Source organism: Cellulophaga baltica, assembly GCF_018861125.1.
GTDB lineage: Bacteria > Bacteroidota > Bacteroidia > Flavobacteriales > Flavobacteriaceae > Cellulophaga > Cellulophaga baltica_A.
The window spans coordinates 1-57,671 of the sequence record NZ_JAHKQN010000005.1 but is presented as its reverse complement, the minus strand read 5'-3'; the positions used below and the strand labels follow the sequence as shown (position 1 = coordinate 57,671).

Here is a 57,671-nt window from a genome sequence, read left to right as displayed (position 1 = left end):
CCACCAATATTATAAATAGGTATGGTTGCAATAACAGTATTTTCTGGAGAATTATTTTTTTCAGTTGCTAAATCTCTAAATAATAGCATAGTAGCATCAATACCATCACTTTCACCTGGGTGAATACCATTATTAATTAGAATAGTAGTTTTAGAATCTTGAATTTTTTTAAAATTAAAGTCGCCATCTAAATTGTAAGTCACAAGGTGTAACGGGAAGCCACTATCTGTATCTCCAATGGTTTGAATATTTATTTCAGGATATTCTTTGGCTAATTTTATGTAAAAATCTATTGTTTCTTGGTATGTAGCAGTCTCTGTACCGTTAGAATTTTCAAAATGAGTTTTCAGAATTGAAGTTTCACTTTCAGTTTGAGATTCACAACCAAATAATAAGAAAGTGAAGAGAATTGCATATAGAAATTTCATTTTTTCGGAAGTTTATTAAGCAGATTGCATTAAGAATAAACCATCAGCTAATCTGTCTTATTATATTTTGGTAATTGTTTGGACTTCAAAAATAATCAAATAAGGGTTTTAATTATAAAGGGGTTGTCATTATTTTCATTTCCTCAACATTTAGTGGTTTTGTATTGTATGAAAGGCAATGGTGAGTGCGACATTTGTATAATTCGGACTTATCTCTATCTTCTTTGTTAATTGAAGAGGTTACTATATTTATTTTTATAATCTTTTCAATCGGTAATGCTATAAATTCTTCTAAAAACTCCCAACCGTCCATAATAGGCATGTTCAAATCTAGGAATATAATGTCAGGTAATGTTTCATTATTAGCAATGATGTCTCTTAATTTATTTAATGCTAATTTTCCATTGTTGTAGGTTTTTATGTCGTTGCACTCAGCAACGGTAGTAATTAGTTTCCTAATTCCGAACACAGTGATTGTATCATCATCTATGATATTTATGGCGTTAATTATTCTCATTAAAATATATTTTAAAAGTAGTTCCTACGTTTTCTTCACTGGTTACTTCAAATTTGCCATTCATAGCTTCAATTTGATTTTTTGAAATGTATAGGCCTGCTCCATTAGAATTAGGTACTTGGTGAAAGGTTTTGTACATACCAAAAAACTTGTCTTTGTTTTTTATCAAGTCGATTCCTAAACCATAATCTTTAATTGTTATTACTGTGTAATGGTTTGTTTTTTCAGCATATAACTCTATAATATTTTCTTTGTCGGTTTTTGAAAATTTTATAGCATTTGAGAGTACGTTTAGCAAAATGTTTTCTACATATTCAGGTGTTCCATTTATTGTGGTGCAATTAGGAATATGATTTTTAATTAATGCTTTTTTTGTTTTAATTAATGAACTAAGTTTTGTTTGAATAGTGTTTAACTCACTATTAATATTTATCTTTTTATTAGTTAAACTTATGTTGGTATTAATTTCAACAACGTTATTTAAGTCATCTAAAGTTTCTAATAAATTGTCAGAAGCAGTCATTAACATATCAATTAAGTTTGCTTTTTCGGTTTCATTTTTTTCTCTAATCAAAAATCCTAATAGCATAGAGAAATTTGCAGTGTGAGATCTTAAGTTATGAGAAATAATATGAGCGAAATTTACAAGCTTCTTATTTTGTAATGATGATATTTCGAAGAGCTTTTTTAACTCACTTTCTTTTTCTTTGAGATTGGTTATGTCTAAGCTAAACCCTATAATTGATGTTACTTCTTTATGTTCGTTTATTAATGGAATTTTGGAACTTAAAAAATGTGTTACTGTTCCATCTTTTTTTACATTTCTATTTTCAATTCCTAAAACTGGTTCTTTAGTGTTAATTACTTTAAGGTCTTGATTCCTATGTATTTGTGCGATTTCGGGGGGGAATAAATCAAAATCATTTTTACCAATTATTTGTTGCATTGGAAGACCTATAAAATCAGCTTCAGATTTATTAATTAAAGTTTTTCTAGATTCTAAATCCTTAATATATACGTTTAAGGGTAAGCTATCTATTAATGTTCTTAACAGTTGTTCGCTTTCTTTAGTTTTTTGCGGGATCAAAACTTCTTCAGTAATATCTTGAAAAGAACCCATTATGCCAACAAATTTGTTGTTTTCAAAAAAAGGAGTGCCTGCTACTCTTACCCACAAACTATTACCTTTTGCGGTTATTAGTTGTAATTTTTCTTCATAAGCAATCCCATTTTTGATAACATTATCAAAACATTTTAGAATTTTATCTCTGCAAGGCCCTTTTTTATAGAAACTTATAGCAGTATCAACATTTGGTATATAATCTTCAGAAACTTCATGAATTAACTTAGTTATATTAGACCATGTTAGTTCGTCTGTGGTTGCATTATATTCCCAGCTTCCAATTTTTGCTGTTTGTGATTTAACTTCAACTAAAGTTTCAAGTTTTTTAAATTTTTGATAATACTCAGTTTTTTTTGTGACATCCTCTAATTGTATTATAGATCCTACTACGTCATTGTATTCATTTAACCATGAGGTTATTTCCCATTCTACCCAGTTAAGTTCATTATTGCTGTTAAAATATTTGCTTGTTTTTGGAAAGTTTTCAAAGCCTTTCTGTGTGTTATCAAAGTCTTTCTTCCATTTTTTGCTCAAGTGTGGGAATAATTTTAAAATACTAGAAGAATTTTGAATTTTCTCCTCGCATTCAAATTTTAATAATAAGCTATCTGAGACATAAACAATATCTAAGTTTAAGTCAACAAAAGCAGTAGCTTTCGGAAGCTGCTTTATTAAGTTTTTGGTTTTATTTTCGGTTTTTCGTCGCAACAATTGTAGTTGATTTCTTACTAAAGTAGTGTGTAGCTATGAAGAAATTCAGGCTTTGTTGTGAATAAGGTTAAAATAGTTGTGTTAGCAACGGTTTTTGTTATTTGTAGGAATAAATTTGTAAGAATTAATGTTTTGAGTGCTATTAATAATGACTTTCGAATAAATGTTTTAAAGTATACGAACAGATTCAGGAACCAAGCCACTCACGTCACCACCATTTTTTATAACATCTCTAACAATTGATGAGCTTATATATGATTTTCCAGAAGAAGTTAATAAGAATACAGTTTCTATTTCTGATAATTTTCTATTAGTGTGTGCGATTGCTTTTTCAAACTCAAAATCTGCAGGATTTCTCAAGCCTCTTAAAATAAAATTAGCGTTTACTTTTTTACAGAAATCTACAGTTAAACCTTCATAAGTTAAAACCTTTATTTTAGGTTCATCAATAAATGCCTCCTTTATAAACTGCTTTCGGTCTTCTAGTGAGAACATGTATTTTTTGTCTGAATTTACACCTATAGCAATAATTAATTCGTCAAAAAGTGTTATACCTCTATTGATAATGTCATAATGACCTAAAGTAACTGGGTCAAATGAACCTGGAAAAATAGCGCGTCTCATAGTTAAAATTTAGAGTAAATATACTTAATTGTTCTTTATTGCTTCAGTTATTGCATTTTCGAAAAGCTCAGAGAGTGATATGCCAGCAATTTTTGCTTGTTGTGGTAAAATACTTTCTTCTGTCAAACCAGGAGTTGTATTCATTTCTAACATAAAAGGCTCATCACCAATAAAAATGAATTCACTTCGAGAAAAGCCTTTCATTTTTAAAACATTATAAGCTCTTTTGGCTAGCTCAGTTACATTTTGTTCTTGAATTTTTGAAATTCTAGCAGGTGTTATTTCTTCAGATTTTCCATTGTATTTGGCTTCGTAGTCAAAAAAATCATTTTCAGAAACAATTTCAGTAATTGGTAGAACGATAACGTCTCCTTTGTAGGTTATTACGCCTACAGATACTTCAGTACCATCTAAAAAACCTTCAATAATTATTTCATCATCTTCTTTGTAAGCCACGTCAATAGCAGTGGCTAAATCTTCTTTTTTATGCACTTTTGAAATTCCGAAACTACTACCTGCTTTATTTGCTTTTACAAAACAAGGCAAGCCTACGGTTTCAATAATTTCATCTTCATTAACGGTATCTCCTAAATTTAAGTAATATGAAGGAGCCGATTTAATTCCGTAAGGTTTTAAAATACTTAATAAGTCTCTCTTATTAAAAGTAATTGCAGCTTGGTAAGCTCCACATGACGTTTGTGGGATATTTAATAATTCAAAATACGACTGTATTAAGCCATCTTCACCTGGTGTACCATGTATCGCATTAAAAACACAGTCAAATGTTAATTTCTCATTTGCTATAACAATTGAGAAATCATTTTTATTTACAATTATTTCTTTGTCATCTTCAGTTATACAAAGCCATTTATCCTTAAAAATATGAATGCGATATGTATTGTATTTTTCTTTGTCAATAAACTTATAAACAACACTCCCACTTATTAGTGATATTTTGTATTCACTGGAGTAACCTCCCATTATAATTGCAATATTCTTTTTCATATGCAGTAAAACTATATGACGTAAATAATTTATTAATATGATATCAAAGTAAAGAAATCAAGTTGAGAATTAATGCAAAAGAATAATTATTTTCATTGCAATCATTTCTAATTTGGCATTTCTTATATTTGCCAGATAAGATAATACACGATGAAAAATTTTTTAAACTTTCTAAAAAGTAAAGTTTTCTTTATTCAAATAGGCATTGCATTAGCCGTTATACTGGTATTTGTATTTGTTGTTTTAAGGTGGTTGAATAGTTCAACAAACCATGGTGAATTTGTTGTAGTGCCAGATTTAGCAAAATTAACAGTAACAGAAATGCGTGATGTTGTTGATGAGGCTAGTTTAAGGTATGAAGTATTAGATTCTGCAAATTATAACCCTGATTATCCTAGGTTTTCAGTTATTGAACAAAACCCTCCAGCAGGCAATAAGGTAAAAGAAAATAGAAAAGTTTATGTAACCGTTAATCCATCAGGTTATAAGAAGGTGTCTGTACCTAAAATAATTCAAGTAACACGAAGAAATGCAACGGCTAAATTAAGGGCAATTGGTTTAGATGTGCAACGTGTGACATATATTGATGAGTTTGGTAAAGATATGGTGTACCGTATTAAATACAAAGGTAAATATATTGAAGAAGGGTATAAGTTGCCTAAAACTTCAAAAATAGAATTGATTTGCGGTAATGGAAATGAAAGTGAATCAAATCAAGTAAAATCGGAGTCAGAAGACGAATAGTATATGGTAGAAGAAATGGGTCCGGATTTAGAAAAAGATGATCTTTTTGAGCATCATAAAGTTGTTGCCTCAAAAGGGCAAGAACCATTGCGTGTAGATAAGTTTTTAATGAATTTTATTGAAAATGCAGTTCGAAATAAAATACAGAAAGCAGCCAAAGAAGGTCATATTTGGGTGAATAATGTTGCGGTAAAGCAAAATTATAAAGTAAAAGCAGGTGATGAGGTAAGTGTGTTGTTTGAGTACCCGCCACATGAAGATTTACTAGTTCCGGAAGATATTCCGATTGACATTGTTTATGAAGATGATGCTTTGTTGGTGGTTAATAAAGTGGCAGGAATGGTAGTGCATCCTGGACATGGAAATTATACAGGTACATTGATAAATGCCGTTTTATTTCACATAAAAGATTTACCGGTTAATAGAAATGAACGTCCTGGTTTAGTTCATAGAATTGATAAAGATACCTCAGGTTTATTAGTGATAGCGAAGACTGATGAAGCGATGACTCATTTATCAAAACAATTTTTTGATAAAACTAGTGAACGTGAATACCTAGCACTTGTTTGGGGTAATGTAAAAGAAGATAGTGGTACCGTTGAAGGTCATGTGGGTAGGCATCCTTCAAACAGGTTGCAAATGACGGTTTTTCCTGATGGTGAAAGTGGAAAAGAAGCTGTAACGCACTATAAGGTTATTGAGCGGTTAGGTTATGTAACTTTAATTTCTTGTAAGCTAGAAACTGGTCGTACACACCAAATTCGTGTTCACATGAAACATATTGGTCATACCTTATTTAATGATGCACGTTATGGTGGTGAGCGTATTTTAAAGGGGACAACGTTTACAAAGTACAAACAGTTTGTAGAAAATGCATTTAAATTATTGCCAAGGCAAGCGTTACATGCAAAAACATTAGGTTTTGTTCATCCTGTAACGAAGGAGTTTATGAGTTTTGATTCTGAAGTTCCTGATGATATGGCTTCGTGTATAGAAAAATGGAGACAGTACTCTAAAAATAGTACTAATGAATAGATTTTAATAATACAACTATCAAAAAAACGTTTTCAATTTGATTTATAACCCTTATATTCTTTAGTATTTTTACAAAAAAGTAGAATTATGAAAATTGTTATTTCACCAGCAAAATCGCTTGATTTTGAAAGCGAATTACCAACAAATAAATATACGGAACCAAGTTTTATTCCTCAAGCAGAAAAATTAAACAAGGTTTTAAAAAAGTTGAAGCCTAAAGACTTGTCTGATTTAATGAAAATCTCCGATAATTTGGCACAATTAAACTGGCAACGCAATCAAGATTTTTCTGTTCCGTTTACTACGGAAAATGCACGACAGGCAGTATATGCATTTAACGGAGATGTGTATCAAGGTTTAGATGCATATTCAATTCCTGAAAATAAATTAGATAAGTTGCAAGATTCGTTGCGAATCTTGTCTGGATTATACGGTGCTTTAAAACCATTAGATTTAATGCAACCCTATCGTTTAGAAATGGGGACGCAATTAAAAGTAGGTAAGAATAAAAACTTACATGAATTCTGGAAAAAAGATTTAACCGCGTATTTAAATGAAGAGTTGAAAGATGATGAGTTATTTGTAAACTTAGCAAGCAATGAATATTTTGGTTCTGTTGATGCTAAAAGTTTAAACGTGCCAGTAATTACGCCTGTTTTTAAAGACTGGAAAAATGATAACTTAAAAGTTATTAGTTTTTACGCTAAAAAAGCTAGAGGAAGTATGGTTCGCTATATTATTGATAACGACATAAATACTCTTAATGATTTAAAACAATTTGATTTAGATGGTTATATGTTTAGTCAAGAGCATACTTTAAAAGAAAATCAACCTACATTTATTAGGTAGTTTAAATTTTACGCTGTTAAAAAAAAGGAGAAGTGATTTTTAATTAAAAATCACTTCTTCTTTTTTATGCTTATTTTCTCTTCAACAGTAGGTCTTCTTTTTATTTTTCTAGGTCGTTTAGCTCCAAAAGAACCACTGAATATTTTTCCTTTTTTAGATTTTTTATCTCCTTTTCCCATTTTAGTAGTGTTTTTTATAAAACTAGAATAAATAGGCGCCAATTACAATTATAAGCTCTTAGACTTATGTTAAAACTAATTAGGCTTCTTTAAATTAAAAGTAAAAAGGTTAATTCTTTAAATTATTTGAGAAAGATGTTTTATAATGCTAACAAATTGTAACAAAATTGCTTGATTATATAGTTTTATATAATTGTTATGCATGGGCAAAAATTGTAATTTTGTTATCAGTGCCTAACTGGGTGCAAGGGTGATGCTTTATATTAATTTTACAGAAACACTTCAGATGAAAATAAAAAAGGTTTTAGTAGCAAATAGAGGGGAAATAGCCATTCGTATTTTTAGAGCTTGTGTTGAAATTGGAATTAAAACTGTGGGGATTTATACCTATGAAGATAGGTATTCCTTACATCGTTATAAAGCAGACGAATGTTATCAAATAGGGGAGGAGAATGAACCTTTAAAACCTTATTTAGATATTGATGCTATTATTAAAGTAGCAAAGGATAATGATATTGATGCCATACACCCCGGTTATGGTTTCTTATCTGAAAATGCCAGCTTTGCTCAAGCATGTGAGGATAATGATATAATTTTTATCGGCCCCAAAGTATCGGTGCTAAAAGCCTTGGGTGATAAGATTACGGCAAAGGAAGTTGCCGTAGCAAATAATATTCCGGTAATACAAAGTAGTGATAAAGATTTAGATGAGGTTGAAATAGCTTTAGCTGAAGCAAAACGTATTGGTTACCCTGTAATGCTAAAAGCTGCATCGGGTGGGGGTGGTCGAGGAATGCGTGTTATTAGAACGGAAGATGAACTTAGAAAAGGATTTCCTGAAGCACGTAGAGAATCGTTAAACGCGTTTGGTGATGATACTGTCTTTTTAGAAAAATTTGTTGAAAATCCTAAACATATTGAAATACAAATTGTTGCCGATTTACATGGTAATATAGTTCACCTTTTTGAACGTGATTGCTCAGTGCAACGTCGTTACCAAAAAGTAATTGAATTTGCACCTTCTTATGGTTTACCACAAGAAACTTTAGATAGCTTATATACGCATGCAATTAATATTTGTAAGGCCGTTAATTATAACAATATTGGTACTGTTGAGTTTTTAGTTGATGACGATGGTAGTATTTATTTTATTGAAGTAAACCCAAGAGTTCAAGTAGAGCATACGGTTACGGAAATGATTACAAATATCGATTTGATAAAAACGCAAATCTTTATTGCTGGTGGTTACAAATTATCAGATCAACAAATAAAAATAGAAAGTCAAGAAGCTGTAAAAATTACAGGTTATGCTTTACAGTGTAGAATTACTACAGAAGATCCTGCAAATGACTTTAAACCAGATTATGGTGTTGTTACCACCTACCGTAGTGCATCTGGTTTAGGTATCCGATTAGATGCGGGTAGTGTTTATCAAGGTGTGGTAATTTCGCCTTTCTTCGATTCTATGTTAGTAAAAGTTTCTGCAATTAGTAGAACTTTAGATGGCTCTTGTAGAAAAATGCGTAGAGCATTAGCAGAGTTCCGTATTCGTGGTGTGAAAACGAATATGGCTTTCTTAGATAATATTTTAAAACATCAGACTTTTAGAGATGGTGAAGTTACGGTGAACTTTATTAAAAACGAACCTGAACTTTTTGAGTTTGTTGAGCCTCGCGACCGTGCCAATAAATTAGTTCACTTCCTAGGTGATGTTATTGTTAATGGTAATCCTGATGTTAAAAAGAAAGATGATAACCATATATTTTCAAAACCTATAGTTCCATCATATCCAAAGTTTGATCCTTATCCAAAAGGAACAAAAGACCTGTTAACGGAATTAGGTCCTGAGAAATTTTCAGAGTGGTTAAAAAATGAAAAGAAAGTTCATTTTACCGATACTACTATGCGTGATGCACACCAAAGTTTGCTAGCAACACGTATGCGTACTATTGATATGTTGAAAGTAGCAGAAGGTTATGCTAAAAATCATCCTGAAATATTCAGCATGGAGGTTTGGGGTGGCGCTACTTTTGATGTTTGTTTGCGTTTTTTACAAGAAAATCCTTGGGAACGTTTGTCAAGCTTACGTAAAGCAATGCCAAATGTACTATTGCAAATGTTAATTAGAGGTTCAAACGGAGTAGGTTATACTGCTTACCCAGATAATTTAATTGAAAAGTTTGTAGAACAGTCTTGGGAAACTGGAGTTGATGTTTTTAGGATTTTCGATTCACTAAACTGGATGGAATCTATCGCACCATGTATTGAGCATGTTCGAACAAAAACAGGTGGTTTGGCAGAAGGTTCAATTTGTTACACTGGCGATATTTTAGATAAATCTAAAACTAAGTATGATATTAAATATTATGTTCAGTTAGCGAAAGATATTGAGAATGCTGGTGCTCATATTTTAGGTGTAAAAGATATGGCTGGTTTATTAAAGCCTTATGCAGCATATGAATTAATATCGGCATTAAAATCTGAAATTAATATTCCTATTCATTTACATACACATGATACATCATCTACACAAGCAGCAATGTATTTAAAAGCCGTTGAAGCGGGTGTTGATGTAGTTGATGTTGCTTTAGGTGGTTTATCAGGTTTAACATCGCAACCAAACTTTAATTCAGTTGTTGAAATGTTACGCTATACTGATAGAGCAAATAATTTAAATACTCAAAAATTAGCGGAATATTCAAATTACTGGGAAACAGTTCGTAATTATTATTACACTTTTGAATCAGGTTTAAAATCGGGTACAGGTGAGGTGTATAATCACGAAATTCCTGGTGGGCAATATTCAAATCTAAAAGGGCAAGCAATTGCTTTAGGTCTTGAAGATAAGTTCCCAGAAATTACTAAAATGTACGGTGAGGTAAATCAACTATTTGGTGATGTTATAAAAGTAACACCAAGTTCAAAAGTGGTTGGCGATATGGCGCAATATATGATTAGTAATAGTCTTACAATTGATGATGTGTTGACAAAAGGGAAAGATATTTCTTTTCCTGAATCAGTAAAAAGTTTCTTTAGAGGAGATTTAGGGCAACCAGTTGGTGGTTTTCCAACATTGATTCAGCAAATAATCTTAAAAGATGAAAAGCCTTATACAGAAAGGCCTAATGCTCATTTAGAATCAATAGATTTTGATAAAGAGTTCAAAGCTTTCAAAAGAAAGTTTAAAAAGGGAATGGGTAGAAAATTATTAATAACTGATTTTCTATCTTATAAATTATACCCAAAAGTGTTTACAGATGCTTACAACAAACATGTGAAGTATGGTAATGTAATGAACATTCCTACTAAAAATTTCTTTTATGGAATGGACATTGGAGAAGAGATTATGGTGGAGTTAGATCGCGGTAAAAATGTATTGATCTCTTTAATGTTAAAAGGAGAGCCAGACGAATCAGGTAATGTGAGTATTTATTTCAAAGTAAATGGTCAATTGCGAAATGTGATTGTTAAAGATACATCGGTTAAAGTAACTAAAGTTGAAAACGCAAAAGCAGATACAAGCAATGCAAAACAAGTAGGAGCGCCATTACAAGGCTTGCTTTCAAATGTATTGGTTAAAAAAGGACAAGAAGTAAAACGTAATCAGGCATTATTTGTAATTGAAGCCATGAAAATGGAAACAACTGTTACAGCAACAGAAGAAGGTGTTGTAGCATCAATCCAATTGCAAGGTGGTACATTGGTTAATGCTGATGATTTAGTATTAACATTAAAATAAAATTAATTGATTTAAAATATTCCCTTTGAATATTTTTGCTCTAAGTAATTTTTTAAGCTTAATTTTTAGACATAGAAATTAAAAAAATAAACGAAACCATTAAACGGATATTTAAAAGTAAATAAGAGAGAATGAAGCAAACAGAGAGGTTGAAGGAATTTAAAAAATCGGTAAACAATAAATTTAATGTTTACAACAGCTTATTTTTAAATTTACCATATAGAAATATTGAGAATGTAGGTATGCTTATTCCTTTGATGTTAGATCAATGTCAAAAAGGATTAAAGTCTGGTAAAAATCCAAAAGAAATATTAGAATCATTTTTTGAGAATTATGTAGATATAGCTTCAGAAAAAGATCAGATAGATTTTATGTTTCGCATTATTCAATATGTAGAACGTCAAGTTGTATTGTATGATAGTGTTGAAGATGCTGCATTTCCTAAATTATATAAGCATAGTAGTAATCTAGCGATAAAAGATTATTTTGAGCTAGTTGATAAAAATAAAAGTTGGGATAAAATTGCGGAGCAATTATCTACGTTTAGTGCTCGTTTAGTATTAACAGCGCACCCTACACAATTTTATACTCCTGCGGTTTTAGATATTATTACGGAATTAAGAAGTTTAATTCTTGAAGATAAGATTGACGATATTGATGTTGCTTTACAACAGTTAGGACTAACATCATTAATAAATTCTAAAAAACCAACACCTTTAGATGAAGCTAAAAATATAATATACATTTTAAGAAATGTATATTATGATGCTGTTGGTGAGTTGTATTCTTATTTAAAAAGAAACGTAAATAACGATAATTTCGAAAATTATAACATCATGAAACTTGGTTTTTGGCCAGGTGGTGACCGTGATGGCAACCCGTATGTAACAGCTGATATTACTAGTGATGTGGCTGATGAGTTACGTGTAACTTTAATGAAATGTTATTATAATGACTTAAAAAAATTACAGCAAAAGCTTACTTTTAATGATCTTCAAGATGATATTGTTGAGTTAAGAGAAAATCTTTATACAGCAATGTTCAACCCCAACAAGCATGTAGGTTATGAAGACATTATTGGCCCGTTAGAAAAAATTAAGGTAACCTTAGTTGAAAAATACCACAGTTTGTATTTAGCAGATTTAGAGTATTTTATTGATAAGGTGAAAATATTTAAAACTCACTTTGCTACACTTGATGTTAGACAAGATCATAGTATGCACTATAAAACAGTTGAAGCTGTTTTAATTAAAAATGGAGTCATAAAAGAAGATCTTTCGGAAATTAGTGAGGCAGATTTAATAAGTGTTTTGTTGGAGAAAGACTTTAAGTTATCTCCTTATGATTTTGAAGAATCAATTGTAAAAGATACGATTAAGAATATCAGCCAGTTAAAAGCTGTTCAATTAAAGAACGGTGAAGAAGGTTGTAATAGGTATATTATAAGTAATTCTGAAGATATATTCTCTGTACTTTTTGTATTCGGATTATTTAAATGGTGTGGTTGGAAAGAAGATGAAATTACATATGATATTGTTCCTCTTTTTGAAACAATGATTGGTATGGATGGTGCTGAAGCTATTATGCAACAATTGTTTGATATGCCAGCATACATGAAGCATCTTGAAAAAAGAGATATGAAACAAACAATGATGCTTGGTTTCTCTGATGGTACTAAAGACGGTGGTTACTTAAAAGCAAACTGGTCTATCTTAAAAACAAAAGAAAGCTTATCTGGTGTTTGTGCTAAAAATAATATTAAAGCAATATTCTTTGATGGTCGTGGAGGACCACCTGCACGTGGAGGAGGAAAAACACACCGTTTTTATGCAGCACAAACTAAAGATGTTGCTAACAACGAAATTCAATTAACTATTCAAGGGCAAACAATTACGAGTACTTATGGTACTAAAGAACAGTTTATTTATAACTGTGAGCAATTGTTAACTGCTGGTTTGTCAAATAATTTCTTTGATGAGGAAAATATTATTACAGATGATGCTAGAAGCTTAATTGAAGAATTGTCGGAATTAAGTTTTGAGAAATATGATGCTTTAAAGCATCATAAAAACTTTATGCCGTATTTAGAAAATATGAGCACGCTTAAGTATTATACGAAAGCAAATATTGGTAGCCGACCAGGTAAAAGAGGAAATAAGGCTAAATTAGAATTATCTGATTTACGTGCCATTTCTTTCGTTGGTTCTTGGAGTCAATTAAAACAAAATGTACCAGGTTACTTTGGTTTGGGTACAGCAATTAAAGCGATGAAAGACCAAGGTAGAATTGATGAGGTTAAGGCTATCTATAAAGAAGTACCTTTCTTCAGAGCCTTAATGTCTAATAGTATGATGTCACTTTCAAAATGTTATTTTGAATTGACTAGTTATATGAAAGAAGATAAAGAATACGGTGAATTCTGGATGATTTTACGTGCAGAGTATGAATTATCAAAAGAAATGCTTTTAGAGATTTCTGGTATGGAAATATTGATGGAGAAAGAAGCGCTTTCTCGTGAGTCTATTAAAATTAGAGAAAACATCGTTTTGCCATTATTAGTAATTCAACAATACGCACTTCAGAAAATAGGAGAAGATTCTTCATTTAAAGAGCTCTATGAAAAAATAGTAACCCGTTCATTATACGGAAATATTAATGCGAGTCGTAACTCAGCTTAATAGTTGTAATTTTTAAGAATGAAAACCTGTAAGTTCGCTTACAGGTTTTTTGTTTTTAATACCTTTAAATTATGTTTAAACATACGCACCCATACAAACCATTTTTGTTTAACGAAGCAACTAAACTTATCGTTGGTACGTTACCGCCACCACGATTTACGAAAGGAGAGTTAAAGCCAGATGACGTGGATTTTTGCTATGGTAGTCGAGATGGGCAATTATGGAAAATTCTAGATCAGATTTTCAATTTGAATCTTGTGTATGAAACTACAGATAAAGCCATACAGCAACGCAAAGATTTTTTAAAAGAAAGAAAAATTGGTATTTGTGATATTGTAGCGAGTTCTGAAAGAGCTAAAATTGATGCTTCAGATTTAGGTATGCAAAATATTAAATTACGTAACCTAATTGGTTATTTAAAAAAATACCCAAATATTGATACTTTATTATTTACTGGCGGGAATAGTAAAAACGGACCTGAATATTTTTTTAGAAAACATTTAAAAGAACATAAGTTTAAACTAGAGCTTGTTTGTGATGTGGTGCCAAGAATACATCAATTTGCTTTAGATGGAAGAGTAATTAAAACGGTGTCATTAACAGCGCCTTCTGGTGCGGCTAATAGGGCAGTAGGTAGTCTTGATGCTTATAAGATGATGAAAAGAAAAAATCCGAAATTCAATACAATTGATTTTCGGATATTACAGTATAGAAATTATTTTTAATAATAATTAAAATTCAACTGATAGGCCAAGAGAAAAAGTAGCACCATCATAAATATTTTTTCTGCTTACTAAAATATCTGTATAATCTGAGTATGCAGCCACAAGGCTATATTTATCACTTAATTTATATACGCCGTTAAAACCAAATGAGGTGTAGGTTGTTCCTTCTCCGTATAAAAAAGAACCGCCCTGGTTGGCATCATCATTTGATGATAATTTTTCTAATATTTTAAGTTTCCCAATTAAGTAAAATTTATCTAAAAATAAATGTCCTAACTCGGCTCCTGCTTGAAATTGATTACTGAATGATTCTGTTCTGAAATTTACTCCAGTATATATGCTACCATAAGTGCTTCCATTTGGGAAAGAATGTGAAGCAATTAAATTTGTCCAAACATTAAACTCACCATCGGATGTTGGTAGGTTTATAGTATTTATTTGTCCAAAATCATCAGGTTCATTTGATGTTGCAAAGTTTACACCATCATTAGTTGGTATATCAAGGTCTACTTTTATAGCTATTGGTGTTTCTTTAAAAATTTTATATTTAAAACCTAGCCTAATACTTCCAACACCAGAAACAGTTTCTGTAGTGCTAAAATTATTTAATACTACAGCAGGTACATCTAAAATTGTAGTAAGTCTATCTGTAATACCATATTCACCATATAAAGAAAGGCTATGGGTGTTAAATGTGCTTCCTTGATCAGAAAGGTTTCCTTCAGTAGTATAATAATCACTTGAAGAGAATGTAGAAGCACTAACTTGTCCATAAAACCCTTTTGCTTCTCTAGTCCATCCACTTTGTGCATTTACTTGTGATGCTAATAAGATAAAGGTGATGGCTATTAAAAAATTATAATTTTTCATATGGCTATTTTTTGTTGATTTAGATTTTATCTTTGTCCTGATAAAGGATTATAAACACCTTTCAAATAGTTGGCATTAGAGAACTACTTAAAAGGTGTTGTTTATAAAACAATGAATTAGTTTAACTCAGCGTTTCCAAAAGGAATGTTAGCTGTTGCACACCATAAAATTACATGTGTGTATTTGTCGTCTGGAGTAGCAGATAATTTGATGAATTTTTCACCATTTGCATCTACGTTACCGATTAACATTAGGTCTGGATTTCCGTTTGCAGGATCTGCAGTATACTCAGAAGATGTAGATAAAAATACACCAACAGTACCTGTACCTAATTCAGTTGTAAAATCACTAGTAAAGTGTACAAAACTTGAGTCATCATCATCAGTACCTAATTCCGCAGTTCCCATAGTAGGTGTTCCGCTTTCAGCAATAAATTCCCCAGATTTTGCTACAACTAAAGTTCCGCTTGGTAAAGAAGAATCAACTTCTACTGTTTCTACAATTGTTTCTGTAGAATCATCGTCACTAGAACAGCTAGTTGTTAAAACGAATACAGACATTAAGGCTACTTTTGAGATTGATAAGATTGCATTTTTCATAATAAATTTGCTTTATAATTAATTAAATAGTTATTAAATTGTTGTGGTTTATATCTCTAACAATTTTTATACTGGCAAACTTATTGGTGAATCATCATGAAAGTATCACAGAAGTATATACAAAGCTTTACATTTAATATTTTAATATAACATTAACATAAGTAAAGTTTTTTAAATTCATGCGTTTTTTAATTTAAGACACTGTTAGTTAGTGATTTATAAAATAAAAGTCCCTTAAAATCAATTAATTGATTTTAAGGGACTTTTATTTAGGTTTGTTACTGTTGTCTAAATTATAACTTATTATTTTGTTGCTTTTTAATAGTTTTTTCCTCTATGTCAAACGTGTTATTGTCAATATTGATATTTCCCGTTGGATTTGTAGGATTATTTTGTTTTACTTTTCTTTTTAATCTCTTATCATCTATAATTCCCATAGTTTCTTATTTTTTACGTTCAGCCACAAGTTACTTATATATACATGAAAACTCCGTTAAAGCTATTGCAAACCTTTGTTATGATGCTGTTAAACAGTGTTTTACTTCAATGGAGTGGTCAAAAGACTATAAAAAGTTTGTAAGCCATATTTTATCTGGCTAATTTTTAAATTTTCATTTGGGCTATGTTGATTGTTATCAGGATTTACCATAGGAACAATAAAAGCAGGAATTTTTAATTCATTTATAAATGGAGCTATTGGTACAGTACCACCCATAATTCTTATTTGAACAACATCGTCTTCAAACCTATTTTTTAATGTCTTTAAAATAAAATCACCATAAGTATTGTTGAGGTCTGTTCTAAAAGCATCGGTAACACCGCCTTCTGTAACTTTAATTATTTTATCATGCAGCAAGCGTTCCTCTTTCGTAGGTTCTTTTGTTGTGATATAAAATCCTTTATTTTCAATTTGTTTTTTTACTAAGGCTTTTAGTTTGTTTCCATCAGTTTCTGGCACTAACCTTAAGTCTAAATCTGCTGTTGCACTAGAAGGTATAATAGTTCTTGCATTTTCACCTGTCCAACCAGAAGATAAACCTCTTATATTTAAAGACGGGTATTGTAATGCTTCTTGATAAAACGAGCCTACTTTTTCCGGCGTGTGTATTTGTAAGTTGTCAGCGATAACGTCAACGTCATCTGGTACATTTTTTAATGTAGCTATTGTGGCATCGTCTAATGTAATTCCGTCATAGTAACCATCAATAATCACTTTACCATCTGTGTCTTTCATGCTAGATAGTAATTGTGATAATTGTAGTGCAGGGTTTGGAGCATAGTTACCATAATGACCACTATGTTGTGGTTTTGCTGGTCCGTAAGTAGTAAGAGCCAATGTAGTGATACCTCTACAACCGTAAATTATAGTTGGTTTTCCAGAGCTATGAATTGGTCCGTCATTTATGACTAAAAAATCTGCTTCTAATAATTCTTTGTATTCTTTAACAGCTTTTGGTAATGGTTTGCTACCACGCTCTTCTTCGCTATCTAAAATTACCTTTACATTAAAAGGTAATTCTTTAGTGTTCTTTTTGATGAGATCAAACGCATTTAAGAACATAACAATTGGCCCTTTATCATCTGAAGTGGACCTGCCAAATAAACGCCAGTCTTCGTTTAAATTTTCATTTAAACTTTCGAAAGATTCATTTTTATAGCTTGAACCATCAGGGGATTTTAAAACAACTTGATAGGGGTTGCTTTGATTCCATTTTGAAGCATCAACAGGTTGCCCGTCAAAATGCATATAAAAAAGTATGGTTGGTTTTTCTTCAACAATGGGTAATGTTGCAAAAAATATTGATTCACCCTCGGTAGGTAATATAGAGGAATTAAAACCTCTTTCTTTAAATTTTTTACTTAACCAAGTTAAGTTTCTATTTATGTCTGCGTGATCTGTAGCATTATTCGGAATTGCAACGAAATCTCTGATTTCATCAATACTCTGTCTAATTTGTGACTCTAATTGAGCTTTATCTTGTGCATGTATGTATACACTAGCCAAAGACAAAAGACTAACAATAATCCTCTTCATTTTCTAGTTTTAGTTTCGTTTAAATTGTAAGAATAAATGTATCGATTTTATGTTAAAAATCACTTTTATTTAACAGCCTATTTTATCAAAACCTTAACTAGAATAACAAAGTCAATATTACTATCTAATTTTACTTACAAACTTCGATATGGTATTAACACCATTTTTAGTTAAATGCTTAATAAAGGCAGAGCCTATTATTGCACCTTTTGCATTTTTTGTAGCTTGATTAAAAGTGTCAGCATTATTAATTCCGAATCCAACTATTTGAGGATTATTTAATTTCATGCTAGCAATTCGTTCGAAGTAAGTTTCTTGAGTATTTCCAAAACCGGATTTTGAACCTGTAACACTTGCAGAACTAACCATATAAATAAAAGCATTAGAAGCATCATCAATTTGTTTGATACGCTCATCACTAGTTTGTGGTGTAATTAAAAACACATTCTTTAAATCGTGTTTTTTAAAGATAGCTTCGTATTCATCTTGATAAACGGCTAAAGGTAAATCTGGTAATATTAAACCGTCAATGCCGATTTCTTGACATTTAGCACAAAATGCTTCAACGCCATACTGCAGCATCGGGTTAAAATATCCCATTAATATTAAAGGAATAGAAACTGTTTTTCTAATATCTTTCAATTGTTCAAAAAGAATATTAGTTGTCATTCCGTTTTTTAAAGCGGCAGTAGAACTATTTTGAATTGTTGGTCCATCTGCTAAAGGGTCACTAAATGGTAATCCTATTTCAATCATGTCAATACCACTAGCTTCTAAATCTTGAATAATTTTTACAGTATCATTTAATGATGGGTATCCTGCGGTAAAATATATAGACAAGAGTTTTTTGTCCTCTTGCATTTTTTGATTAATTCTATTCATTTTTGATAATACTAGGTTGTTAGTAATATGTATTTAAAGTTTATTAAAATACTATTCTATAGGTTGAAATATTTAATGTAATTATCTAAATCTTTATCACCTCGGCCAGAAAGACTTATAACAACAACATCATCGGGTTTAAAAGTTTTATGCTTAAAAATAGCTAAAGCATGACTGCTTTCTATAGCGGGAATAATACCTTCAAGTTTAGTTAACTCTAAACCGGCAAGCATAGCTTCATCATCAGTAGCAGAATAAAATTCTCCACGACCAGATTTATATAAATGTGCGTGTAAAGGGCCAACACCAGGATAATCTAAACCTGCAGAAATGGAATAAGGCTCTGTAATTTGTCCATCTTTAGTTTGCATTAATAAAGTTTTACAACCATGAATAATGCCTTCTTGTCCTAATGCTGAAGTTGCAGCGCTTTCACCAGAATCAACTCCTTTTCCTGCTGCTTCAACTGCAATAATTCCTACTTCTTTTTGATCTAAAAAATGATAATATGTGCCAGCAGCATTACTACCTCCACCAATACAGGCTACTACATAATCAGGGTTTTCACGACCTTCTTTTTCTTTTAATTGCCATTTTATTTCCTCAGAAATGATAGACTGAAATTTAGTCACCATATCTGGATAAGGATGTGGGCCAATAGCAGAACCGATAATATAATGAGTATCAACAGGGTTATTAATCCAATCACGAATAGCTTCGTTAGTAGCATCTTTTAAAGTCTTACTACCTGATAATGCAGGTCTAACTTCTGCACCTAACATTTTCATACGAGCAACATTTGGTGCTTGACGGGCAATATCAATCTCACCCATGTATACTACACATTTCATTCCCATAAGAGCACAAACAGTAGCGGTAGCAACGCCATGTTGTCCTGCGCCAGTTTCAGCAATTATTCTTGTTTTTTTTAACCTTTTGGCCATTAAAATTTGACCTATAGTATTGTTTACTTTGTGAGCACCAGTATGGTTTAAATCTTCACGCTTTAAATATACTTTTGTATTATATTTTTCTGATAATCGTTTCGCCAAATAGAGTGGTGAAGGCCTGCCTACATAATCTTTTAATAACTGATCAAATTCTTTTTTGAATTCAGGTTCAGCCATTACTTTTAAATAGTTTTGGCGAAGTTCTTCTACATTCGGATATAACATTTCAGGAATGTATGCACCACCAAACTCGCCATAATATCCTTTCTCGTTTACGTTATAATTCATTTTATATGCTTTTAATATTGATTTTTCAACTAATTACTTAGTGTTAAAATCAATTCTTTTAATTTGTCAATATTTTTTAACCCAGGTTCAATTTCAAATTTACTATTCACATCAATCGCATGGCAATATTTTGATGCTGGAGTTTTTAAAAAAGCATAGAGTTGTTCTACTTCTTCAAGCCCGATTCCTCCACTTAAAAAGAAAGGTTTTGTTGATGGGTATTGTTTTAAAACATCCCAATTAAAGGTGTAACCATTTCCCCCAGGAAGCTTTCCTTTAGTATCGAATAAAAAATAATCGGCTACCGTTTCAAAAGGTTCTAAGACGCAAAAATCAAATTCGTCTTTAATAGAGAATACTTTAATTATTTCTATTGAAGGCAATTCTTCTTTAAGTTCTTTGCAAAACTCAACAGATTCCTTACCATGTAATTGAACCGCTTGAAGGTTGTATGTATTTATTTTTTCTTTTACTTCTTGAATTGATGCATTTACAAAGACACCAATCTTTTTAATTGAATCAGAAATTTCTTCAATTGCACCCGTAAAATTCCGTTTAGAGTTTTTCCAAAATATAAAGCCAAGATAATCAGGTTGTAATTCAGCAACTTGATTTGTATTTAATTTCATACCACAAATTTTCAATTTCAAGCTGTTGTTTTTCATGATATTTATACTTTTAATTTGTTGCTAATTGATTAATAAATACTTTCGCATTAGCGCCAGGATTATCAGTTTTCATAAAATTCTCACCTATTAGAAAACCTTCATATCCATAATTTTTTAAATCGGTAATAGCTTCAATTGAACTGATACCACTTTCAGAGACTTTTACAAAATCATCAGGGATAATAGTTGATAGTGCTTTACTTGTAGCTAAGCTAACCTCAAAAGTTTTTAAGTTTCTGTTATTTACACCTAGCATATCTAAACTAGGCATAATAGCCTTATGTAACTCTTCTTCATTATGCACTTCAAGTAAAACATTTAAGTTGAGGCTTTTTGCAAATTCAGAAAGATTTTTTATTTCTTCTCTCGTTAAAATAGCGGCTATTAATAAAATAACATCAGCACCATAAGCTTTTGCTTCTAACAATTGATATTCATCAATAATAAACTCTTTTCTAAGTAAAGGGAATTCTGTTGTTGCTCTAGCTAACAATAAATCATCTAAAGAACCACCAAAATATTTAGCATCCGTTAGAACAGACATTCCGCAAACTCCTGCATTTTCATAACCACTAGCAACATCTTGTACATTTAAGCTTTGGTTAATTTCAGATTTTGAAGGCGAGCGTCTTTTGTGTTCTGCAATAATTCCACTTTCGCTATTTTTCAAAGCATTGGCAAGCGAATTTTCTGGTCTGTTGAACAAGATAGATTGCTCTAATTGTGAAACAGGAATTAGCGATTTTCTAATTGCTACTTCTTTACGTTTATCGGTTACTATTTTATCTAATATGTTCATTGGTAAACTATATTGCGCTTAGTGCTTGTAATTTTTTAAGAGCATTTAATCCATTTCCACTTAAAAGAGATTCTTTTGCTTTTTCAAAACCCTCAAGTGGTGTTAAATTTTGAACTGTAGCAATAGCAATTCCTGCATTGGCACAAACTACATTGTTTTGTGCTTCAGTACCTTTACCATTTAATATATCTAAGAAGATTTTAGCAGATTCTTCAATACTATCGCCACCCTCAATTTGTTTCATTGTAACAGCTTTCACACCAAAATCTGATGGTTTAAGCATGCTTTCTGTATGATTAGAAATAGTTTTTGTATTTCCAGTTAATGATATTTCATCATAGCCATCTAAAGCATGTAAAACAGTAAAGTTCTTATCTGTATTTTGGTATAGATAGCCGTACATTCTGGCTAATTCTAAATTAAAAACACCAACCATTTGATTTTTTGGAAAAGCTGGATTTACCATTGGTCCTAACATATTAAAAAATGTTTTTACCGCCAATTCTCTTCGAATAGGGGCAACATTTTTCATTGCAGGGTGAAAAAGAGGTGCATGTAATACACAAATGCCAGCTTTATCAATTGATTTTTCAAGAAAGCTAGCATCGCTACTAAACTTAATACCTAAAAATTCCATTACGTTGCTACTACCACATTTAGATGATACCCCGTAATTACCATGTTTGGTTACTTTTATTCCAGCACCTGCGGTAACAAAAGAAGAAAGTGTAGAGATGTTAAAAGTGTCTTTGCCATCACCACCTGTACCACATAAATCTATAGGGTTGTAAGCAGATAAGTCTACTGCCAAACATAAATCTAATAACGCATCGCGAAAACCTTCAAGTTCTTCAATAGTGACGCTACGCATCATATAAACCGTTAAAAAAGCGGCTATTTGGCTTGTGTTATAATCACCTTTAGCAATGTTTACTAAAATTTGTCTGGCATCTTCTTTAGTAAGTACCTCGTGATTTATAAGTCTATTTAATGTGTCTTTCATTTTGAATATTATTTAGTATTCAGAATATATTTATTCTTTATACTGATGTTTTTTAGCTGTTTACCCAGTTTTCTAACATCTTTTTACCATTTGGAGTAAGTACAGATTCTGGATGAAATTGAACAGCACTAATGTTGTATATTTTATGGCGAATTGACATTATTTGTCCGTTTTCGTCAAAAGAAGTGGCTTCAAGCAACTCAGGTAATTTAGAATGCACAACCCAAGAGTGGTAACGGCCTACTTGAACTTTTCTTGATAAACCTTTAAAAAGAGGATCATCACCTACGATGTCAATTTCAGTAGAGATACCGTGGTATACTTTGTCTAAATTTACAAGCTTGCCTCCAAAAACTTCAGCAATGGCTTGTTGACCAAGGCAAACACCAAATATTTTTTTAGTAGTAGCATATTGCTTGATGATTTCTTTTAGTAAACCAGCTTCATCAGGTATTCCAGGTCCTGGAGAAAGCACTATGTTATCAAATTCATCAATTTCTTCAATCGCTAGCTGATCGTTTCGTTTAACGAAAACTTCACAATCTAAATCCTCTAAATAGTGAACTAAATTATATGTGAAACTATCGTAGTTGTCTATGACTAATATCTTTTTCATTTTATATGGTCTCAGCTATTTGAAGAGCTTTAGTTAAAGCGCCAAGTTTATTATATGTTTCTTGTAATTCATCTTCTTGGTTTGATGCAGCAACAAGGCCAGCACCAGCTTGGTAATGTAATTGGTGGTTTTTACTTAAAAAAGTTCTAATCATAATTGCGTGATTAAAGTTTCCGTTAAAATCCATAAAACCTATTGCGCCACCATAATACCCACGACTTGTTTTTTCATATTTTTCAATAAGTTGCATCGCCATGTGTTTGGGTGCGCCACTTAATGTGCCCGCAGGAAAAGTATCTGCCACAACTTTCATTGTAGGTATATTGTCTTTTTTAATACCAGTAACTTTTGAAACTAAGTGAATAACATGGGAAAAGAATTGTACTTCACGGTAATTTGCAACTTCTACCATATTACCATTTCTACTTAGATCGTTACGAGCAAGATCAACCAACATAACATGTTCGCTATTTTCTTTTTCGTCTTCAGTTAATTCTTTGGCTAAAATGGCATCTTTTTCATCATTACCAGTACGTTTAAAAGTACCTGCGATTGGGTGAATTTCAGCTTTACCTTCTTGAACAATTAATTGAGCTTCAGGTGAACTACCAAATATTTTAAAATCACCATAATCAAAATAGAAAAGATAGGGTGAAGGGTTTATAGAACGTAATGCTCTATAAACATTAAATTCATCACCTTTAAAACCTTGTGAAAATCTACGGGAGAGTACTAGTTGAAAAACATCACCACGTTGGCAGTGTTTTTTAGCTAATTCTACTTGCTCTTTAAATTCATCATCTTCTAAGTTAGAAGAAACCTCACCATCTAAAGTAAAGTTGTAAGACGCGAAGTTTTTAACCTGTAGTATTTGTTCTATTTCAGAAACATTACTTTCAGAATTATAGCAGTTAGAAAAAATATAAGCTTCATTTTTAAAATGATTAATAGCTATAATGTTTTTGTATACTGCGTAATAAATATCAGGAATAGCAATGGAGTTATCTTTTTTAGTAAGCTCAACATCTTCATAATACCTAACGGCATCATAAGCCATATAGCCAAACAAACCATTGTCGATAAATTTAAAACCATTGTCGTCAGCTTTAAATCGTCTGCTAAAATCTTCAATTATATTAACAACATCTGTAGAAGCATCTATCTGAATTTCTTCAGTAGTACAGTCAGGGAATTGTTGCGTAATAATTTCGTTTTCAACTTTTATAGATGCTATTGGATTGCAACATATATAAGAGAAGCTATTGTCATTTGCATGATAATCACTACCCTCAAGTAATATACTATTAGGGAAACGGTCACGAATTTTCAAGTATACACTTACAGGTGTAACGGTGTCTGCAAGTATTTTCTTGAAATGTGTTTTAAGCTGATATTCCATTTTTCTTTAATTCTATAAAATAAGTAAGGCTTGTCGTGAAGACAAGCCTTATATTGTTTATACTACAATGATGCTTTGCTCACGTTATTGACGTAAGTTTTTCCACCACCAAGTATTTGTAGTTAAATTTTTCATTGTATCAAAGATAGAAATCATTTTTAAGATTACAAAAACGAAACCGTAAAAAAATAAACCTTACGAACCAAATTAACAGGCTTGTGAGGTTTTGTGATTTTTAACTTAATTTAAATTAGAACTGTAAGTCTACAACAAGGTCAAATTCATCATAAATAGCTTTATCTCCTAAACCGTCAAAAAAGCTACCAGAACCATATTTAATATCGTATTTAGTTCTGTCAACTTTCATAGTTGCAGTTGCTTTGCTACCGTAAACGGATACATCTAAATCAATTGGTTTTGTAATACCTTTAATAGTTAAATCTGCTGTTACAGTATATGAGTTTTTACCTGTTGATTTAACATCTGTAAAAACTAATGTTGCAGTATCATGTTTTGCTGTGGCAAAAAAATCATCTGAATGTAAGTGGCCTTCAAATTTTTCTTTTCCGCCACCTGTTAAATCTGTAGTGTTAATTGAAGTCATATCAACAACAAAATCCCCACCAGTTAATTTATCCTCTTTAAACATAAGAGCACCTTCTTTTAAATCAATTAACCCTTCGTGTGATCCAGTTACCTTATAAGCTTTCCAAGTAACTTTACTCTCACTTGTTTTAATTTGTTTTTTGTCTCCATCAATTGGGTTAACTGTTGCTGATACTGCTGTAGTTCCTACAATTAATGCAAATACTGCTGTAAAGATGTTTTTTTTCATGATTTTCATTTTTAGAATTTGTGATTGTTTTTGTGTTTAAAATTTGTCAAATAAATTATTCAGATTTTTTAAATCTTCAGTATTAAAGTTTTTTAAAATAGTGTCTTGAGCTTTTTTCATGGCATTGTCCATTTGTAATAAAGCTTTTTCGCCATCTTCAGTAATGTAAATGTCTACTTTTCTTCTATTGGTTTCACATGTACTACGCTTTACAAATTTTTTAATAATGAGTTTGTCAACTAACCTAGTAGTGTTACTCATTTTTGTAACCATACGTTCATTCAGTGTACTTAAATTAGCAGGTTTACCTTTTTGACCTCTTAAAATTCGTAGTACATTAAATTGCTGTAGAGATACATCATAGGGTTTTAATTGAGAAGCAACAGTTTCATTAATTTTATTAGTAACTAAACTTAAATGAATTAATGTCCTTTGTTTTAAAGGTATTGGTATGTCTGTTTTTATTACCTGCTCCACATTCATGTTACTACAATAATTGTATATACAAATGTATGTTTTAAATTTAAAGTAAATATTAAGAGCGTGTTAAATTTTGAATCTGTTAAGACTGTTTTTTGGTAAACAAGTTAGTTAAAGATGAAGAATTTTAAAGAGTTTGAATAGGCACAGATTTAGAAATTCATTAATTTAAGATTAGTGGTTGGAGTTGTAAGGATATTTATTAATAATGGACTATTTTTGAAAAATAAAATTTAATAAAATGGCAGATTTATCACAAGTAGAATGGGAAGAACAATTAGAAAATGATGCTAATGCATTTATTTTAGATGTAAGAACCCCAGAAGAAGTTGAAGATGGTTATATACCAAATGCTACTAATATAGATATTCATTTAGGTCAAGGTTTTATTGATGAAGTTGAAAAGCTAGATAAAAGTAAAAACTATTATGTATATTGTAGATCAGGTGCGCGTAGTGGACAAGCTTGTGCTTTAATGAATAACTTAGGTTTTGCAAATGCTTACAATTTAGTAGGTGGTTTTATGAACTGGGAAGGTGAAAGGGAAGAATAAAAATAGTACTCCTTAATATAGTAAGGTTGAAAAAAAAATATAGCTTTTAAAATGCTTAGCATTTCAAAAGCTATATTTTTTTGTATTGGAGTTAAAAATGAAATTATTATCTTTTGCAGGCAATTTATACTCAATTAATGCAAGAAGATTTTTTACATTTTATCTGGAAGCATAAAAAACTTCATAATAACAGATTACATACTACAAAAAATGAAGACGTAGAAATTGTATTTCAAGGCAATCACAATTTTTTAGCAGGTCCTGATTTTTTCAATGCAAAGCTTAAAATAGCTAATCAGTTATGGGCTGGCAATGTGGAAATACATATAAAATCATCAGACTGGTATACACACGGTCATGAAACTGACCCCAACTATGATAATGTTATTCTTCATGTGGTATGGGAAGATGATGTTGCTATTTTTAGAAAAGATAATACAGAAATACCTACGCTTGAACTCAAAAATTATATTGTTCCTAATCTTTTAGCATCATATAAAAAGCTATTCGCCTTACAAAACAGAAAATTTATTAACTGCGAGAATGATATTAAGTATGTTGATGCCTTCGTAATACAACATTGGAAAGACCGTATGTTTTTTGAACGATTAGAACAAAAATCTAAAATCGTTGAAGAACTTTTAAATAAGTTTAATAATGATTGGGAGCAGGTTTTGTTTGTAATGTTATTAAAAAATTTTGGTTCAAAAGTAAATGGAGCTTCTTTTTATAGTTTAGCAACAAATATTGACTTTTCATTACTTAGAAAAATTTCTAACAATGCTTTTGAATTAGAAAGTTTGTTATTTGGTTTAGCCGGTTTGTTAATGGATGATGAAGTTGCAGATGTTTATTGTCAGAAATTAAAGAAAGAGTATATGTATCTTAAACATAAGTATGACTTTGATGGTTCAGGAGTTTTAAAACCAGAGTTTTTTAAATTAAGACCACCAAATTTCCCGACAATTCGATTGTCACAGGTGGCTAGTTTATATCATAAGCATCAAAATTTGTTTAGTAAAATAATCAAAAGTAAAAATTTAGAAGAAATATATGGTTTGTTTGATGTTGCAACAAGTGATTACTGGAGCACGCATTATACATTTTCTAAAGAATCTAAAAAGAGTACTAAAAAGTTAACTAAGAAATTTATAGATCTTTTAATTATTAATACAATATTGCCTTTAAAGTTTCAGTATGCAAAACAACACTCTAAAGAGGTGGAAGAAGAGGTGTTAAATATAGTGTCAAATTTGAAAAAAGAACAAAACAGTATAATTTCAAATTTTGAAAAAGCAGGAGTTAAAATTTCAAATGCTTTTGAGAGTCAGGCAATTTTACAGAACTACAATGTCTATTGCACTAAAAATAAATGTTTGCAATGTGCTGTAGGTAACTATTTATTGAAAGGAAATGATTAATTTTATCTTATGAATAATTTTTATCAATTTTTGTATTTTTTTCAAAAACATGGTTTTGAGGTATGCCGAAGAATAGCAGAGCGGTTAGGTATACGTGCAAGAGTGGTAAGAACATCTTTTATCTATTTAACATTTGTAACTTTAGGTTTCGGGTTTGCGCTATATTTATTTGTGGCTTTTTGGTTGAGAATAAAAGACTTATTGTATACAAAACGAACTTCAGTATTTGACCTGTAAAATATGATAAAGCTATTTAGGTCTAAAATATATCTCGCTCTGTTTTTATTGCTTATTGTGCTGTTATTTGGAGTTTTAGGGTATCGTTTTATATCAAATTACGACTGGATTGATGCTTTGTATATGACCATAATAACGGTTACAACAGTTGGTTTTTCTGAGGTAAGACCATTAGATACAGCTTCAAAATTTTTTACAATATTCCTTATTATATCGAGTGTTTTTATTATTGCCTTTGCAATATCTGTAGTAACAGAATATGTGTTAAGTAGAAATTCTTTGCAAACATTAAAAAAGAAAAAGGTGAAACAGACAATAAATAAATTAACCAACCATGTAATTGTTTGTGGGTTTGGTAGAAATGGCCAACAAGCAGTTGAGCGTTTAAAGGCGTATAAAAAACCTTTTGTTGTTGTTGAAAGGGATAAAGAAGTTATAGAACGTTTTGAAGATGAATTTCTCTTTATAGAAGGTGATGCTAATGATGATGAAATTTTAAATGAAGCAGGAATTGATCATGCACAGTTTTTAATAGCAGCTTTACCAGATGACGCAACAAATCTTTTTGTAGTACTTTCTGCACGCCAATTAAATAAGGCACTTTTTATAATTAGTAGGGCGTCATTAGCAACTTCGCAAAAAAAATTACTTTTGGCAGGTGCAGACAAAGTTATTATGCCAGATAAAATTGGAGGAGATCATATGGCTTCTTTAGTTGTAATGCCTGATTTAATTACTTTTATGGATAAGTTATCTGTTGAAGGTGAGCATACTACAAATTTAGAAGAATTAGCAATTGAAGATTTTTCAAATCATGTTGAGTGTAACTCTTTAAGAGACTTAGATTTACGTAGAAAAACGGGCTGTACGATTATTGGTTACATTTCGCCAACTGGTGATTATATAATTAACCCAGAAGCAGACTTAATTCTGCAACCAAAAAGCAAGGTTATTGTATTAGGAAGACCTGAGCAGATAAGAAAATTAAATGAAATGTTTCATATTGATAATTGATATTTCAATGATAATTCTTGATTGACAAGCTTTTTTTCATGATATTGCTACCGACTATACTAATTAAAAAAATTTAAACAGTTATTATGAAGTATAAACTTCTTACTTTATTGGCAGTTATTATGCCAATAATTACATCAGCACAGGAAAAAGGCTTAGACCAAAAAATTGATGAAGCTTTTAAACCGGTGTCAGATTTCTTCTCAAATGTTATCTTTTTTACAATACCTTTTTTCGGCACAGAAGCACCTTTCGTTTTATTATTATTAGTTACTAGTGCGGCATTTTTTACAATATATTTTGGTTTTCCAAATGTTAGATTTTTCGCTAAAGCGATAAACACCGTGCGTGGTAAATATGAAGATATTGAAAAGCATGGTGCTCAAAACTTATATGGTGAAGATGGTATTGCTCAAGGACAAGATTTAACAAATGTTGATATTGAAGATCACTTAGTGCAAATGGAAAATGATTTGGCTGTTGATGGTGATATTGTTGATACTATTAGAGATGAAAGTTCTGATGGTGAGGTGAGTCACTTCCAAGCTTTAGCGACAGCAGTTTCAGGTACTGTTGGTAATGGAAATATTGCGGGTGTTGCATTGGCAATTGCACTTGGTGGACCAGGAGCAACATTTTGGATGATTGTATGTGGGCTTTTAGGAATGTCTACAAAATTTGTTGAATGTACTTTAGGTGTTCAATATAGAGATGTTGGTGAAGATGGTACCGTTTACGGAGGTCCAATGTATTACCTAAGTAAGGGTTTAGGTGAAAGAGGTTATAAAAAATTAGGAAAAGTTGCAGCAATTGTGTTTGCAGTTTTCTGTATTGGTGGTTCTTTTGGAGGCGGCAATGCGGCGCAATCTAATCAAGCAACTATTGTTTTAAAAGAATTATTTAATATGCAAAGTGCTGCATCTGGTGCAATAGTTGGTTTAGTTTTAGCAACACTTGTTGGTATTATTATTATAGGTGGTATTAAAAGAATCGCACAAGTGACTGAAAAGGTTGTTCCTTTTATGGCAGTTATGTATGTTGTTGCATGTTTGTATATCATATTTGCAAACTTCAGTTACGTTGATGATGCAATTTCATTAATTGTTACAGAAGCTTTCAACCCTAAGGCAATTGGTGTTGGTGGTGTAATAGGTGTATTATTAGTTGGTTTTAAAAGAGCTGCTTTTTCAAATGAAGCAGGTGCTGGTTCAGCTTCTATTGCTCACTCTGCTGTAAGAACTAAATATTCTGCAAGTGAAGGTTTAGTTGCTTTATTAGAGCCTTTTATTGATACAGTATTAATTTGTACTATGACTGCCTTAGTAATTATAATTTTTAATTTTGGAGGCTTTTTTGAATACGGATTAGATGTAAGTACTGATGGTAGTGGTGCTGTTCAAATTGGTAATGAAGTTGTTCAAGGGGCAGGTATTACTGCTAAGGCATTTGCTGAATATATTCCTTTTTCAGATGTATTCTTGACAATTGCAGTTGTATTATTTGCAGTTTCTACTATGATTTCTTGGTCATACTACGGCTTGCAATCTTGGAAATTTTTATTCGGTAGAGGTAAAGTGGCTGATTTAACTTACAAGATCTTATTCTTAACTTTTGTTGTTATTGGAGCTGCGGCGAGTATGGGATCAATATGGGCATTCTCAGATGCAATGATTTTTGCGATGGTTTTCCCTAATATGGTTGGTCTTTTCTTCTTATTTCCAGTTGTTAAAAAACAATTAAATAGATATTTAGATGCTATTAAGCTTAAGTATGATGCTATTGAAGAGTAAAAAAATAGTATTGTAATGAATAAATTTAAATCCCACTTTAAGTTCGATAAACAAGAACGAAGTGGGATTTTCTTTTTGTTATTATTTATCGTATTACTTCAAATAGGTTATTTTGCATATAAGAGTTATGTTGTTTCAAATGATAAAATTAATTTTGTCTTAGATGTAAATAATCAGGCAGCTATTAATCATCTAAAAAATGAAAAATTGCAAGAGGGTACTTATAAAATGTATCCATTCAACCCCAATTATATTACAGATTATAAAGGGTATCAATTAGGAATGTCTGTTGAGGAGATAGATAGACTTCATAGTTTTAGAAGTGCTAAAAAGTTTGTCAACTCTTCAAAAGAGTTTCAAAAAGTTACTCGAGTGTCAGATTCATTATTGAGTGTAATTGCTCCTTTTTTTAAATTTCCTGATTGGGTTAGAAATCAAGCGAAAAAGAAATCAGCTATTAAGGTTGTTGATTCAAAACGAAAATCAATTGTAAAGAAAGATTTGAATAAAGTTACAGCTGAGGAGTTGAAACTTATTAGTGGTGTAGGTGACAAATTATCGGCAAGAATTGTAAAATACAGAAATAGGCTAGGTGGTTTTATAACTGAAAAGCAATTATATGAAGTTTATTATTTAGATGCTGAGGTTGCTAATAAAGTATTGAAAATGTATACTATTCAATCAAAGCCGAGTATTATGAAAATAGACATAAATGCTTCTTCGGCATATGAAATATCTCAATTAGTGTACATCAATTATAATCTTTCAAAAAAGATTGTGCAATATAGAGAAGATAATAACGGAATTAAATCGTTTAGTGAATTGTTAAATATAGAGGGGTTTCCTTCTGAAAAAATAGATATAATATCTTTATATTTGCAGTTGTAAAAATACGCATATGGAAAGTATGTACTTCACTGAAGAACATCAATTATTTAGAGAAAGTTTACGTGAGTTTTTAAATAAAGAAGTAGTTCCTCACATTGAAAAATGGGAATCATCAGGAACTATTGATCGTTTTATTTGGAAGAAGTTTGGTGAGATGGGGTATTTTGGGTTGGCAACACCTGAAGAAAATGGAGGTTTAGCTCTCGATTTGTTTTATACCATTATTTTATTAGAAGAATTGCAAAAAATTAATTCTGGAGGTTTTGCAGCTGCTATTTGGGCTCATGTTTATTTAGCGATGACTCATTTAAATAAAGAAGGTAGTGACGCAATTAAAAAAGACTATTTAGAGCCTAGTGTTTTAGGAGATAAAATTGGTTGTCTTTGTATTTCAGAACCTTTTGGCGGTAGTGATGTTGCAGGTATGCGAACTGCAGCTGTGAAGAAAGGAGATTCATATATTATTAATGGATCTAAAACGTTTATTACAAATGGTGTTTATTGCGACTATATGGTAGTTGCTGCAAAAACAAATACTGAATTAGGTAATAAGGGTATAAGTATTTTTCTTGTTGATAAAAATACACCAGGTATTTCAGCTAGTAAATTAAATAAATTAGGTTGGAGGGCTTCCGATACTGCAGAAATTGCTTTTGATAATGTTGAAATCCCTGCTTCAAATCTAATGGGTGAAGAAAACAAAGGTTTTCCTTACATAATGGAACATTTTGCTTTAGAGCGCTTAATTATGGGGGTTAATGCTCATGCTAGAGCGGAGTTTGCTTTAGACTATGCGCAAAAATACATGTCTGAGCGTACAGCTTTTGGCGTGGAGATTAATAAGTTTCAGGCATTGCGTCATCGTTTTGTTGATTTGTATGCTGATATGGAACTTTGTAAAGTATATAATTACTCAGTTGCTTATAGGTTGAATAAAGGGGAATATGTAGTTAAAGAAGCTACGATTTCTAAATTAAAATCAACTAAAATGGCTGATGAGGTTATTTATGACTGTTTACAATTTTTAGGTGGCTATGGTTATATGGAAGATTATCCTATGGCGAGATTGTTGCGAGATAGTAGGTTAGGGCCTATTGGTGGTGGAACTTCAGAAATATTAAGAGAAATATTAGCGAAAATTCTTGTAGATAAAAAGGAGTATAAATCAGCAATTTCATATAAAAAATAAAGTTTCAAATTATTTTCATTAAAATAATTGTCAATTATAAATTAGTTTGTAAATTTGCAGACTTATAATCACAAAAGAGAGGAGGTTACTGCCCATGTTAATAATACCAATAAAAGAAGGAGAAAACATCGATAGAGCGCTAAAGCGTTTCAAACGTAAGTTTGATAGAACTGGAACAATGCGTCAATTAAGAAAGCGTCAACAGTTCACTAAGCCATCTGTAGAGCGTAGAGCTCAGATTCAGAAAGCTAACTATATTCAAGGTTTAAGAGATCAAGAAGAAATATAGTTAACTATCATTAGTATATAATAAAAGCCCTGCATTAGCAGGGCTTTTTTATTTGTATATATTTTAAGATTGTAAAATAGTAGTTACTTTAATTTGTTTGCTAACTTTACTGTATGAGTATTTCGGCATTTATAACCTATATATCTTTAGAAAAGAATTATTCGGCTAATACGGTAACAGCCTATGAAAGTGATATAGTTGAGTTTTCAATTTTTTGTAAAGAACATTTAGGGGTACAGGATATTACTGACGTAGGATATAATAGTGTAAGAAGTTGGGTGGTTAGTCTTGTTGATGTTAAGCTTTCGAATAGAAGTATAAATAGGAAAATAGCATCTTTAAAGTCATATTATAAGTTTCTTTTGAAGATTGAAGCTATAAAAGTCAATCCTCTTGCAAAACATAAGGCGTTAAAAACGGCTAAAAAAATTGAAATTCCTTTTTCTGAAGCTGAAATGGAACAGATGCTTAGTGAAATTATCTTTCCAGATGATTTTGTAGGCTTAAGGGATAAATTAATTATTGAGTTGCTTTATGTAACTGGTATACGAAGGATAGAGTTGGTTAATTTGCGTATTACGGATATTGATTTTAATCAAAAAACAATAAAAGTTTTAGGTAAAAGGAATAAACAGCGGGTGATTCCGCTTTTAGGTTCGATGTTAGATTTATTTAAAGTTTATTTGCAGGAGCGGAATAAAATTGAGAAACTCGTAGATAAAGAATTTATCTTTTTGTCAAAAACAGGATTTAAAATATATGATACTCTTGTTTATAGGGTGATAAATCATTATTTTAGTATGGTGTCAAGTAAAGTAAAAAAAAGTCCGCATATACTTCGGCACACATTTGCAACTCATTTAATTAATAAAGGAGCTGATTTAAATTCGGTAAAAGAATTATTAGGTCACTCAAGCTTAGCTTCAACTCAAGTTTATACGCATAACAGTGTTGCGGAATTAAAAAAAGTACATCAGTTGTCTCATCCGAGAAACAAAAAATAGTTTTTTGTAAGTAATGTTTAACTTTTAAATTTTAAGATATGAAAGTAAATACGCAGTCAGTAAATTTTAATGCAGACGGAAATTTGATTGTTTTTGTTAATGAACGATTAAATAAATTAGATCAATACTATAATAAAGTAATTGGCTCCGATGTGTATTTGAAAGTTGAGAAAACAAAAGGTAAAGAAAATAAAATCGCAGAGATTAAAGTCTATGTTCCTAAAAATGAATTTATTGTAAGTAAGCAGTGTAAGTCTTTTGAGGAAGCTATTGATTTGGGGTGTGGTGCTATGAAGCGTCAGTTGTTAAAGCAGAAAGAAAAAAATTAAAAAAAAATTAAAAAAACATTTTGATAAACTAAAAAATCATTTACCTTTGCAGTCCGTTAGAAATAGCGGGCTTTTTTTAAACGAAAAAAGTGGTTAAAAGCCGATGTAGCTCAGCTGGCTAGAGCAGCTGATTTGTAATCAGCAGGTCGTGGGTTCGAGTCCCTCCATCGGCTCTTTTAAAGTTCTTAAAAATTTTGGTTTGGGGAGATACTCAAGCGGCCAACGAGGGCAGACTGTAAATCTGCTGACTACGTCTTCGCAGGTTCGAATCCTGCTCTCCCCACAATTTTTAATTAAAGCGAAATAGTTTAAAATTATTCTCTTTAAGTTTTGTAATGAGATATATTTATGTGATTTTTGCATTTTTGAAATCCATAGGTAATTTGCGGGAGTAGCTCAGTTGGTAGAGCGTCAGCCTTCCAAGCTGAATGTCGCCGGTTCGAACCCGGTCTCCCGCTCTATAAACCTTGAGTGTAAGGTTGTTTTTTTGAGTTTTTAATCATTGTATAAGGTTGTGGACTCAATTAGGCCGGTGTAGCTCAGGGGTAGAGCGTTTCCTTGGTAAGGAAGAGGTCATGAGTTCAAATCTCATCATTGGCTCACTAAAGAACATTATTTGTACACTAATATTATAAACTAAGATTAAAATTAAATACACATGGCTAAGGAAACTTTCGATCGTTCCAAACCGCATTTAAATATCGGTACTATAGGACACGTAGATCACGGTAAAACTACATTGACTGCCGCTATTACAACTGTTTTGGCTAATGCAGGATTGTCTGAATTGAGAAGTTTCGATTCAATTGACAACGCTCCTGAGGAGAAAGAAAGAGGTATTACTATTAATACATCTCACGTTGAATATTCAACAGCTAACCGTCACTACGCTCACGTTGACTGTCCAGGTCACGCCGATTACGTAAAGAACATGGTTACTGGTGCTGCTCAAATGGATGGTGCTATTTTGGTTGTTGCTGCTACTGATGGTCCTATGCCTCAAACTCGTGAGCACATCCTTTTAGGTCGCCAGGTTGGTATTCCTAGAATCGTTGTATTCATGAATAAAGTGGATATGGTTGATGATGAGGAGCTTTTAGAGCTTGTTGAAATGGAAGTAAGAGAATTATTATCTTTCTATGAGTATGATGGTGATAACGGACCTGTTGTTGCTGGTTCTGCTTTAGGTGCGCTTAATGGTGAGCAAAAGTGGGTTGATACTGTAATGAAGTTAATGGAAGAGGTTGATGCTTGGATCGAGCTTCCTAAGAGAGATGTTGAAAAAGATTTCTTAATGCCAGTTGAAGATGTATTTACTATTACTGGTCGTGGTACTGTTGCAACTGGTCGTATAGAGACTGGTGTTGCTAATACTGGAGATCCTGTTGAGATTATTGGTATGGGTGCTGAAAAATTAAACTCTACTATTACTGGGGTTGAAATGTTCCGTAAGATATTAGATAGAGGTGAAGCTGGTGATAATGTAGGTATCTTATTAAGAGGTATTGAAAAGTCAGATATAAAAAGAGGTATGGTTATTGTTAAGCCAGGTTCTGTAACTCCGCATGCGAAGTTTAAGGCTGAGGTTTATGTTCTTAAAAAAGAAGAAGGTGGTCGTCATACACCATTCCATAATAATTACCGTCCACAGTTTTATGTAAGAACAACGGATGTTACAGGTACAATCAACCTTCCTGATGGAGTTGAAATGGTAATGCCAGGTGATAACCTTACAATTACTGTTGATTTGTTATCTCCAATTGCATTAAGTATTGGTTTGCGTTTTGCTATCCGTGAAGGTGGTAGAACTGTAGGTGCAGGTCAGGTAACTGAGATATTAGATTAATCTTTATAGAGATTAATAAATTATATACATCAAGGGTGTCTGTTTTTAGCAGATACCTTTCGATGTAAATATAAACGGGTGTAGCTCAGTTGGTAGAGCACTGGTCTCCAAAACCAGGTGTCGGGAGTTCGAGTCTCTCCTCCCGTGCAAATGAGAAAAGATTATCTTTGGTGATCTTTTTAATAATTTAAAAAGTTAAATCTTTCGCAGCATGTTGACATATATCAAGGAATCCATAGAGGAACTTAGAACTAATATTACATTACCTCCAAAGTCAGAATCTTCTAATTTGATGGTAATTGTAGCTGTATTTTCTATTTTATTCGCTTTGGCAACTTGGGGTGTAGATAGTCTTTTTGGTAAGTTGATTCAAATTTATTTTGATAATTTAATTAATTAAGAAAAGCTCTATGTCTGAAGTATTAGAAAAAAAATGGTATGTTGTTAGGGCTGTAAGTGGTCAAGAAAATAAAATCAAAGGTTATATCGAGTCTGAGGTAGCTAGATTAGGTTTTTCTGATTACTTAGAAGAGGTTTTAGTTCCTACTGAAAAAGTCGTTCAAATTCGTAACGGTAAAAAATCAAATAAAGAAAGAGTTTACTTTCCTGGTTATATAATGATTAAGGCTAATCTTGGTGGTGAGATGGTGCATATTGTGCGTTCGATCACTAATGTTATCGGTTTTTTAGGTGAAACTAAAGGGGGTGATCCTGTTCCGCTTAGGAAAACTGAAGTAAATAGAATGTTAGGTAAAGTTGATGAATTAACAGTGGCAACAGATAGTGTTGCTATACCTTATGTAATGGGTGAAACTGTTAAGGTGATTGACGGACCTTTTAATGGTTTCAATGGTACAGTTGAAAAAATTAATGAAGAAAAGCGTAAGCTTGAGGTAATGGTTAAGATTTTCGGAAGAAAAACTCCATTAGAGTTAAGTTATATGCAAGTTGAAAAAGTATAATTAGAACTGTTACATAAAAAGTTGTGTTGCTTCCAAATGACACAATTTAATTTAATTAAAAACAATGGCAAAAGAAGTAAGTAAAGTAGTTAAGCTACAAGTTAGGGGAGGTGCAGCGAATCCATCGCCACCGGTTGGACCCGCTTTAGGTGCTGCCGGTGTTAACATCATGGAGTTCTGTAAGCAATTTAATGCGCGTACACAGGACAAACAAGGTAAAGTTTTACCTGTTGCTATCACGGTATACAAAGATAAGTCGTTTGACTTTATTGTAAAGACACCGCCGGCGGCAGTTCAGCTTATGGAAGCGGCTAAGATTAAAAAGGGTTCAGGGGAGCCTAATCGTGTTAAGAACGGTAACGTATCTTGGGATCAGATTAAGACAATCGCTGAGGACAAAATGGTAGATCTTAATGCATTTACAGTAGAATCTGCTATGAGTATGATTGCTGGAACTGCAAGATCTATGGGTTTAAAAGTTTCTGGCACTAGACCTTTTTAATATCTTAAAAGCATTTATAATGGCAAAATTAACAAAGAATCAAAAAGAAGCGCTTTCTAAGATAGATAAAAATAAAATCTATTCTTTACAAGAAGGTTCAGCTTTAGTAAAAGAAATCACAAAGTCAAAATTTGATGCATCTGTTGATTTAGCAGTTCGTTTAGGAGTTGATCCTAGAAAAGCTAATCAAATGGTTCGTGGAGTTGTAACATTACCTCATGGAACTGGTAAAGATGTAAAAGTTTTAGCATTGGTAACACCTGATAAAGAAGCAGAAGCTAAAGAAGCTGGTGCTGATTTTGTTGGTTTACAAGAATACTTGGATAAAATTAAAGGCGGTTGGACTGATGTTGATGTAATCATCACTATGCCAAGTGTTATGGGTAAATTAGGGCCATTAGGTAGAGTTTTAGGGCCTAGAGGTTTAATGCCTAATCCAAAAACTGGAACAGTAACTATGGATGTTGCGAAAGCGGTGTCTGAAGTAAAAGCTGGTAAAATTGACTTTAAAGTAGATAAAACTGGTATAGTTCACGCTGCGATTGGAAAAGTATCTTTCTCTGCAGAGAAGATAGAAGAAAATGCAAAAGAACTTATCGATACTTTAAATAAGTTAAAGCCAACTGCGGCTAAAGGTGTTTATATTAAAAGTATTTTCATGTCTAGTACTATGAGTCCTAGTGTGCAATTAGATGCTAAATCAGTTTAATTCGGATATATTATGACAAGAGAGGAAAAATTAAACGTAATAGAAGATTTAACTGCGCAATTAGGTGATGCATCAACTATATATTTAGCTGATATATCTGGTTTAGACGCAGCAACAACTTCAGATTTAAGAAGAGCTTGTTTTAAAGCAAATATTAAATTAGCAGTTGTTAAAAATACATTGCTTGAAAAAGCAATGAATGCTTCTGATAAAGAATTTGGTGAATTACCAGAGGTTCTTAAGGGAAGTACATCTTTGATGTTTTCTGAAGTAGGTAATGCTCCAGCAAAATTGATAAAAGCTTTTAGAGCTAAAACTAAAGATAAGCCATTGTTAAAAGGTGCTTTTGTTGAAGAAGCAGTTTATATTGGTGATGATCAATTACAAGCTCTAGTAGATATCAAGTCTAAAGAAGAAGTTATTGGTGAAATTATTACGATACTTCAGTCTCCAGCTAAGAATGTTATTTCTGGGCTTAAGTCTGGTGGTGGTAAAATCGCTGGTATTCTTAAGACATTATCAGAGAAATAAAAAGTACGCACTAAAAACAATTATATTTTAAAAATTTATTAAACGGTAGAAAAATGGCAGATTTAAAAGATTTCGCAGAACAATTAGTTAACTTAACAGTAAAAGAAGTTAACGAATTAGCTAACATATTAAAAGACGAGTACGGTATTGAGCCTGCTGCTGCTGCGGTTGCAGTTGCTGCTGGAGGTGGTGCTGCAGGTGGTGAAGCTGCTGAAGAGAAAACAGAATTTGATGTTATCTTAAAAGCTGCTGGTTCATCTAAATTAGCTGTAGTAAAATTAGTTAAAGAGTTAACTGGTTTAGGATTAAAAGATGCTAAAGATATCGTTGATAGCGCACCAAAAGCTATTAAAGAAGGTATCTCTAAAGATGAAGCTGAAGGAATTCAAAAATCATTGGAAGAAGCAGGAGCAGAAGTTGAGCTTAAGTAATTTAAGCAACCATAGTATTTTTGGTTTAGGTCTTTTCACTTTTTAGTGTTTAGACCTAAACCTATTTATGTATGTAGCCTTTAGCTATGTATAATTATTAGAGTAAGTATTCATAATCAAAATTTTGTCCATTGATGTTTACAAATCAGACTGAAAGAATAAATTTCGCATCCGCTAAGAATATTCCGAATTATCCGGATTTCTTGGACATTCAGGTTAAGTCGTTTCAAGATTTTTTTCAATTAGAAACAAAATCTGACGAAAGGGGAGACGAAGGACTATATAATACGTTCATGGAGAACTTTCCAATTACGGACACGAGAAATCAGTTCGTATTAGAGTTCTTAGATTATTTTATAGACCCGCCTCGTTATTCTATACAAGAATGTATAGAACGTGGTCTTACCCATAGCGTTCCGCTAAAAGCAAGGTTAAAATTATATTGTACTGATCCGGAACATGAGGATTTCGAAACTATTGTTCAGGATGTGTATTTAGGAACTATTCCTTACATGACACCAAGTGGTACCTTTGTTATCAATGGTGCAGAGCGTGTTGTTGTTTCACAATTACATAGATCTCCAGGTGTTTTCTTTGGACAATCATTCCATGCAAATGGAACAAAATTATATTCTGCAAGAGTAATTCCTTTTAAAGGTTCTTGGATAGAATTTGCTACAGATATCAATGGCGTTATGTACGCTTACATTGATAGAAAGAAAAAATTACCTGTTACAACTTTATTTAGAGCTATCGGTTTTGAAAGTGATAAAGATATATTAGAGATTTTTGATTTATCAGAAGAAATCAAAGTTTCTGTAGCAGGACTTAAAAAAGTTTTAGGACGTAAATTAGCTGCTAGGGTTTTAAATACTTGGCATGAAGATTTCGTTGATGAAGATACTGGTGAGGTTGTTTCTATTGAAAGAAACGAAATTATTTTAGATCGTGACACAGTTTTAGAAAAAGATCATATTGCTCAAATTGTAGATGCTGATGTGAAAACTGTTCTTTTACATAAAGAAAGTGCAGCGCAATCTGATTATGGTATTATTCATAATACATTACAAAAAGATCCTACGAATTCTGAAAAAGAAGCAGTAGAACATATATACCGTCAATTACGTAATGCTGAACCGCCAGATGAGGAAACAGCACGTGGTATTATTGATAAATTATTCTTCTCTGATCAACGTTATAACTTAGGTGAAGTTGGTCGTTATAGAATGAATAAAAAATTACAGTTAGATATTGGAATGGACAAGCAAGTCTTGACTAAAGAAGATATCATAACAATCATCAAATACCTTATTGAATTAATTAACTCAAAAGCAGAGATTGATGATATTGATCACCTTTCTAACCGTCGTGTTAGAACAGTCGGTGAGCAATTATCTCAACAATTTGGTGTTGGTCTTGCGCGTATGGCGAGAACAATTCGTGAGCGTATGAATGTACGTGATAACGAAGTTTTTACACCTATTGATTTAATTAATGCGAAGACATTATCTTCAGTTATTAATTCATTCTTTGGAACTAACCAGTTGTCTCAATTTATGGATCAAACAAATCCATTAGCTGAGATTACGCACAAGAGAAGATTATCGGCTCTTGGACCAGGCGGTTTATCGAGAGAAAGAGCAGGTTTCGAGGTTCGTGATGTTCACTATACACACTATGGTAGATTATGTCCTATTGAAACACCTGAAGGACCAAATATTGGTTTGATTTCTTCATTATCTGTTTTTTCTAAAGTAAACTCTATGGGATTCTTGGAGACTCCATACAGAACAGTTGAAAATGGAAAAGTAGATATTGAAAACTTTAGATATTTAAGTGCTGAAGAAGAAGAAGGAATGATGATTGCTCAGGCAAACATTCCTATGGATGATGAAGGTACTATTACTGCAGAAAAAGTAATTGCAAGAGAAGAAGGTGATTTCCCTGTTGTGGATCCTTCAGAAATTCATTTTACTGATGTTGCTCCTAATCAAATTGCATCTATATCGGCCTCATTAATTCCTTTTTTGGAACATGATGATGCTAACCGTGCATTGATGGGGTCAAACATGATGCGTCAAGCAGTTCCATTATTGAGACCTGATGCGCCAATTGTTGGTACAGGTTTAGAACGTCAAGTAGCTTCAGATTCTAGAGTATTAATAAATGCTGAAGGAGATGGAACTATACAATACGTAGATTCTCAAATTGTTACTATTAAATATGATAGAACAGAAGAAGAGCGTTTAGTTAGTTTTGATGATGACTCTAAAACATATAAATTAGTTAAGTTTAGAAAAACTAACCAAGGTACAAGTATCAATCTAAAACCAATCGTAAGAGTGGGTGATAGAGTGAAAAAAGGTCAAGTACTTTGTGAAGGTTATGCAACTGAAAACGGAGAGTTAGCTTTAGGTAGAAACTTAAAAGTTGCCTTCATGCCTTGGAAAGGGTATAACTTTGAGGATGCAATTGTAATTTCAGAAAAAGTTGTTAGTAATGATATTTTTACCTCAATTCACGTTGATGAGTATTCTCTAGAGGTTAGAGATACAAAATTGGGTGCAGAGGAGTTAACAAATGATATTCCTAACGTTTCTGAAGAAGCTACAAAAGATTTAGATGAAAACGGAATGATCCGTATAGGTGCTGAAGTTAAGCCTGGTGATATTTTAATTGGTAAGATTACTCCTAAAGGAGAATCTGACCCAACGCCAGAAGAAAAATTGCTTCGTGCAATATTTGGTGATAAAGCAGGTGATGTTAAAGATGCCTCTTTGAAAGCCTCTCCTTCATTACGTGGTGTTGTTATTGGTAAGAAATTATTCTCTCGTTCTATTAAAGATAAGAGAAAACGTTCTGAAGATAAAGAAGCAATATCTAAATTAGAGTTAGAATACGAAGTAAAATTCCAACAGTTAAAAGATGTTTTAGTCGAAAAACTATTCAATCTTGTAAATGGTAAAACTTCTCAAGGTGTATTAAATGATCTTGGAGAAGAAGTACTTCCGAAAGGAAAGAAATACACCATGAAAATGTTAAACTCTGTTGATGATTTTGCTCACTTAGTAGGTGGTAGTTGGACAACTGATAAAGATACAAATGTATTAGTTGCTGATTTATTACATAACTACAAGATCAAGCTTAATGACCTTCAAGGGAACTTGAGAAGAGATAAGTTTACAATTTCTGTAGGTGATGAACTACCAGCTGGTATTATGAAGTTAGCTAAAGTTTATGTAGCTAAAAAACGTAAGCTTAAAGTAGGTGATAAAATGGCGGGTCGTCACGGTAACAAAGGTATTGTTTCTCGTATTGTTCGTCATGAAGATATGCCTTTCTTAGAAGACGGAACACCAGTTGATATTGTATTGAATCCATTAGGTGTACCATCTCGTATGAACATTGGTCAGATTTATGAAACTGTTCTTGGTTGGGCAGGTCTTAAATTAGGTAAAAAATATGCTACTCCAATTTTTGATGGAGCATCATTAGATCAAATTAATGAATTTACAGATGAAGCTGGAATTCCAAGATTCGGTCATACATATTTACATGATGGTGGAACTGGGCAACGTTTTGATCAACCAGCAACGGTTGGTGTTATTTACATGTTGAAATTAGGTCACATGGTAGATGATAAGATGCACGCTCGTTCTATTGGACCATACTCTTTAATTACACAACAACCATTAGGTGGTAAAGCACAATTTGGTGGTCAGCGTTTTGGAGAGATGGAAGTTTGGGCACTTGAAGCTTATGGAGCTTCAGCTACATTACGAGAAATTTTGACTGTGAAGTCTGATGATGTTGTAGGTAGAGCTAAAACTTACGAATCTATTGTAAAAGGAGAAACAATGCCAGAGCCTGGTTTACCAGAATCTTTCAATGTATTAATGCATGAGCTTAAGGGATTAGGTTTAGATATTAGACTGGAAGAGTAGTAAGAATAGGTTTTAGAGACACTATTTAGTAAAACAAATTTAATTTATCATCACCATATTGTTATGGCTAGACAAAGAGATAATAACACAGTAAAAAGGTTCAATAAAATTTCAATAGGTTTGGCTTCGCCAGAATCAATTCTGGCAGAGTCAAGAGGAGAAGTTTTAAAGCCTGAAACTATAAACTATAGAACGCACAAACCTGAGCGTGACGGTCTTTTTTGTGAGCGTATTTTTGGCCCTGTAAAAGATTACGAATGTGCTTGTGGAAAATACAAGAGAATTCGTTACCGTGGTATTGTTTGTGACCGTTGTGGTGTAGAGGTTACTGAAAAGAAAGTACGTAGAGATAGAGTAGGTCACATTAATTTGGTGGTTCCTGTCGCTCATATCTGGTACTTCAGATCTTTACCCAATAAAATAGGATACTTATTAGGTTTGCCTTCTAAGAAATTAGACATGATTATCTATTATGAGCGTTATGTTGTAATTCAAGCAGGTATTGCTAAAGGTCCTGAAGGTGAAGAAATCAATAAAATGGATTTCTTAACTGAAGAAGAGTATTTAAACATATTGGAATCTATTCCAATAGAAAATCAATATTTAGAAGATTCTGACCCTAATAAGTTTATAGCTAAAATGGGTGCTGAATGTTTAATTGATATTTTAGCTCGTATCGATTTAGATGTACTTTCTTATGAATTAAGACATAAAGCAAATACAGAAACTTCTAAGCAACGTAAAACTGAAGCTTTAAAGAGACTTCAAGTTGTTGAATCTTTAAGAGAGTCTCAAGAAAATAGAGAGAATAGACCTGAGTGGATGATTATGAAAGTAATCCCTGTTATTCCACCAGAATTACGTCCTCTTGTGCCACTTGATGGTGGTCGTTTTGCGACTTCAGATTTAAATGATCTTTACCGTAGAGTTATTATCCGTAACAACCGTTTGAAAAGATTGGTTGAGATAAAAGCTCCAGAAGTAATTCTTAGAAACGAGAAGCGTATGCTTCAAGAATCCGTTGATTCTTTATTCGATAACACAAGAAAGGCTTCTGCTGTTAAAACAGAATCGAACAGACCATTAAAATCACTTTCTGATTCATTAAAAGGTAAGCAAGGTCGTTTCCGTCAAAACTTGCTTGGTAAGCGTGTGGATTATTCAGCACGTTCTGTAATTGTTGTAGGACCAGAATTAAGATTATTTGAATGTGGTCTTCCAAAAGATATGGCTGCTGAACTTTATAAGCCTTTTGTAATTCGTAAGTTAATCGAAAGAGGTATTGTAAAAACAGTTAAGTCTGCTAAGAAGATTATAGATAAAAAAGAGCCTGTTGTTTGGGATATCTTGGAAAATGTATTGAAAGGACATCCGGTTATGTTAAACAGGGCTCCTACATTACACCGTTTAGGTATTCAAGCATTCCAACCTAAGTTAATTGAAGGTAAAGCTATTCGTTTACACCCACTTGTATGTACTGCATTTAATGCGGATTTTGATGGGGATCAAATGGCGGTTCACTTACCATTAGGGCCAGAGGCAATTTTAGAATGTCAATTATTAATGTTGGCTTCTCATAATATATTAAACCCTGCGAATGGTTCTCCAATTACGGTACCATCTCAGGATATGGTCTTGGGTCTTTATTATATGACCAAAGAGCGTAAATCTACACCAGAAGTTCCTATTAAAGGAGAAGGTTTAACTTTCTATTCTGCTCAAGAAGTTGTGATTGCTCACAATGAGGGAATGGTTGATTTGAATGCAGGTGTTAAAGTAAGAGCAAAAGATTTTAATGAAGCTGGTGAGTTAGTTTATCAAATTATCCCAACAACTGTAGGTAGAGTTCTATTTAATAGAATGGTACCACCACAGGCTGGTTACATTAACGTTGTATTAAATAAAAAATCTTTAAGAGATATTATTGGTGGAATTTTAGAGGCTACAGATGTGCCTACTACTGCTGATTTCTTAGATAAGATTAAAACTATGGGTTACGAATTCGCCTTTAAAGGTGGTCTTTCCTTTAGTTTAGGAGATATTATTATTCCACCTGAAAAGCATGACATGATTGGTGATGCTAATGGTCAGGTAGAAGGTATTATGTCTAACTATAACATGGGTCTTATTACTAACAACGAACGTTATAACCAAGTTATTGATGTTTGGACTTCAACAAATGCACAGTTAACTGAGTTAGCTATGAAACGTATTCGTGAAGATCAACAAGGATTTAATTCTGTGTTTATGATGCTTGATTCTGGTGCGAGGGGTTCTAAAGAGCAAATCCGTCAGTTAACAGGTATGCGTGGTTTGATGGCTAAGCCTAAAAAATCTACTGCCGGTGGTGGTGAGATTATTGAAAACCCGATTTTATCAAACTTTAAAGAGGGGCTTTCAATTCTTGAATACTTTATATCTACTCACGGTGCTCGTAAGGGTCTTGCGGATACGGCATTAAAAACTGCCGATGCAGGTTACTTAACACGTCGTTTAGTTGATGTATCTCAAGATGTTATTATTAATACTGAAGACTGTGGTACTTTAAGAGGTATTGAAGTTGAAGCATTAAAGAAAAACGAAGAGATTGTAGAATCATTAGGAGAACGTATTATAGGTAGAGTTTCTTTACATGATGTTTTTGATCCAATTACAGAAGAACAACTTCTTAAAGCAGGTCAAGAAATACATGAAGCAGATGCTAGACGTGTTGAAGCTTCTCCGATTGATAAAGTTGAAGTTCGTTCCGCATTAACTTGTGAGGCTTCTAAAGGAATTTGTGGTAAATGTTATGGTAGAAACCTTTCTACTAATAAAATGGTGCAAAGAGGTGAAGCTGTAGGTGTAGTTGCTGCACAATCTATTGGTGAACCTGGTACACAGTTAACACTACGTACATTCCACGTTGGGGGTATTGCAGGTAACATTTCTGAAGATAATAAGCTTTCTGCTAAATTTGCTGGTATTGCTGAAATTGAAGATTTAAGAACTGTTACAGCTAAAAATGGTGAAGGCGAAGATGAAGAGATTGTAATATCAAGAACTTCTGAAGTAAAAATAGTTGATCCAAAAACAGGAATTACTTTAAGTACAAATAATATATCTTACGGTTCTCAATTATTTATTAAGAACGGAGCTAAGGTCGCTAAAGATGATGTAATTTGTCAATGGGATCCATATAATGGTGTTATTGTTACTGAATTCCCTGGTACAATTGCATATGAAAATATTGATCAAGGTGTAACATACCAAGTTGAAATTGATGAGCAAACTGGTTTCCAAGAAAAAGTAATATCTGAATCAAGAAATAAGAAGCTAATACCAACATTACTTATTAAGAATAATAAGGATGAAGTATTACGTTCATATAACTTACCAGTAGGTTCTCACATTATGGTAGATAATGGTGAAGAAGTTACGGAAGGTAAGATCTTAGTTAAGATTCCTCGTAAATCTGCTAAGTCTGGTGATATTACCGGTGGTCTTCCAAGAGTTACTGAGTTATTTGAAGCTCGTAATCCTTCTAATCCAGCTGTAGTTTCTGAGATTGACGGTGTTGTTTCTTTTGGTAAAATTAAAAGAGGTAATAGAGAGATTATTATTGAATCTAAATTAGGTGAGGTTAAAAAGTATTTAGTTAAACTTTCTAATCAAATATTAGTACAAGAGAATGATTATGTTCGTGCTGGTATGCCACTTTCTGATGGTTCAATTACTCCTGAGGATATATTGAAAATTAAAGGCCCATCTGCTGTGCAGCAGTATTTAGTAAATGAAGTACAAGAAGTATATCGTTTACAGGGGGTGAAAATTAACGATAAGCACTTTGAGGTTGTAGTACGTCAAATGATGCGTAAAGTTAGAATTCAAGATCCAGGAGATACTATTTTCTTAGAGAATCAATTAGCTCATAAAGACGATTTTATTACTGAGAATGATGAAATTTTTGGTAAGAAAGTTGTTGTTGAAGTTGGTGAATCTGATACATTAAAAGCAGGACAAATTATTACAGCACGTCAATTAAGAGATGAAAACTCTGTTTTACGTCGTGGTGATAAAGCTTTAGTTGAAGCTAGAGACGCTATTGCGGCAACTGCTACGCCAATACTTCAAGGTATTACACGTGCATCGTTACAGACGAAGTCGTTTATATCTGCAGCATCGTTCCAAGAGACAACTAAAGTATTAAATGAAGCAGCAGTAGCTGGTAAAGTTGATGGTTTAGAAGGCTTGAAAGAAAATGTTATTGTAGGTCATAAAATACCAGCAGGTACAGGTATGAGAGATTATGATAGTATTATCGTAGGGTCTAAAGAAGAGTATGATGAGATTATGGCTCGTAAAGAAGAATTTAAATTTTAATTAGTTTTTAATGAGTGATAAAAATCAAAAAGAAAAGCAGATTAATATAGAGCTTGATGAAAAAACTGCTGAGGGAACTTATTCCAATTTAGCAATCATAAATCATTCTGTATCTGAATTTGTAGTTGATTTTATAAGTATGATGCCTGGAGCTCCAAAAGCAAAAGTGAAGAGTAGAATAGTATTAACTCCTCAACATGCTAAAAAGTTTTTAAAAGCATTAAACGATAATGTCAATAGATTTGAAAAAGCTCACGGAACTATTAAAGATTACGAGCAACCTTCAATACCAATGAATTTTGGTCCAACTGGAGAGGCATAAATAAAAACCCCGTGATGAAAATCACGGGGTTTTATTTTACAAAGCTATTATTTCAACATAAAAATTTATGTAATAAATTGAATGATTAGTTCATTTTAGAGTGTAAAAAAAGCTAAGTAATAAATTCTATTTATTACTTAGCTTTTTTATTTAGATAAATAATCTAAATTGTTTTTACTCAAACTCAGAAGTAAATCTAAGTGTTACGCTCGGGTATTTTTGTTGTGTCATTTGTAATGAAAATTGAGAATCAGCTAAAAATACTAACTGTCCTCTTTTATCTTTTGCTAAGAATTTTTGTTTCACACGTTTAAATTCTTTGAATTCATCATTTTTAGGATCCTTTGGATCTACCCAACAAGCTTTATGTACAGGGAAATTTTCATAGGTGCATTTTGCTCCATATTCATGTTCCAATCTATATTGAATAACTTCATATTGGAGGGCACCTACTGTACCAATAACTTTACGACCATTCATTTCTAAAGTAAATAATTGCGCAACACCTTCATCCATTAATTGATCAATACCTTTAAATAATTGTTTAGATTTTAAAGGGTCTGCATTATTAATATATCTAAAGTGTTCAGGAGAAAAGCTAGGGATGCCTTTGTAATGTAAATTTTCACCCTCAGTTAAAGTGTCTCCAATTTTAAAATTACCGGTGTCATGTAAGCCTACAATATCACCTGGGTATGAAATATCGATAATTTCTTTCTTCTCTGCAAAAAAAGCATTAGGACTAGAGAATTTTAATTTTTTATTATTTCTAACATGTAGATAAGGTTTGTTTCTTTCAAACGTGCCTGATACAATCTTAATAAATGCTAATCTATCTCTATGTTTAGGATCCATGTTAGCATGGATTTTAAAAACAAAACCAGTAAATTCTTTTTCTTTTGAATCAACTAATCGTTCCTCAGACATTTTAGGTCTTGGAGTAGGTGCAATATCTACAAAACAATCAAGTAGTTCACGTACACCAAAATTATTTAATGCTGAGCCAAAAAATACAGGTTGTAAATTTCCATTTAAATATTCATCTCTATCAAATTCAGGATATACACCAGAAACTAACTCTAAATTGTCTCTAAGTTCATCAGCGGCATCAGTACCAATAGTTTTTTCTAATTCGTCACTTTGTATGTCACTAAAAGCAATAACATCTTCAATGTTTTTCTTACTGTCACCACTAAAAAGGTTAATGTTTTTTTCATAAATATTATAAATACCTTTAAAATCGTAACCCATACCTATAGGGAAACTTAAAGGAGTGACTTTTAAACCTAATTTTTGTTCTACCTCATCTAAAAGATCAAAAGCATCTTTACCTTCTCTATCCATTTTATTGATAAATACAATAATTGGAATTTTACGCATTCTACAAACTTCAACTAATTTTTCAGTTTGCTCTTCAACACCTTTCGCTACATCAATAACAACAATTACACTATCAACTGCAGTTAAAGTTCTAAAAGTATCTTCGGCAAAATCTTTGTGACCAGGTGTGTCTAATATGTTTATTTTTTTATCCTTATATATAAAAGCAAGAACAGAAGTAGCTACAGAAATACCACGTTGACGTTCTATTTCCATAAAATCACTAGTTGCACCTTTTTTGATTTTATTGTTTTTTACAGCGCCAGCTTCTTGTATTGCACCACCAAAAAGCAATAATTTTTCAGTTAGTGTTGTTTTACCTGCATCGGGGTGAGATATAATACCAAAAGTTCTTCTTCTTTGTATTTCACTTTCAAAACTCATAAACAAAATTTTTGCAAAAATAAGTTAAATTATACTTAGGTTGCTTTCTGTTAAATTTTTATTTTAAAAATGGATTTTTAACTACTAAGTATTTGGATTTCAATGTGTAGTGTAGTGTTGTTTTCGATAAAATGTATTCTTTTTCAGATTTCTGAAAAACTCGAAATCTTTTTGGTTCGATGTAACGTATGTTAAATAAGTCTAAAAAACACATAACAATACAGTTAATCGGATTTTTATGTATTTTGTAGACTTTAGATACATCTCTTAAAAATTGATTTAATTGATTTATTTTTTAACCATATCTTGCATCAGATTAATTTGAAGCTCCCACTTCTTACTCATTTATTGAAATTCTTACTGCCATGGTGATTAGTTTAATGTAACAACTATCGCTTATGGAAATTTTTACTCTTATTAAAAAATCAAGGCAATGTTTAAAAGTGCCTTATAGAATTTTAATTCTTCTTTTCGCGTTTGTAGGTTTATCCTCATTTAGTGACTTATCGGAGGACCTTATATTTGATATAAATTATACTGACACTGATGGTGACGGTGTAATTGATTCTATTGATATTGATGCTGATGGTGATGGAATTCTTAATACAGAAGAAGGTTATTCATCATATGGTTTGTCCACAGATACTGATGGAGATGGTATTCCTGATTATTTAGATATTGATTCTGATAATGATGGTGTTTTAGATAATATAGAGGCGCAAGCCGTTATTGGCTTTATTGTGGCTAGTGGTAAGGATATGGATAATAATGGGCTTGACGATAGTTACGAACATTGTCCAATGCAAGGTTTGATTCCTATCGATACTGATGGTGATACTATTCCTGATTATAGAGATATTGATTCTGATAATGATGGAATATTAGATAATGTTGAGGCTCAAACAGAAAATGAATTTATTGCCCCTTGTGGAATAGACAAAGATCAAAATGGTTTGGATGATCATTATGAGGATTATTGTGGAACAGGTCAAGGAATAACTCCTATCGATACTGATGGAGATAGCGTTCCTGATTACAGAGATATTGATTCTGATAATGATGGTATATTAGATAATGTTGAGGCTCAAGATGAATCTAAATTTCAAGCCCCATGTGGTATGGATAGTGATGGTAATGGTTTAGATGATCATTATGAAGAAAGTCCGGGTTCAGGTGAAGGTTTAACTCCAGTAAATACTGATGAAGACTCAAACCCTAATTATAGAGATATAGATTCAGATAACGATGGTGTTCCAGACAATGTAGAAGGTCAAACTACAGATGGATATATAGCACCAAGTGGTACTGATTCAGACATGGATGGATTAGACGACGCTTATGAAGGAATTGGAGATGAAGGCATTACACCAGTAAACACAGACGAAGAAGACACTGCAGATTATATTGATTTAGACAGTGATAATGATTCAGTTCCAGATAATAACGAAGGAAACGATTTTGATTTTGATGGTATTCCAGATCAAGAGTATACAGGAATAGATACAGATGGAGATGGTTTAGACGATGGCTATGAAGGTTCAGATGTAAATGATGGCTTTGATGTAAATGATGAGATAGACTATCCTGCAACAGATTTACCAGATACAGATGGTACAGAAGATGTTAACTATAGAGATTTAGATGATGATGGAGACGGAATAGATACTCCAGATGAAGATGTAGATGGTGATGGCGACCCAACAAACGATGATACAGATGGAGACGGTACACCAGATTATTTAGATCCGGATAATAAAGATACTGATGGTGACGGAGTTCCAGACAGTACAGATTTAGACGATGACAATGATGGTATTTTAGATGTTGTTGAAGATCCAAATACAGATGGAGATAATGACCCATTAACAAATCCAACAGATACTGATGGAGATGGCATTCCAAATCATTTAGATATTGATGCGGATGATGATGGTGTTCCAGACAATGTAGAAGGTCAAACTACAGACGGATATATAGCACCAAGTGGTACTGATTCAGACATGGATGGATTAGACGACGCTTATGAAGGAATTGGAGATGAAGGCATTACACCAGTAAACACAGACGAAGAAGACACTGCAGATTATATTGATTTAGACAGTGATAATGATTCAGTTCCAGATAATAACGAAGGAAACGATTTTGATTTTGATGGTATTCCAGATCAAGAGTATACAGGAATAGATACAGATGGAGATGGTTTAGATGATGGCTATGAAGGTTCAGATGTAAATGATGGCTTTGATGTAAATGATGAGATAGATGATCCTGCAACAGATTTACCAGATACAGATGGAACAGAAGATGTTAATTATAGAGATTTAGATGATGATGGAGACGGAATAGATACTCCAGATGAAGATGCAGATGGTGATGGCGATCCAACAAACAATGATACAGATGGAGATGGTACACCAGATTATTTAGATCCAATAGATGATAATGGAACAGATACTGATGGTGATGGAGTTCCAGATAGTACAGATTTAGACGATGACAATGATGGTATTTTAGATACTGTTGAGGATGAAAATCTTGATGGAGATAATGATCCATTAACGAATCCAACAGATACTGATGGAGATGGCATTCCGAATCATTTAGATATTGATGCGGATGATGATGGTATTCCAGACAATGTAGAGGCTCAAACTACAGACGGATATATAGCACCAAACGAAGATGATGAAGCAACTTATGAAGCTAATAACGGATTAAACACTGCTTATCCAGAAGGTTTAACACCAAACAATCACGATGGAGAAGACACTGCAGATTATATTGATTTAGATTCAGATAACGATTTTGTTTTCGATAATAACGAAGGAAACGATTTTGATTTTGATGGTATTCCAGATCAAGAGTATACAGGAATAGATACAGATGGAGATGGTTTAGACGACGGCTATGAAGGTTCAGATGTAAATGATGGCTTTGATGTAAATGATGAGATAGATGATCCTGCAACAGATTTACCAGATACAGATGGAACAGAAGATGTTAATTATAGAGATTTAGATGATGATGGAGACGGAATAGATACTCCAGATGAAGATGCAGATGGTGATGGCGATCCAACAAACGATGATACAGATGGAGATGGTACACCAGATTATTTAGATCCAATAGATGATAATGGAACAGATACTGATGGTGATGGAGTTCCAGATAGTACAGATTTAGACGATGACAATGATGGTATTTTAGATACTGTTGAGGATGAAAATCTTGATGGAGATAATGATCCATTAACAAATCCAACAGATACTGATGGAGATGGCATTCCGAATCATTTAGATATTGATGCGGATGATGATGGTATTCCAGACAATGTAGAGGCTCAAACTACAGAGGGATATATAGCACCAAACGAAGATGATGAAGCAACTTATGAAGCTAATAACGGATTAAACACTGCTTATCCAGAAGGTTTAACACCAAACAATCACGATGGAGAAGACACTGCAGATTATATTGATTTAGATTCAGATAACGATTTTGTTTTCGATAATAACGAAGGAAACGATTTTGATTTTGATGGTATTCCAGATCAAGAGTATACAGGAATAGATACAGATGGAGATGGTTTAGACGACGGCTATGAAGGTTCAGATGTAAATGATGGCTTTGATGTAAATGATGAGATAGATGATCCTGCAACAGATTTACCAGATACAGATGGAACAGAAGATGTTAATTATAGAGATTTAGATGACGATGGAGACGGAATAGATACTCCAGATGAAGATGCAGATGGTGATGGCGATCCAACAAACGATGATACAGATGGAGATGGTACACCAGATTACTTAGATCCAGATACCATCGAGCAAAATACTGAAGGTGAAGTTGAAGTAAATCAATTAGTAACTCCAAATTCTGATGGTAAGAATGATTTCCTTTTCATAAGAAACGTAGAGTTTGCTTATAATAATTCAATGAAAATTTTTAATAGATGGGGAGTTTCAGTTTATGAAGGGCTTGATTATAACAATCAAAACAATGTGTTCGATGGTCGTTCAAAAGGAAGGTCAACAATTTCAGAAGAAGAGTATTTGCCATCAGGTGTTTACTTCTACATTTTCGAATATGAAGATATCAACGGAGAAAGCATTACAAATAGCGGTTACATATACGTAAGTAAATAATTAAGTTTAGAGAATATTATTGATTATGAAGAAGTATATTTTTTTAATTTCAATTGTTGTAGTATTATTTTTTAACCAAAAAATAAACGCACAGCAAGATGCCCAGTATACACAATATATGTTTAATACAATGAGTGTAAACCCAGCATATGCAGGTTCAAGAGGTCAGTTAAGTATTGCAGCACTTTACAGGTCGCAGTGGGTTGGTTTAGATGGCTCACCAACTACTCAAACTTTAAATTTACACTCACCTATTAGAAATAGTAAGTTAGGTTACGGTGTGTCAATTGTAAATGATGAGATTGGTAATGGAACAGTTCAAGAAACATATTTTGATGGTATTATCTCATATACATTAGATGTTTCTCAAACGGCTAAATTATCATTCGGACTAAAAGTCGGAGGTAATTTATTAAATCTTGATTTTGCAAAACTTAATAATTTTGACAGTGAACCAATTTCAGGAGACAATATAGAAAATAAGTTTTCGCCTAATTTTGGGTTAGGACTTTATTATCATACAGATAAATTTTATTTGGGTCTTTCTGCACCAAATGTGATAGAAACTAATCATTTTGATAATTCAAATAGTGATGCGAATTCAGTATCTTTTTTATCAAGAGAACGAATTAATTTTTATGCAATAGCAGGTTATGTTTTTGAGATAACACCTGACCTTAAATTTAAGCCAGCTGTCTTGACTAAAATGGTTGGTGGAGCACCTTTACAAGTAGATGCATCAGCAAATTTTATGTTTGTAAACAAATTTACATTTGGAGCAGCCTATCGTTGGGATGCAGCAGTAAGTGCAATGGCAGGTTTTCAAGTAAGTGATCAATTTATGATTGGTTTGGCTTATGATAAGGAAACTACTGAATTAGGTTCAACAAGATTTAATGATGGATCGTTTGAAGTATTATTAAGATACGAACTTGTAAAATCATTCCAGAAATTGGTTTCACCTCGTTTCTTCTAAAAAGACAATTATGTTAAAAAAAATATTTTTCACAATTACTATATTAATTTTTGCTTTTCAACAAACCGTTGGGCAAGAAAAAGTTTTAGAAAGAGCTAATGAAAAGTATGAAGCTTATTCTTTTAAACCTGCAATTGATGTTTATAAAAAGGTAATTGATAAAGGGTATGTATCTGCAGATTTATTAAAAAAATTAGCCAATTCATACTATTATAATGCGGACTATAAAGAAGCTTCTCAAGTTTATAAAAGATTAGTAGAAGAATATGAATCAGATGTTACACCTGAATATTATTTTAGATATGCACAAACTTTAAAAAGTCTAGATGCTTATGATGAAGCTGATGTGTTGATGGATAAATTTTCAGAGATGACCTCTAATGATTACAGAGCAAATGGGTTTAATGATGAAAGAGATTACAGAAAAGAAATAAAAGAAAATTCAGGAAGATTTACAATTGAACCTTTCGAATTTAATACGGTTTATTCTGAATTTGCTCCTTCGTATTATAAGCAAGGCTTAATATTTTCTTCTGATCGTGATACGGGTAATTTGGCTAAGTATAGACATACTTGGAACTCTAAAGATTTTTTAGATTTATACAAATCTAATGTTGATAGTGTTTCTTTAAATACCGTGGTTAAGCTAGATAAAGATGTTATTAATACAAGATTACATGAGTCAACCAGTATAGCAACAAAAGATGGAAGTGTTTTATATTTTACAAGAAACAATATTTTAGAAAATAAATATATAAAAGACGAAAAAGGAGTTATTAGATTAAAAATTTTTAGAGTTAAAATCATCGATGGTGCTTTTAGTGAATTAGAAGAGCTTCCTTTTAATAGTAATGATTATTCTGTGGCACATCCAGCTTTAAGTCCTGATGAAAAGACTTTGTATTTTGCATCTGATATGCCTGGAACTCTAGGTGAGTCTGATATTTTTAAAGTAGCAATTAATGAGGATGGAACATTTGGGACTCCAGAAAATTTAGGAAATACTATTAATACGGAGGCAAGAGAAACTTTTCCTTATATTACAAGTGAAAAAGTATTGTATTTTTCTTCTGACGGACACCCTGGCTTAGGTGGTTTAGATGTATTTGGAACTAAAATTTCTGACGAAACAACATATAAACATATTGTTAAAAACGTTGGAGAACCTATCAATAGTAAAGTAGATGATTTTACCTTTATATATAATGATGAAGATAAAACTGGCTATTTTGCTTCAAATAGAGAAACTGGTTTAGGGAATGATGATATTTATAGTTTTATAGAAAATACGCCACTTGAATTAGATTGTCGTAAACGTATTACAGGTACGGTTAGAGATAAAATTTCAAATCAAATTTTGGTTGGCGCAACAGTTAAAGTTATCGATGAGGAAAATCAAGAAGTTTCAGCAACATTATCAGACTCTAACGGTAATTATGAATTATATGTTGATTGTAGTAAAGGTAATTTTATAAGGGCTTTTATGGATGGTTATATCCCTTCTGAAAAATACATAACAAAATCAGATGCAACTGAAGAGATTGTTGATTTTTATTTAGAAAGAGACACTGTTTCTGCAGGTTTTGGTGATGATTTAGCAAAATTATTACAACTTAGTACAATTTATTTTGATTTAAATAAATATGATATTAGACCTGATGCTGAAGTAGAAATACAAAAAATAATTGCAGCGATGGAAAAATATCCTAGTTTAAAATTAAAAGTAAATTCCCATACAGACAGCAGAGGTAAAGATGCTTACAATTTATGGTTGTCTCAAAAAAGAGCAGAATCAACAGTTGGCTATATGGTCTCAAAAGGTATATCGGAAGATAGGTTACAAGGGGAAGGCTTTGGTGAAACTAAATTAGTAAATGATTGTGGTAACAACTCAAAATGTTCTTCTGCTGAACATGATCTAAATAGAAGATCAGAGTTTATTATTATGGAGTAAATTCTTAATTATTTATAATTTTTAAAAGACCAGTTACATCTTGTAACTGGTCTTTTTTTATGCAAAGAACTAAATTTTTAGTACGATTTTGTAAATGTTTTTTAATTGTAATATAATTCTTTATGTCCATGTTTTTGTGGAGTTTATCGATTAAGTGCATGTTAAATATAAGGAGTTGTTAAGGTGTTAGACTTCATATATTAATGTATTTACCATAACAATATTGATATACACAACATTTGTTTTCTTACAAAAATGTTAAATGATAGTTTTGTAGAGTGTATTAGTATGATATCACCATCATATTTGTTACGAAATTTCTTACATAAAAAGATACCCCAATATCATGAATAAAAAAATAATTTTACCAATTTTTCTGCTAATGTCTGCATTTGCTTTTTCGCAAACTACAGTTACATTAGAAGATCAGTGTGATTGCAAGGTTCTAACAGGAACTGAAGTTGTGACACCAGGAATGTCTACACCCACAGGAGCAGATTTAGGAGATCTCTATGTGAATTCAGACACTGGCGAAATATATTTTTGGGATGGTGATTCTTGGGAACTAACCTCTTCAGATGATCAACAAATTGAAAATTTTAGTTTTGATGAAACAACAAATGAATTATCACTAGAATTAGAAAATGGGGGAGTTGCTAGTGTTAATTTAAGTACTTTAAATATTGTAGAAACACTTACTACTATTGTTGCAAATACTGATGGAA

The 57,671-nt window shown here is 32.2% G+C and carries 50 protein-coding genes and 5 tRNA genes (1 of these 55 running past the window's edge); 35 read left to right on the top strand and 20 right to left on the bottom strand.

Translation table 11 applies throughout. The features are described from left to right. The 5 genes from KO500_RS00935 to KO500_RS00915 all read right to left on the bottom strand — a co-directional run. A protein-coding gene (locus KO500_RS00935; RefSeq protein WP_215954616.1) for a M14 family metallopeptidase crosses the window boundary here: on the bottom strand, positions 1–428 show its 5' end (the start). The gene continues 1,336 nt to the left of window position 1, outside the view; the window shows 428 of its 1,764 coding nt (coding positions 1–428); its start codon is at positions 426–428; its stop codon lies off the left edge, out of view. Between the two features lie 112 nt (positions 429–540). After that, positions 541–945, bottom strand: coding sequence for a response regulator (locus KO500_RS00930; RefSeq protein ID WP_215954615.1), 405 nt, complete (start codon positions 943–945; stop codon positions 541–543). Then, the gene (locus KO500_RS00925) at positions 932–2,776 is read right to left on the bottom strand and encodes a PAS domain-containing sensor histidine kinase (RefSeq protein ID WP_252732400.1); all 1,845 of its coding nucleotides are present in this window, start codon (positions 2,774–2,776) and stop codon (positions 932–934) included. Before KO500_RS00925 ends, KO500_RS00930 begins: the two co-directional genes overlap by 14 nt. 171 nt (positions 2,777–2,947) lie before the next feature. Next, complete coding sequence (gene coaD / locus KO500_RS00920) at positions 2,948–3,403, bottom strand: pantetheine-phosphate adenylyltransferase (RefSeq protein WP_215954613.1); 456 nt, start codon at positions 3,401–3,403, stop codon at positions 2,948–2,950. 24 nt (positions 3,404–3,427) lie between these two features. Further along, on the bottom strand, positions 3,428–4,408 hold the full coding sequence (locus tag KO500_RS00915) for a D-alanine--D-alanine ligase (RefSeq protein ID WP_215954612.1): 981 nt from the start codon (positions 4,406–4,408) through the stop codon (positions 3,428–3,430). Positions 4,409–4,558: 150 nt separating this feature from the next. On the opposite strand from KO500_RS00915, the gene KO500_RS00910 reads away from it, so the two are divergent. The 3 genes from KO500_RS00910 (at position 4,559) to yaaA (ending at position 7,036) form a co-directional block, all read left to right on the top strand. Continuing rightward, entirely contained in the window at positions 4,559–5,152 is a 594-nt protein-coding gene (locus KO500_RS00910) for a PASTA domain-containing protein (RefSeq protein WP_215954611.1), read from the top strand. A 3-nt stretch (positions 5,153–5,155) separates the two neighbouring features. Continuing rightward, the gene (locus tag KO500_RS00905; protein ID WP_215954610.1) at positions 5,156–6,187 is read left to right on the top strand and encodes an RluA family pseudouridine synthase; all 1,032 of its coding nucleotides are present in this window, start codon (positions 5,156–5,158) and stop codon (positions 6,185–6,187) included. Between the two features lie 87 nt (positions 6,188–6,274). Further along, complete coding sequence (gene yaaA, locus KO500_RS00900) at positions 6,275–7,036, top strand: peroxide stress protein YaaA (RefSeq protein ID WP_215954609.1); 762 nt, start codon at positions 6,275–6,277, stop codon at positions 7,034–7,036. Between the two features lie 50 nt (positions 7,037–7,086). Here yaaA and KO500_RS00895 read toward each other — a convergent pair whose 3' ends face one another. After that, positions 7,087–7,215: a 30S ribosomal protein THX gene (locus KO500_RS00895; protein ID WP_215954608.1), complete on the bottom strand. Its 129-nt coding sequence runs from the start codon at positions 7,213–7,215 to the stop codon at positions 7,087–7,089. A gap of 286 nt (positions 7,216–7,501) precedes the next feature. On the opposite strand from KO500_RS00895, the gene KO500_RS00890 reads away from it, so the two are divergent. The 3 genes from KO500_RS00890 (at position 7,502) to KO500_RS00880 (ending at position 14,357) form a co-directional block, all read left to right on the top strand. After that, complete coding sequence (locus KO500_RS00890) at positions 7,502–10,954, top strand: pyruvate carboxylase (protein WP_215954607.1); 3,453 nt, start codon at positions 7,502–7,504, stop codon at positions 10,952–10,954. Positions 10,955–11,085: 131 nt separating this feature from the next. Next, positions 11,086–13,632 (top strand): phosphoenolpyruvate carboxylase, encoded by a 2,547-nt coding sequence (locus KO500_RS00885; RefSeq protein ID WP_215954606.1) that lies wholly within the window; start codon positions 11,086–11,088, stop codon positions 13,630–13,632. Positions 13,633–13,703: 71 nt separating this feature from the next. After that, complete coding sequence (locus KO500_RS00880; protein ID WP_215954605.1) at positions 13,704–14,357, top strand: uracil-DNA glycosylase family protein; 654 nt, start codon at positions 13,704–13,706, stop codon at positions 14,355–14,357. A 6-nt stretch (positions 14,358–14,363) separates the two neighbouring features. On the opposite strand, the gene KO500_RS00875 is transcribed toward KO500_RS00880, so the two are convergent. The 13 genes from KO500_RS00875 to KO500_RS00815 all read right to left on the bottom strand — a co-directional run bounded on the left by KO500_RS00875 (position 14,364) and on the right by KO500_RS00815 (position 25,784). Beyond that, on the bottom strand, positions 14,364–15,227 hold the full coding sequence (locus KO500_RS00875) for a hypothetical protein (protein WP_215954604.1): 864 nt from the start codon (positions 15,225–15,227) through the stop codon (positions 14,364–14,366). A gap of 116 nt (positions 15,228–15,343) precedes the next feature. Then, entirely contained in the window at positions 15,344–15,826 is a 483-nt protein-coding gene (locus tag KO500_RS00870; protein WP_215954603.1) for a DM13 domain-containing protein, read from the bottom strand. A gap of 293 nt (positions 15,827–16,119) precedes the next feature. Then, on the bottom strand, positions 16,120–16,263 hold the full coding sequence (locus KO500_RS00865; protein ID WP_215954602.1) for a hypothetical protein: 144 nt from the start codon (positions 16,261–16,263) through the stop codon (positions 16,120–16,122). A 101-nt stretch (positions 16,264–16,364) separates the two neighbouring features. After that, positions 16,365–17,861, bottom strand: coding sequence for a M20/M25/M40 family metallo-hydrolase (locus KO500_RS00860; RefSeq protein ID WP_215954601.1), 1,497 nt, complete (start codon positions 17,859–17,861; stop codon positions 16,365–16,367). Positions 17,862–17,981: 120 nt separating this feature from the next. Then, positions 17,982–18,743, bottom strand: a complete 762-nt coding sequence (gene trpA / locus KO500_RS00855) for a tryptophan synthase subunit alpha (protein WP_215954600.1) — start codon at positions 18,741–18,743, stop codon at positions 17,982–17,984. Positions 18,744–18,799: 56 nt separating this feature from the next. Then, entirely contained in the window at positions 18,800–19,981 is a 1,182-nt protein-coding gene (gene trpB / locus KO500_RS00850; protein WP_215954599.1) for a tryptophan synthase subunit beta, read from the bottom strand. Between the two features lie 29 nt (positions 19,982–20,010). Continuing rightward, the gene (locus tag KO500_RS00845; protein WP_215954598.1) at positions 20,011–20,610 is read right to left on the bottom strand and encodes a phosphoribosylanthranilate isomerase; all 600 of its coding nucleotides are present in this window, start codon (positions 20,608–20,610) and stop codon (positions 20,011–20,013) included. A gap of 49 nt (positions 20,611–20,659) precedes the next feature. Next, positions 20,660–21,448 (bottom strand): indole-3-glycerol phosphate synthase TrpC, encoded by a 789-nt coding sequence (gene trpC, locus KO500_RS00840; protein ID WP_215954597.1) that lies wholly within the window; start codon positions 21,446–21,448, stop codon positions 20,660–20,662. Between the two features lie 7 nt (positions 21,449–21,455). Next, a complete protein-coding gene (trpD, locus tag KO500_RS00835; RefSeq protein ID WP_215954596.1) occupies positions 21,456–22,451 on the bottom strand; it encodes an anthranilate phosphoribosyltransferase in 996 nt (331 codons plus the stop codon). 52 nt (positions 22,452–22,503) lie between these two features. Further along, positions 22,504–23,067, bottom strand: a complete 564-nt coding sequence (locus KO500_RS00830) for an anthranilate synthase component II (RefSeq protein WP_215954595.1) — start codon at positions 23,065–23,067, stop codon at positions 22,504–22,506. A 1-nt stretch (position 23,068) separates the two neighbouring features. Further along, positions 23,069–24,466, bottom strand: coding sequence for an anthranilate synthase component I family protein (locus KO500_RS00825; RefSeq protein WP_215954594.1), 1,398 nt, complete (start codon positions 24,464–24,466; stop codon positions 23,069–23,071). 250 nt (positions 24,467–24,716) lie between these two features. Continuing rightward, the gene (locus tag KO500_RS00820; RefSeq protein ID WP_215954593.1) at positions 24,717–25,301 is read right to left on the bottom strand and encodes a YceI family protein; all 585 of its coding nucleotides are present in this window, start codon (positions 25,299–25,301) and stop codon (positions 24,717–24,719) included. Between the two features lie 36 nt (positions 25,302–25,337). Continuing rightward, positions 25,338–25,784 carry a MarR family winged helix-turn-helix transcriptional regulator gene (locus KO500_RS00815; RefSeq protein ID WP_215954592.1) on the bottom strand — a complete coding sequence of 149 codons (447 nt, stop codon included), beginning with the start codon at positions 25,782–25,784 and terminating at the stop codon, positions 25,338–25,340. A gap of 238 nt (positions 25,785–26,022) precedes the next feature. Here KO500_RS00815 and KO500_RS00810 point away from each other — a divergent pair, with 238 nt between their 5' ends. The 25 genes from KO500_RS00810 (at position 26,023) to KO500_RS00695 (ending at position 48,104) form a co-directional block, all read left to right on the top strand. Then, a complete protein-coding gene (locus tag KO500_RS00810; protein ID WP_215954591.1) occupies positions 26,023–26,334 on the top strand; it encodes a rhodanese-like domain-containing protein in 312 nt (103 codons plus the stop codon). Between the two features lie 113 nt (positions 26,335–26,447). Continuing rightward, on the top strand, positions 26,448–27,755 hold the full coding sequence (locus KO500_RS00805; RefSeq protein WP_354668425.1) for a DUF2851 family protein: 1,308 nt from the start codon (positions 26,448–26,450) through the stop codon (positions 27,753–27,755). 9 nt (positions 27,756–27,764) lie between these two features. Further along, positions 27,765–27,992 (top strand): PspC domain-containing protein, encoded by a 228-nt coding sequence (locus KO500_RS17300; protein WP_252732399.1) that lies wholly within the window; start codon positions 27,765–27,767, stop codon positions 27,990–27,992. A gap of 3 nt (positions 27,993–27,995) precedes the next feature. Further along, positions 27,996–29,006 (top strand): potassium channel family protein, encoded by a 1,011-nt coding sequence (locus KO500_RS00800; protein WP_215954590.1) that lies wholly within the window; start codon positions 27,996–27,998, stop codon positions 29,004–29,006. A gap of 86 nt (positions 29,007–29,092) precedes the next feature. After that, positions 29,093–30,796, top strand: a complete 1,704-nt coding sequence (locus tag KO500_RS00795; protein ID WP_215954589.1) for an alanine/glycine:cation symporter family protein — start codon at positions 29,093–29,095, stop codon at positions 30,794–30,796. 15 nt (positions 30,797–30,811) lie between these two features. Continuing rightward, complete coding sequence (locus tag KO500_RS00790) at positions 30,812–31,684, top strand: ComEA family DNA-binding protein (protein ID WP_215954588.1); 873 nt, start codon at positions 30,812–30,814, stop codon at positions 31,682–31,684. Between the two features lie 10 nt (positions 31,685–31,694). Continuing rightward, positions 31,695–32,873, top strand: a complete 1,179-nt coding sequence (locus KO500_RS00785; protein ID WP_215954587.1) for an acyl-CoA dehydrogenase family protein — start codon at positions 31,695–31,697, stop codon at positions 32,871–32,873. Between the two features lie 94 nt (positions 32,874–32,967). Then, complete coding sequence (rpsU, locus tag KO500_RS00780; protein ID WP_215954586.1) at positions 32,968–33,162, top strand: 30S ribosomal protein S21; 195 nt, start codon at positions 32,968–32,970, stop codon at positions 33,160–33,162. A gap of 113 nt (positions 33,163–33,275) precedes the next feature. Continuing rightward, the gene (locus KO500_RS00775) at positions 33,276–34,166 is read left to right on the top strand and encodes a tyrosine-type recombinase/integrase (protein WP_215954585.1); all 891 of its coding nucleotides are present in this window, start codon (positions 33,276–33,278) and stop codon (positions 34,164–34,166) included. Between the two features lie 38 nt (positions 34,167–34,204). Then, on the top strand, positions 34,205–34,495 hold the full coding sequence (gene hpf, locus KO500_RS00770; protein WP_215954584.1) for a ribosome hibernation-promoting factor, HPF/YfiA family: 291 nt from the start codon (positions 34,205–34,207) through the stop codon (positions 34,493–34,495). Between the two features lie 99 nt (positions 34,496–34,594). Further along, positions 34,595–34,668: transfer RNA gene (locus tag KO500_RS00765), tRNA-Thr, on the top strand. Positions 34,669–34,696: 28 nt separating this feature from the next. Next, positions 34,697–34,778 (top strand) — tRNA-Tyr (locus tag KO500_RS00760). A 102-nt stretch (positions 34,779–34,880) separates the two neighbouring features. After that, a tRNA-Gly gene (locus KO500_RS00755) sits at positions 34,881–34,953 on the top strand. 70 nt (positions 34,954–35,023) lie between these two features. Beyond that, positions 35,024–35,095: transfer RNA gene (locus tag KO500_RS00750), tRNA-Thr, on the top strand. Between the two features lie 58 nt (positions 35,096–35,153). After that, positions 35,154–36,341 carry an elongation factor Tu gene (gene tuf, locus KO500_RS00745; protein ID WP_215954583.1) on the top strand — a complete coding sequence of 396 codons (1,188 nt, stop codon included), beginning with the start codon at positions 35,154–35,156 and terminating at the stop codon, positions 36,339–36,341. A gap of 74 nt (positions 36,342–36,415) precedes the next feature. Further along, positions 36,416–36,488: transfer RNA gene (locus KO500_RS00740), tRNA-Trp, on the top strand. 64 nt (positions 36,489–36,552) lie between these two features. Then, a complete protein-coding gene (gene secE, locus KO500_RS00735; RefSeq protein WP_215954582.1) occupies positions 36,553–36,741 on the top strand; it encodes a preprotein translocase subunit SecE in 189 nt (62 codons plus the stop codon). 10 nt (positions 36,742–36,751) lie between these two features. Further along, positions 36,752–37,303, top strand: coding sequence for a transcription termination/antitermination protein NusG (gene nusG / locus KO500_RS00730; RefSeq protein WP_215954581.1), 552 nt, complete (start codon positions 36,752–36,754; stop codon positions 37,301–37,303). A gap of 64 nt (positions 37,304–37,367) precedes the next feature. Next, positions 37,368–37,805 carry a 50S ribosomal protein L11 gene (rplK, locus tag KO500_RS00725; protein ID WP_215954580.1) on the top strand — a complete coding sequence of 146 codons (438 nt, stop codon included), beginning with the start codon at positions 37,368–37,370 and terminating at the stop codon, positions 37,803–37,805. 19 nt (positions 37,806–37,824) lie between these two features. Then, entirely contained in the window at positions 37,825–38,514 is a 690-nt protein-coding gene (rplA, locus tag KO500_RS00720; RefSeq protein WP_215954579.1) for a 50S ribosomal protein L1, read from the top strand. Between the two features lie 12 nt (positions 38,515–38,526). After that, positions 38,527–39,045: a 50S ribosomal protein L10 gene (gene rplJ / locus KO500_RS00715; RefSeq protein WP_215954578.1), complete on the top strand. Its 519-nt coding sequence runs from the start codon at positions 38,527–38,529 to the stop codon at positions 39,043–39,045. 53 nt (positions 39,046–39,098) lie between these two features. After that, complete coding sequence (gene rplL, locus KO500_RS00710) at positions 39,099–39,476, top strand: 50S ribosomal protein L7/L12 (protein ID WP_215954577.1); 378 nt, start codon at positions 39,099–39,101, stop codon at positions 39,474–39,476. A 134-nt stretch (positions 39,477–39,610) separates the two neighbouring features. Then, on the top strand, positions 39,611–43,420 hold the full coding sequence (gene rpoB / locus KO500_RS00705) for a DNA-directed RNA polymerase subunit beta (protein WP_215954576.1): 3,810 nt from the start codon (positions 39,611–39,613) through the stop codon (positions 43,418–43,420). Positions 43,421–43,483: 63 nt separating this feature from the next. Continuing rightward, entirely contained in the window at positions 43,484–47,782 is a 4,299-nt protein-coding gene (gene rpoC / locus KO500_RS00700) for a DNA-directed RNA polymerase subunit beta' (RefSeq protein WP_215954575.1), read from the top strand. Positions 47,783–47,792: 10 nt separating this feature from the next. After that, a complete protein-coding gene (locus KO500_RS00695; RefSeq protein ID WP_215954574.1) occupies positions 47,793–48,104 on the top strand; it encodes a DUF3467 domain-containing protein in 312 nt (103 codons plus the stop codon). A gap of 174 nt (positions 48,105–48,278) precedes the next feature. Here KO500_RS00695 and KO500_RS00690 read toward each other — a convergent pair whose 3' ends face one another. Then, entirely contained in the window at positions 48,279–49,868 is a 1,590-nt protein-coding gene (locus tag KO500_RS00690) for a peptide chain release factor 3 (RefSeq protein WP_215954573.1), read from the bottom strand. A 398-nt stretch (positions 49,869–50,266) separates the two neighbouring features. Between KO500_RS00690 and KO500_RS00685 the strand changes: the two genes are divergently transcribed. From KO500_RS00685 to KO500_RS00670, 4 genes are all read left to right on the top strand, one after another. Further along, on the top strand, positions 50,267–54,016 hold the full coding sequence (locus tag KO500_RS00685) for a gliding motility-associated C-terminal domain-containing protein (RefSeq protein WP_252732398.1): 3,750 nt from the start codon (positions 50,267–50,269) through the stop codon (positions 54,014–54,016). Positions 54,017–54,041: 25 nt separating this feature from the next. Then, positions 54,042–54,992, top strand: coding sequence for a PorP/SprF family type IX secretion system membrane protein (locus tag KO500_RS00680; protein ID WP_215954572.1), 951 nt, complete (start codon positions 54,042–54,044; stop codon positions 54,990–54,992). 10 nt (positions 54,993–55,002) lie between these two features. Continuing rightward, positions 55,003–56,946: an OmpA family protein gene (locus KO500_RS00675; RefSeq protein ID WP_215954571.1), complete on the top strand. Its 1,944-nt coding sequence runs from the start codon at positions 55,003–55,005 to the stop codon at positions 56,944–56,946. A 346-nt stretch (positions 56,947–57,292) separates the two neighbouring features. Beyond that, a partial coding sequence (locus KO500_RS00670; protein WP_215954570.1) for a hypothetical protein occupies positions 57,293–57,671 on the top strand: 379 nt, incomplete at its 3' end.

Excerpts from the sequence above, each read along its gene's own strand:
- rpoC (WP_215954575.1), top strand. The coding sequence starts at position 43,484 with ATGGCTAGACAAAGAGATAATAACACAGTAAAAAGGTTCAATAAAATT.
- KO500_RS00870 (WP_215954603.1), bottom strand. The coding sequence starts at position 15,826 with ATGAAAAATGCAATCTTATCAATCTCAAAAGTAGCCTTAATGTCTGTA.
- KO500_RS00825 (WP_215954594.1), bottom strand. The coding sequence starts at position 24,466 with ATGGAATATCAGCTTAAAACACATTTCAAGAAAATACTTGCAGACACC.
- trpA (WP_215954600.1), bottom strand. The coding sequence starts at position 18,743 with ATGAATAGAATTAATCAAAAAATGCAAGAGGACAAAAAACTCTTGTCT.
- KO500_RS00820 (WP_215954593.1), bottom strand. The coding sequence starts at position 25,301 with ATGAAAAAAAACATCTTTACAGCAGTATTTGCATTAATTGTAGGAACT.
- KO500_RS00830 (WP_215954595.1), bottom strand. The coding sequence starts at position 23,067 with ATGAAAAAGATATTAGTCATAGACAACTACGATAGTTTCACATATAAT.
- KO500_RS00895 (WP_215954608.1), bottom strand. The coding sequence starts at position 7,215 with ATGGGAAAAGGAGATAAAAAATCTAAAAAAGGAAAAATATTCAGTGGT.
- trpB (WP_215954599.1), bottom strand. The coding sequence starts at position 19,981 with ATGAATTATAACGTAAACGAGAAAGGATATTATGGCGAGTTTGGTGGT.
- coaD (WP_215954613.1), bottom strand. The coding sequence starts at position 3,403 with ATGAGACGCGCTATTTTTCCAGGTTCATTTGACCCAGTTACTTTAGGT.
- KO500_RS00865 (WP_215954602.1), bottom strand. The coding sequence starts at position 16,263 with ATGGGAATTATAGATGATAAGAGATTAAAAAGAAAAGTAAAACAAAAT.
- KO500_RS00695 (WP_215954574.1), top strand. The coding sequence starts at position 47,793 with ATGAGTGATAAAAATCAAAAAGAAAAGCAGATTAATATAGAGCTTGAT.
- KO500_RS00810 (WP_215954591.1), top strand. The coding sequence starts at position 26,023 with ATGGCAGATTTATCACAAGTAGAATGGGAAGAACAATTAGAAAATGAT.
- KO500_RS00880 (WP_215954605.1), top strand. The coding sequence starts at position 13,704 with ATGTTTAAACATACGCACCCATACAAACCATTTTTGTTTAACGAAGCA.
- KO500_RS00775 (WP_215954585.1), top strand. The coding sequence starts at position 33,276 with ATGAGTATTTCGGCATTTATAACCTATATATCTTTAGAAAAGAATTAT.
- KO500_RS00875 (WP_215954604.1), bottom strand. The coding sequence starts at position 15,227 with ATGAAAAATTATAATTTTTTAATAGCCATCACCTTTATCTTATTAGCA.
- KO500_RS00690 (WP_215954573.1), bottom strand. The coding sequence starts at position 49,868 with ATGAGTTTTGAAAGTGAAATACAAAGAAGAAGAACTTTTGGTATTATA.
- rplK (WP_215954580.1), top strand. The coding sequence starts at position 37,368 with ATGGCAAAAGAAGTAAGTAAAGTAGTTAAGCTACAAGTTAGGGGAGGT.
- KO500_RS00680 (WP_215954572.1), top strand. The coding sequence starts at position 54,042 with ATGAAGAAGTATATTTTTTTAATTTCAATTGTTGTAGTATTATTTTTT.
- KO500_RS00795 (WP_215954589.1), top strand. The coding sequence starts at position 29,093 with ATGAAGTATAAACTTCTTACTTTATTGGCAGTTATTATGCCAATAATT.
- KO500_RS00785 (WP_215954587.1), top strand. The coding sequence starts at position 31,695 with ATGGAAAGTATGTACTTCACTGAAGAACATCAATTATTTAGAGAAAGT.
- trpC (WP_215954597.1), bottom strand. The coding sequence starts at position 21,448 with ATGAACATATTAGATAAAATAGTAACCGATAAACGTAAAGAAGTAGCA.
- nusG (WP_215954581.1), top strand. The coding sequence starts at position 36,752 with ATGTCTGAAGTATTAGAAAAAAAATGGTATGTTGTTAGGGCTGTAAGT.
- KO500_RS00890 (WP_215954607.1), top strand. The coding sequence starts at position 7,502 with ATGAAAATAAAAAAGGTTTTAGTAGCAAATAGAGGGGAAATAGCCATT.
- KO500_RS00800 (WP_215954590.1), top strand. The coding sequence starts at position 27,996 with ATGATAAAGCTATTTAGGTCTAAAATATATCTCGCTCTGTTTTTATTG.
- trpD (WP_215954596.1), bottom strand. The coding sequence starts at position 22,451 with ATGAAAGACACATTAAATAGACTTATAAATCACGAGGTACTTACTAAA.
- KO500_RS00790 (WP_215954588.1), top strand. The coding sequence starts at position 30,812 with ATGAATAAATTTAAATCCCACTTTAAGTTCGATAAACAAGAACGAAGT.
- KO500_RS17300 (WP_252732399.1), top strand. The coding sequence starts at position 27,765 with ATGAATAATTTTTATCAATTTTTGTATTTTTTTCAAAAACATGGTTTT.
- rplJ (WP_215954578.1), top strand. The coding sequence starts at position 38,527 with ATGACAAGAGAGGAAAAATTAAACGTAATAGAAGATTTAACTGCGCAA.
- KO500_RS00860 (WP_215954601.1), bottom strand. The coding sequence starts at position 17,861 with ATGAAGAGGATTATTGTTAGTCTTTTGTCTTTGGCTAGTGTATACATA.
- KO500_RS00915 (WP_215954612.1), bottom strand. The coding sequence starts at position 4,408 with ATGAAAAAGAATATTGCAATTATAATGGGAGGTTACTCCAGTGAATAC.
- KO500_RS00885 (WP_215954606.1), top strand. The coding sequence starts at position 11,086 with ATGAAGCAAACAGAGAGGTTGAAGGAATTTAAAAAATCGGTAAACAAT.
- tuf (WP_215954583.1), top strand. The coding sequence starts at position 35,154 with ATGGCTAAGGAAACTTTCGATCGTTCCAAACCGCATTTAAATATCGGT.
- KO500_RS00910 (WP_215954611.1), top strand. The coding sequence starts at position 4,559 with ATGAAAAATTTTTTAAACTTTCTAAAAAGTAAAGTTTTCTTTATTCAA.
- yaaA (WP_215954609.1), top strand. The coding sequence starts at position 6,275 with ATGAAAATTGTTATTTCACCAGCAAAATCGCTTGATTTTGAAAGCGAA.
- hpf (WP_215954584.1), top strand. The coding sequence starts at position 34,205 with ATGAAAGTAAATACGCAGTCAGTAAATTTTAATGCAGACGGAAATTTG.
- KO500_RS00905 (WP_215954610.1), top strand. The coding sequence starts at position 5,156 with ATGGTAGAAGAAATGGGTCCGGATTTAGAAAAAGATGATCTTTTTGAG.
- KO500_RS00675 (WP_215954571.1), top strand. The coding sequence starts at position 55,003 with ATGTTAAAAAAAATATTTTTCACAATTACTATATTAATTTTTGCTTTT.
- rplL (WP_215954577.1), top strand. The coding sequence starts at position 39,099 with ATGGCAGATTTAAAAGATTTCGCAGAACAATTAGTTAACTTAACAGTA.
- KO500_RS00815 (WP_215954592.1), bottom strand. The coding sequence starts at position 25,784 with ATGAATGTGGAGCAGGTAATAAAAACAGACATACCAATACCTTTAAAA.
- rpsU (WP_215954586.1), top strand. The coding sequence starts at position 32,968 with ATGTTAATAATACCAATAAAAGAAGGAGAAAACATCGATAGAGCGCTA.
- KO500_RS00930 (WP_215954615.1), bottom strand. The coding sequence starts at position 945 with ATGAGAATAATTAACGCCATAAATATCATAGATGATGATACAATCACT.
- KO500_RS00685 (WP_252732398.1), top strand. The coding sequence starts at position 50,267 with ATGGAAATTTTTACTCTTATTAAAAAATCAAGGCAATGTTTAAAAGTG.
- rpoB (WP_215954576.1), top strand. The coding sequence starts at position 39,611 with ATGTTTACAAATCAGACTGAAAGAATAAATTTCGCATCCGCTAAGAAT.
- rplA (WP_215954579.1), top strand. The coding sequence starts at position 37,825 with ATGGCAAAATTAACAAAGAATCAAAAAGAAGCGCTTTCTAAGATAGAT.
- KO500_RS00845 (WP_215954598.1), bottom strand. The coding sequence starts at position 20,610 with ATGAAATTAAATACAAATCAAGTTGCTGAATTACAACCTGATTATCTT.
- secE (WP_215954582.1), top strand. The coding sequence starts at position 36,553 with ATGTTGACATATATCAAGGAATCCATAGAGGAACTTAGAACTAATATT.